The sequence below is a fragment of the Rhodococcus sp. NPDC056960 genome (genome assembly GCF_042674125.1).
Taxonomy (GTDB): domain Bacteria; phylum Actinomycetota; class Actinomycetes; order Mycobacteriales; family Mycobacteriaceae; genus Rhodococcus_F.
Genome location: NZ_JBHURF010000038.1, coordinates 1 through 57,325, shown reverse-complemented (window position 1 = coordinate 57,325; position 57,325 = coordinate 1). Strand labels below are relative to the sequence as shown.

The 57,325-nt window shown below is 67.1% G+C and carries 53 protein-coding genes, 1 tRNA gene and 2 pseudogenes (1 of these 56 cut by a window edge); 29 read left to right on the top strand and 27 right to left on the bottom strand.

What is annotated here, in order from left to right:
* Positions 1–191: the 5' end (the start) of an alpha/beta hydrolase family protein gene (locus ACFTWF_RS39880; RefSeq protein ID WP_378466589.1), read on the bottom strand. It extends 583 nt beyond the left edge of the window; the window shows 191 of its 774 coding nt (coding positions 1–191); its start codon is at positions 189–191; its stop codon lies beyond the left edge, outside the window.
* Positions 192–298: 107 nt separating this feature from the next.
* Here ACFTWF_RS39880 and ACFTWF_RS39875 point away from each other — a divergent pair, with 107 nt between their 5' ends.
* The 5 genes from ACFTWF_RS39875 (at position 299) to ACFTWF_RS39855 (ending at position 6,434) form a co-directional block, all read left to right on the top strand.
* Complete coding sequence (locus tag ACFTWF_RS39875) at positions 299–1,276, top strand: ABC transporter permease (protein WP_378466588.1); 978 nt, start codon at positions 299–301, stop codon at positions 1,274–1,276.
* Positions 1,273–2,193, top strand: a complete 921-nt coding sequence (locus ACFTWF_RS39870; RefSeq protein WP_378466587.1) for an ABC transporter permease — start codon at positions 1,273–1,275, stop codon at positions 2,191–2,193. Before ACFTWF_RS39875 ends, ACFTWF_RS39870 begins: the two co-directional genes overlap by 4 nt.
* Positions 2,190–4,046, top strand: a complete 1,857-nt coding sequence (locus ACFTWF_RS39865; protein ID WP_378466586.1) for a dipeptide ABC transporter ATP-binding protein — start codon at positions 2,190–2,192, stop codon at positions 4,044–4,046. Before ACFTWF_RS39870 ends, ACFTWF_RS39865 begins: the two co-directional genes overlap by 4 nt.
* Positions 4,047–4,093: 47 nt before the next feature.
* Positions 4,094–5,782, top strand: a complete 1,689-nt coding sequence (locus tag ACFTWF_RS39860) for an ABC transporter family substrate-binding protein (protein WP_378466585.1) — start codon at positions 4,094–4,096, stop codon at positions 5,780–5,782.
* 64 nt (positions 5,783–5,846) lie between these two features.
* Positions 5,847–6,434, top strand: a complete 588-nt coding sequence (locus ACFTWF_RS39855; RefSeq protein WP_378466607.1) for a hypothetical protein — start codon at positions 5,847–5,849, stop codon at positions 6,432–6,434.
* A 3-nt stretch (positions 6,435–6,437) separates the two neighbouring features.
* Here the strand turns inward: ACFTWF_RS39855 and ACFTWF_RS39850 are convergent, their stop codons facing one another.
* The 7 genes from ACFTWF_RS39850 to ACFTWF_RS39820 all read right to left on the bottom strand — a co-directional run bounded on the left by ACFTWF_RS39850 (position 6,438) and on the right by ACFTWF_RS39820 (position 15,925).
* The gene (locus ACFTWF_RS39850; protein WP_378466584.1) at positions 6,438–6,806 is read right to left on the bottom strand and encodes a hypothetical protein; all 369 of its coding nucleotides are present in this window, start codon (positions 6,804–6,806) and stop codon (positions 6,438–6,440) included.
* A gap of 111 nt (positions 6,807–6,917) precedes the next feature.
* Complete coding sequence (locus tag ACFTWF_RS39845) at positions 6,918–8,180, bottom strand: zinc metalloprotease (protein ID WP_378466583.1); 1,263 nt, start codon at positions 8,178–8,180, stop codon at positions 6,918–6,920.
* 23 nt (positions 8,181–8,203) lie between these two features.
* Positions 8,204–10,141 carry a DNA/RNA non-specific endonuclease gene (locus ACFTWF_RS39840; protein WP_378466582.1) on the bottom strand — a complete coding sequence of 646 codons (1,938 nt, stop codon included), beginning with the start codon at positions 10,139–10,141 and terminating at the stop codon, positions 8,204–8,206.
* Between the two features lie 82 nt (positions 10,142–10,223).
* Positions 10,224–13,184, bottom strand: a complete 2,961-nt coding sequence (locus ACFTWF_RS39835) for a CHAT domain-containing protein (RefSeq protein ID WP_378466581.1) — start codon at positions 13,182–13,184, stop codon at positions 10,224–10,226.
* A 14-nt stretch (positions 13,185–13,198) separates the two neighbouring features.
* A complete protein-coding gene (locus ACFTWF_RS39830) occupies positions 13,199–14,599 on the bottom strand; it encodes a hypothetical protein (RefSeq protein WP_378466580.1) in 1,401 nt (466 codons plus the stop codon).
* 123 nt (positions 14,600–14,722) lie between these two features.
* The gene (gene dcd, locus ACFTWF_RS39825; RefSeq protein ID WP_185728118.1) at positions 14,723–15,292 is read right to left on the bottom strand and encodes a dCTP deaminase; all 570 of its coding nucleotides are present in this window, start codon (positions 15,290–15,292) and stop codon (positions 14,723–14,725) included.
* 9 nt (positions 15,293–15,301) lie between these two features.
* Entirely contained in the window at positions 15,302–15,925 is a 624-nt protein-coding gene (locus ACFTWF_RS39820; RefSeq protein WP_378466579.1) for a TetR/AcrR family transcriptional regulator, read from the bottom strand.
* A 94-nt stretch (positions 15,926–16,019) separates the two neighbouring features.
* Between ACFTWF_RS39820 and ACFTWF_RS39815 the strand changes: the two genes are divergently transcribed.
* The 6 genes from ACFTWF_RS39815 to ACFTWF_RS39790 all read left to right on the top strand — a co-directional run bounded on the left by ACFTWF_RS39815 (position 16,020) and on the right by ACFTWF_RS39790 (position 19,185).
* Positions 16,020–16,844, top strand: coding sequence for an oxygenase MpaB family protein (locus tag ACFTWF_RS39815; RefSeq protein ID WP_378466578.1), 825 nt, complete (start codon positions 16,020–16,022; stop codon positions 16,842–16,844).
* Positions 16,845–16,940: 96 nt separating this feature from the next.
* Positions 16,941–17,011, top strand: a tRNA-Gly gene (locus ACFTWF_RS39810).
* A gap of 86 nt (positions 17,012–17,097) precedes the next feature.
* Positions 17,098–17,607, top strand: coding sequence for a hypothetical protein (locus tag ACFTWF_RS39805; protein WP_378466577.1), 510 nt, complete (start codon positions 17,098–17,100; stop codon positions 17,605–17,607).
* The gene (locus tag ACFTWF_RS39800; RefSeq protein ID WP_378466576.1) at positions 17,604–17,951 is read left to right on the top strand and encodes a helix-turn-helix domain-containing protein; all 348 of its coding nucleotides are present in this window, start codon (positions 17,604–17,606) and stop codon (positions 17,949–17,951) included. The genes ACFTWF_RS39805 and ACFTWF_RS39800 overlap by 4 nt, the downstream gene beginning before the upstream one ends.
* A gap of 219 nt (positions 17,952–18,170) precedes the next feature.
* Positions 18,171–18,821 (top strand): hypothetical protein, encoded by a 651-nt coding sequence (locus ACFTWF_RS39795; RefSeq protein ID WP_378466575.1) that lies wholly within the window; start codon positions 18,171–18,173, stop codon positions 18,819–18,821.
* Between the two features lie 121 nt (positions 18,822–18,942).
* A complete protein-coding gene (locus ACFTWF_RS39790) occupies positions 18,943–19,185 on the top strand; it encodes a hypothetical protein (protein ID WP_378466574.1) in 243 nt (80 codons plus the stop codon).
* 411 nt (positions 19,186–19,596) lie between these two features.
* Here the strand turns inward: ACFTWF_RS39790 and ACFTWF_RS39785 are convergent, their stop codons facing one another.
* The gene (locus ACFTWF_RS39785; RefSeq protein ID WP_378466573.1) at positions 19,597–19,797 is read right to left on the bottom strand and encodes an HNH endonuclease signature motif containing protein; all 201 of its coding nucleotides are present in this window, start codon (positions 19,795–19,797) and stop codon (positions 19,597–19,599) included.
* Between the two features lie 317 nt (positions 19,798–20,114).
* Here ACFTWF_RS39785 and ACFTWF_RS39780 point away from each other — a divergent pair, with 317 nt between their 5' ends.
* Both ACFTWF_RS39780 and ACFTWF_RS39775 read left to right on the top strand, forming a co-directional pair.
* A complete protein-coding gene (locus ACFTWF_RS39780; protein WP_378466572.1) occupies positions 20,115–20,831 on the top strand; it encodes a hypothetical protein in 717 nt (238 codons plus the stop codon).
* A gap of 369 nt (positions 20,832–21,200) precedes the next feature.
* On the top strand, positions 21,201–22,427 hold the full coding sequence (locus tag ACFTWF_RS39775) for a hypothetical protein (RefSeq protein ID WP_378466571.1): 1,227 nt from the start codon (positions 21,201–21,203) through the stop codon (positions 22,425–22,427).
* Between the two features lie 697 nt (positions 22,428–23,124).
* Here the strand turns inward: ACFTWF_RS39775 and ACFTWF_RS39770 are convergent.
* Genes ACFTWF_RS39770 through ACFTWF_RS39760 form a run of 3 tightly spaced genes read right to left on the bottom strand, consistent with a single transcriptional unit; the run spans position 23,125 to position 25,754 of the window.
* Positions 23,125–24,771 (bottom strand): CocE/NonD family hydrolase, encoded by a 1,647-nt coding sequence (locus ACFTWF_RS39770; protein ID WP_378466570.1) that lies wholly within the window; start codon positions 24,769–24,771, stop codon positions 23,125–23,127.
* A gap of 15 nt (positions 24,772–24,786) precedes the next feature.
* Positions 24,787–25,212, bottom strand: coding sequence for a nuclear transport factor 2 family protein (locus tag ACFTWF_RS39765; protein WP_378466569.1), 426 nt, complete (start codon positions 25,210–25,212; stop codon positions 24,787–24,789).
* Complete coding sequence (locus ACFTWF_RS39760; RefSeq protein ID WP_378466568.1) at positions 25,209–25,754, bottom strand: flavin reductase family protein; 546 nt, start codon at positions 25,752–25,754, stop codon at positions 25,209–25,211. Before ACFTWF_RS39760 ends, ACFTWF_RS39765 begins: the two co-directional genes overlap by 4 nt.
* 250 nt (positions 25,755–26,004) lie before the next feature.
* Between ACFTWF_RS39760 and ACFTWF_RS39755 the strand changes: the two genes are divergently transcribed.
* The 5 genes from ACFTWF_RS39755 (at position 26,005) to ACFTWF_RS39735 (ending at position 31,734) form a co-directional block, all read left to right on the top strand.
* A complete protein-coding gene (locus tag ACFTWF_RS39755) occupies positions 26,005–27,219 on the top strand; it encodes an acyl-CoA dehydrogenase family protein (RefSeq protein ID WP_378466567.1) in 1,215 nt (404 codons plus the stop codon).
* Between the two features lie 50 nt (positions 27,220–27,269).
* Positions 27,270–28,469, top strand: coding sequence for a CaiB/BaiF CoA transferase family protein (locus ACFTWF_RS39750; RefSeq protein ID WP_378466566.1), 1,200 nt, complete (start codon positions 27,270–27,272; stop codon positions 28,467–28,469).
* The gene (locus tag ACFTWF_RS39745) at positions 28,466–29,287 is read left to right on the top strand and encodes a citryl-CoA lyase (RefSeq protein WP_378466565.1); all 822 of its coding nucleotides are present in this window, start codon (positions 28,466–28,468) and stop codon (positions 29,285–29,287) included. The genes ACFTWF_RS39750 and ACFTWF_RS39745 overlap by 4 nt, the downstream gene beginning before the upstream one ends.
* A 37-nt stretch (positions 29,288–29,324) precedes the next feature.
* Positions 29,325–30,188: a dioxygenase gene (locus ACFTWF_RS39740; protein WP_378466564.1), complete on the top strand. Its 864-nt coding sequence runs from the start codon at positions 29,325–29,327 to the stop codon at positions 30,186–30,188.
* A 205-nt stretch (positions 30,189–30,393) separates the two neighbouring features.
* Positions 30,394–31,734, top strand: coding sequence for a PucR family transcriptional regulator (locus tag ACFTWF_RS39735; protein WP_378466563.1), 1,341 nt, complete (start codon positions 30,394–30,396; stop codon positions 31,732–31,734).
* Positions 31,735–31,857: 123 nt separating this feature from the next.
* On the opposite strand, the gene ACFTWF_RS39730 is transcribed toward ACFTWF_RS39735, so the two are convergent.
* Positions 31,858–32,055 (bottom strand): hypothetical protein, encoded by a 198-nt coding sequence (locus ACFTWF_RS39730; protein ID WP_378466608.1) that lies wholly within the window; start codon positions 32,053–32,055, stop codon positions 31,858–31,860.
* Between ACFTWF_RS39730 and ACFTWF_RS39725 the strand changes: the two genes are divergently transcribed.
* A complete protein-coding gene (locus ACFTWF_RS39725) occupies positions 32,025–32,465 on the top strand; it encodes a Chromate resistance protein ChrB (RefSeq protein WP_378466562.1) in 441 nt (146 codons plus the stop codon). The genes ACFTWF_RS39730 and ACFTWF_RS39725 overlap by 31 nt on opposite strands.
* Positions 32,466–32,503: 38 nt before the next feature.
* A pseudogene (locus ACFTWF_RS39720) lies at positions 32,504–33,054 on the top strand (MFS transporter); the annotation flags it as partial.
* Positions 33,055–33,210: 156 nt separating this feature from the next.
* Here ACFTWF_RS39720 and ACFTWF_RS39715 read toward each other — a convergent pair.
* Positions 33,211–34,134: a M56 family metallopeptidase gene (locus ACFTWF_RS39715; protein ID WP_378466561.1), complete on the bottom strand. Its 924-nt coding sequence runs from the start codon at positions 34,132–34,134 to the stop codon at positions 33,211–33,213.
* 13 nt (positions 34,135–34,147) lie between these two features.
* Positions 34,148–34,531 carry a BlaI/MecI/CopY family transcriptional regulator gene (locus ACFTWF_RS39710; protein WP_378466560.1) on the bottom strand — a complete coding sequence of 128 codons (384 nt, stop codon included), beginning with the start codon at positions 34,529–34,531 and terminating at the stop codon, positions 34,148–34,150.
* Positions 34,532–34,703: 172 nt separating this feature from the next.
* Between ACFTWF_RS39710 and ACFTWF_RS39705 the strand changes: the two genes are divergently transcribed.
* Positions 34,704–35,348, top strand: a complete 645-nt coding sequence (locus tag ACFTWF_RS39705; protein ID WP_378466559.1) for a phosphatase PAP2 family protein — start codon at positions 34,704–34,706, stop codon at positions 35,346–35,348.
* Between the two features lie 275 nt (positions 35,349–35,623).
* Here the strand turns inward: ACFTWF_RS39705 and ACFTWF_RS39700 are convergent, their stop codons facing one another.
* The 8 genes from ACFTWF_RS39700 to ACFTWF_RS39665 all read right to left on the bottom strand — a co-directional run bounded on the left by ACFTWF_RS39700 (position 35,624) and on the right by ACFTWF_RS39665 (position 43,920).
* Positions 35,624–36,031: an acyl-CoA thioesterase gene (locus ACFTWF_RS39700; protein ID WP_378466558.1), complete on the bottom strand. Its 408-nt coding sequence runs from the start codon at positions 36,029–36,031 to the stop codon at positions 35,624–35,626.
* Positions 36,028–36,195: a hypothetical protein gene (locus ACFTWF_RS39695; protein ID WP_378466557.1), complete on the bottom strand. Its 168-nt coding sequence runs from the start codon at positions 36,193–36,195 to the stop codon at positions 36,028–36,030. The genes ACFTWF_RS39700 and ACFTWF_RS39695 overlap by 4 nt, the downstream gene beginning before the upstream one ends.
* Before the next feature lie 108 nt (positions 36,196–36,303).
* Positions 36,304–37,119, bottom strand: coding sequence for an enoyl-CoA hydratase/isomerase family protein (locus ACFTWF_RS39690; RefSeq protein WP_378466556.1), 816 nt, complete (start codon positions 37,117–37,119; stop codon positions 36,304–36,306).
* A 40-nt stretch (positions 37,120–37,159) separates the two neighbouring features.
* Positions 37,160–38,194 (bottom strand): enoyl-CoA hydratase/isomerase family protein, encoded by a 1,035-nt coding sequence (locus tag ACFTWF_RS39685; RefSeq protein ID WP_378466555.1) that lies wholly within the window; start codon positions 38,192–38,194, stop codon positions 37,160–37,162.
* An 11-nt stretch (positions 38,195–38,205) separates the two neighbouring features.
* Positions 38,206–39,750: a CoA-acylating methylmalonate-semialdehyde dehydrogenase gene (locus ACFTWF_RS39680; protein ID WP_378466554.1), complete on the bottom strand. Its 1,545-nt coding sequence runs from the start codon at positions 39,748–39,750 to the stop codon at positions 38,206–38,208.
* Between the two features lie 44 nt (positions 39,751–39,794).
* Positions 39,795–40,955, bottom strand: coding sequence for an iron-containing alcohol dehydrogenase (locus ACFTWF_RS39675; protein WP_378466553.1), 1,161 nt, complete (start codon positions 40,953–40,955; stop codon positions 39,795–39,797).
* A gap of 17 nt (positions 40,956–40,972) precedes the next feature.
* Positions 40,973–41,794, bottom strand: a complete 822-nt coding sequence (locus ACFTWF_RS39670) for an enoyl-CoA hydratase (RefSeq protein ID WP_378466552.1) — start codon at positions 41,792–41,794, stop codon at positions 40,973–40,975.
* 44 nt (positions 41,795–41,838) lie between these two features.
* Entirely contained in the window at positions 41,839–43,920 is a 2,082-nt protein-coding gene (locus ACFTWF_RS39665; protein WP_378466551.1) for an acetate--CoA ligase family protein, read from the bottom strand.
* A gap of 271 nt (positions 43,921–44,191) precedes the next feature.
* Between ACFTWF_RS39665 and ACFTWF_RS39660 the strand changes: the two genes are divergently transcribed.
* Complete coding sequence (locus ACFTWF_RS39660) at positions 44,192–44,854, top strand: TetR/AcrR family transcriptional regulator (protein ID WP_378466550.1); 663 nt, start codon at positions 44,192–44,194, stop codon at positions 44,852–44,854.
* Positions 44,855–44,870: 16 nt separating this feature from the next.
* Here ACFTWF_RS39660 and ACFTWF_RS39655 read toward each other — a convergent pair whose 3' ends face one another.
* The 3 genes from ACFTWF_RS39655 to ACFTWF_RS39645 form a co-directional block, all read right to left on the bottom strand.
* Positions 44,871–45,476 carry an NUDIX hydrolase gene (locus tag ACFTWF_RS39655; RefSeq protein ID WP_378466549.1) on the bottom strand — a complete coding sequence of 202 codons (606 nt, stop codon included), beginning with the start codon at positions 45,474–45,476 and terminating at the stop codon, positions 44,871–44,873.
* An 85-nt stretch (positions 45,477–45,561) separates the two neighbouring features.
* Positions 45,562–46,527, bottom strand: coding sequence for a zinc-binding dehydrogenase (locus ACFTWF_RS39650; RefSeq protein WP_378466606.1), 966 nt, complete (start codon positions 46,525–46,527; stop codon positions 45,562–45,564).
* A 94-nt stretch (positions 46,528–46,621) separates the two neighbouring features.
* Positions 46,622–48,061 carry an amino acid permease gene (locus ACFTWF_RS39645; RefSeq protein ID WP_378466548.1) on the bottom strand — a complete coding sequence of 480 codons (1,440 nt, stop codon included), beginning with the start codon at positions 48,059–48,061 and terminating at the stop codon, positions 46,622–46,624.
* Positions 48,062–48,299: 238 nt separating this feature from the next.
* Between ACFTWF_RS39645 and ACFTWF_RS39640 the strand changes: the two genes are divergently transcribed.
* Positions 48,300–49,196 carry a LysR family transcriptional regulator gene (locus ACFTWF_RS39640; RefSeq protein ID WP_378466547.1) on the top strand — a complete coding sequence of 299 codons (897 nt, stop codon included), beginning with the start codon at positions 48,300–48,302 and terminating at the stop codon, positions 49,194–49,196.
* Between the two features lie 277 nt (positions 49,197–49,473).
* The gene (locus tag ACFTWF_RS39635) at positions 49,474–50,910 is read left to right on the top strand and encodes an amino acid permease (protein WP_378466546.1); all 1,437 of its coding nucleotides are present in this window, start codon (positions 49,474–49,476) and stop codon (positions 50,908–50,910) included.
* Positions 50,911–51,015: 105 nt separating this feature from the next.
* On the opposite strand, the gene ACFTWF_RS39630 is transcribed toward ACFTWF_RS39635, so the two are convergent.
* On the bottom strand, positions 51,016–52,488 hold the full coding sequence (locus ACFTWF_RS39630) for a PucR family transcriptional regulator (protein WP_378466545.1): 1,473 nt from the start codon (positions 52,486–52,488) through the stop codon (positions 51,016–51,018).
* A 132-nt stretch (positions 52,489–52,620) separates the two neighbouring features.
* Between ACFTWF_RS39630 and ACFTWF_RS39625 the strand changes: the two genes are divergently transcribed.
* From ACFTWF_RS39625 to ACFTWF_RS39605, 5 genes and pseudogenes are all read left to right on the top strand, one after another.
* Positions 52,621–54,030, top strand: coding sequence for an NAD(P)/FAD-dependent oxidoreductase (locus ACFTWF_RS39625; protein WP_378466544.1), 1,410 nt, complete (start codon positions 52,621–52,623; stop codon positions 54,028–54,030).
* Positions 54,031–54,059: 29 nt separating this feature from the next.
* The gene (locus tag ACFTWF_RS39620; RefSeq protein ID WP_378466543.1) at positions 54,060–54,407 is read left to right on the top strand and encodes a cupin domain-containing protein; all 348 of its coding nucleotides are present in this window, start codon (positions 54,060–54,062) and stop codon (positions 54,405–54,407) included.
* A gap of 37 nt (positions 54,408–54,444) precedes the next feature.
* On the top strand, positions 54,445–55,938 hold the full coding sequence (locus ACFTWF_RS39615) for a CoA-acylating methylmalonate-semialdehyde dehydrogenase (protein ID WP_378466542.1): 1,494 nt from the start codon (positions 54,445–54,447) through the stop codon (positions 55,936–55,938).
* A gap of 118 nt (positions 55,939–56,056) precedes the next feature.
* A complete protein-coding gene (locus tag ACFTWF_RS39610; protein ID WP_378466541.1) occupies positions 56,057–56,449 on the top strand; it encodes a tautomerase family protein in 393 nt (130 codons plus the stop codon).
* Between the two features lie 113 nt (positions 56,450–56,562).
* Positions 56,563–56,983, top strand: a pseudogene (locus tag ACFTWF_RS39605) (PPOX class F420-dependent oxidoreductase).
* The last annotated feature ends 342 nt before the right edge of the window (positions 56,984–57,325 follow it).

Here is a 57,325-nt window from a genome sequence, read left to right as displayed (position 1 = left end):
TCGTCGATCGACCGCTCGTCACCCGTGCGGCCGTGCAGGTAGTACACGACGGCCGACGGCGTCACCCCGTGCGGCACCGCGACCACGGCCCGGTCGTCGGCGCGAGGGACCGTCACCGCGTATTCGTCGTACCGCGTGAGCTGTGCCGTGCGGCGTACCGGCACGTCGCCGGGCTCGTCACGAACGGTCACCCCGCCACGCTAACAAGCGGGCCCGGCCCGGTTTCGCCGAGTCGAGCAGAACCCCGAGGGCGCGCTCATATACTTCCTAGCGTGAGCCCTACCTGCGAGGGGGACCGATGTTCGGCTTCCTGCTACGACGAGCGCTCAACTACCTTGTGCTGTTGCTGCTGGCCTCCTTCCTGACGTTCAGCCTCGCCTCCCTCACGTTCCGGCCGCTCGACAGCCTGGAGCAGCGCAACCCCCGGCCCCCGCAGTCGGTGATCGACGCTAAGGCCGACGAACTGAATCTGGACGAGCCGATTCCGGTGCGATACGCGAGTTGGCTCCGCGGCGTCGTCCACGGCGATTTCGGCACCACCATCACCGGACAGCCGGTGTCGGACGAACTGGGGCGCCGGATCCTGGTGAGCCTGCGGCTTCTGATCCTCGGTTCCGTGATCGGCGCCGTGCTGGGGGTGCTGATCGGCGCCGCCGGTGCGATCCGGCAGTACAAATTCAGCGACTACTTCAGCACCGTCGTGTCGCTGCTGATTCTCAGCGCGCCCGTGTTCCTCGTCGCCACCCTCCTGAAATACGGTGCTCTGCAGATCAACTCGGCCACCGGCAATCAGATCTTCCTGTACACCGGCGAATCGTCGGCCAGCACGATCACCGGCTTCTGGCCGCAACTGGTCGACCGGCTCCAGCATCTGGTGCTGCCGACCATCGCGCTGGCGTTGGGCAGCATCGCCGGTTACAGCAGGTATCAGCGCAACGCGATGCTCGACGTTCTGGGAAGCGACTTCATTCGGACCGCGCGGGCGAAGGGGCTGACCCGGCGGACGGCGCTGCTCAAGCACGGGCTGCGGACGGCGCTGATCCCGATGGCGACGCTGTTCGCCTACGGTTTCGGCGCGCTGGTCGTCGGTGCCACGTTCACCGAGAAGATCTTCGGCTGGCACGGAATCGGCGAGTGGATCGTGATCGGCATCGACACCCAGGACACCAACATCGTCGTCGCGATCACCTCGTTCACCGGTCTGATCGTGCTGCTGTCGGGGCTGCTGTCGGACGTGGTGTACGCGGCCCTCGACCCGCGGGTGCGTGTCGGATGACCGAGATCCAGATCGCGTCGACCGATGCGGCGGTGTCGGCCGTCGGTCGACGGACCCTGCTGTGGCGGCGGTTCCTCCGGAACAAGCCCGCCATCGCCGGCGCCTGCGTGTTGCTGCTGCTGTTCGTGGTCAGTTTCGTCGGGCCGTACCTGCTGCCCTACGACTATCAGCAACTCGACTACACCGCGCTGCTGCAGCCGCCCAGTCCGCAGCATCCGTTCGGCACCAACCAGATCGGTCAGGACGTCCTCGCGCAGACGCTGCGGGGCCTGCAGAAGTCGCTGATCATCGGGATCTGCGTCGCGATCTTCTCGACCGCGATCGCGGCGCTCGTCGGTGCGCTGGCGGGGTATGTCGGCGGCTGGCCGGATCGGGTGATCATGTGGCTGGTCGATCTGCTGCTCGTCGTCCCCAGCTTCATCATCATCGCGGTGTTCACGCCCCGGTTGAAGGCCGCGAGTTCGATCGTCCTGCTGATCGTGCTGCTCGCGGTATTCGGCTGGATGATCACCGCCCGGATGGTGCGGGGAATGACGCTGAGCCTGCGTGAGCGGGAGTTCGTCCAGGCGGCCCGCTACATGGGGGCTCCGACGCACAAGATCATCACCAGCCACATCGTCCCCAACATCGCGTCCATTCTGATCATCGACGCGACGCTGAACGTCGGTGCCGCGATCCTCGCCGAGACGGGCCTGAGCTTCCTCGGATTCGGCGTCCAGAAACCCGACATATCCCTCGGGTCGCTCATCGCCGACGGCACCGCGTCCGCCCTCACCTACCCGTGGCTGTTCCTGTTCGCGGGCGGGCTGCTGGTGCTCACCGTGCTGTCCGCGAACCTGGTGGGCGACGGTCTGCGCGACGCGGTCGACCCCACGTCGAAGCGCGCCCGCTCCCGCCGGAAGAAGGCAAAGCGGTGACGGGGGAACCGCTGCTCGAGATCGAGAACCTGCGGGTCAGCTTTCCCAGCGAGGAAGGCCGGATCGACGCGGTGCGCGGCGTCAGCTACGGCGTCTCCGACGGCGAGGTGCTCGCCATCGCGGGCGAGTCGGGCTCGGGGAAATCGGTGGCGTCGCTGGCCGTGATGGGTCTGCTGCCCGAGCATGCGCGGGTCACCGGGTCCATCCGATTGCAGGGCCGCGAATTGCTGGGGATGGGCGACCGGGAGCTGTCGGCGCTGCGCGGCAAGACGGTGAGCATGGTGTTCCAGGACCCGCTGTCCGCGCTGACGCCGGTGCACCGGGTGGGCGATCAGATCGCGGAGGCGCTGCTCGTGCACGGCCGGGCGAGCAACAAGAAGGACGCGGCGCAGCGGGCGGTGGACCTGCTCGACCTCGTCGGGATACCCGATCCTGCGGTGCGCGCCAAGGCGTTTCCCCACGAGTTCTCCGGCGGCATGCGCCAGCGTGTGGTGATCGCCATCGCCATCGCCAACGACCCTGCCCTGATCATCTGCGACGAGCCGACCACGGCACTGGACGTGACCGTGCAGGCGCAGATCCTGAACCTGTTGCGCAAGGCCCGCGACCTCACCGGCGCCGGCGTCGTGATGATCACCCACGACATGGGCATCGCCGCGACGCTCGCCGACCGCGTGGTGGTGATGTACGCGGGCCGGGTGGTGGAGTCCGCCCCGGTGCGTGAACTGTTCGCCGAACCCCGAATGCCCTACACCGCCGGGCTGCTCGTGTCCGTGCCCCGGATGGACGCGCCGATCCGGAGCCGCCTGGTTCCGATCGCCGGCGCACCACCCGCGCTGCATTCGCTGCCACCGGGGTGCACGTTCGCGCCGCGCTGCCCACTGGTCGTGGACGATTGCCGACTCGCCGAGCCCGACCTCGTCGCGACCGGGCCGGGCCACCGGGTGGCCTGCATCCGGGTCGACGAGGTGGGCACCCGCGACCTGTTCACCGCCTACCGCCGGAGCCAGCCCGACCCCGCGGCCGCGGATCACCCGGCGCCCGAGCACCGGGTGGTCCTGCGGGTGACGGACCTCGTCAAGACGTATCCGATCACCCGCGGCCTGGTGTTCCGCCGCACCCGGGGCGAGATCCGGGCGGTCGACGGCATCAGCTTCGACATCCGCGGCGGCCGCACGCTGGCGTTGGTCGGCGAATCCGGCTCCGGCAAATCCACCACGCTCACGCAGGTCCTCGAACTGGCCGCGCCGGAATCCGGTTCGATCGAGGTACTCGGTGCCGATGTCGCGGCGCTGAGCAAGCACCGGAAACGCGAGCTCCGCCGCAAGATGGCCATCGTCTTCCAGGATCCGACGGCGTCGCTGGATCCTCGGCTGCCCGTGTTCGACGTTCTCGCCGAACCGCTGCGGCTGGACGGGCGCGGACGCGAGGAGATCGGGCGCCGGGTGCCGCAGTTACTCGACCTCGTCGGATTGCGACGCGAGCACGCCGACCGGTATCCGGCCGATTTCTCGGGGGGTCAGAAACAGCGGATCAGCATCGCGCGGGCGCTCGCCCTCGATCCGGAACTGCTGATCCTCGACGAGCCGGTCTCGTCCCTGGACGTTTCGATCCAGGCTGGGGTGCTCAATCTCCTGCGCGACCTCCAGGAGCAGCGGGGCATGTCGTACCTGTTCGTCTCCCACGACCTGTCGGTGGTCCGCAACATCGCTCACGACGTCGCGGTGATGTTCCAGGGCAGGATCGTCGAGTCGGGGCCTGCGGAGGCGATCTTCGCGGACCCGCAGCACGAGTACACCCGGGCACTGCTCGAGGCAATTCCCGTTCCGGATCCGACGTTTTTGGCACACTAGGGTTTTTGACACACCAGGGTCAGCGAACGTCGAGGAGGGCCATCGCCATGAGGATTCGTTCGGTGCGCACCCGCCTCGCGGTATCGGTCCTGGCCGTCGGCCTGATCGTCAGCGGCTGCGGGGGTTCGGACAACGGTGGTGTCGACGCCGGATCCGGCTCGATCGGCAGCACCAACGACATCAATCCGCACGATCCGAGCGAGATACGCGACGGCGGCAATCTGCGGCTGGCGTTGTCGTCGTTCCCCGCCAACTTCAACGCCCTGTCCAACGACGGCAACGACTCCGAGATCGCCGGCCTCCTCAAGCCGATGATGCCGCGCGCATTCAGCACCGACGCGGCCGGAGCCCTGTCGGTGAACCACGACTACTTCACCGACGTCGCGCTCACCGGCACCGACCCTCAGCAGGTCACGTACACGATCAACCCGAAGGCGGTGTGGTCGGACGGCACCCCGATCACGTGGGCGGACATCCAATCTCAGGCCGCGGCGCTGAACGGTAAGAACAAGGAATATCTGATCGCGAACACGTCCGGGTTCGAGCGGGTCGATCGGGTCGAGCGCGGCGTCGACGACCGGCAGGCGGTGATCACGTTCGCCGAGCCGTACGCCGAATGGCGGGGCCAGTTCGCGGGCAATTCGATGCTCTACCCGAAGTCGGTGACCGCGACGCCCGAGGCTTTCAACGCGAGTCTGCGCGACGGAATCCCCCTGACCTCGGGCCCGTTCCGCATCGAGTCGACCGACAAGGCGCAGAACCGGATCACGCTGGGCCGCAATCCCGCGTGGTGGGGTGACACACCGAAACTCGACACCATCACCTACAGCGTTCTCGACGACTCGGCCCGCATTCCGGCGTTGCAGAACAACGAGATCGACGCGTCGGGGCTGGCCACGATCGACGAGGTGAAGACGGCGCAGGGCTCGGCCGGCATCGCGATCCGCCGGGCACCCGGAAACCAGTTCTCGCACATCACGTTCAACGGAGCGGAGGGCTCGATCCTCGCCGATCCGGAACTGCGGGTGGCGGTCTCGAAGGGTATCGACCGGCAGGGCATCGCGACCGCGATCCAGAACGGACTGGTCGACGATCCCCAGCCGCTGAACAATCACGTGTACCTCGACGGTCAGCAGGGCTATCAGGACAACAGCGAATCGGTCGCCTACGACCCCGAGGAGGCCGCGCGGCGGCTCGACGAACTCGGGTGGAAACTCAACGGCGAGTTCCGCGAGAAGGACGGGCGCAGGCTCGAGATCCGCGACGTGATGTACCAGTCGACCACCTGGGTGCAGATCGCGCAGATCGTGCAGCAGAACCTCGCCCAGATCGGTGTGAAACTGAACATCGACACCCGCGGCGGCAACGGATTCTTCACCGACGTCATCCAGCCCGGCGACTTCGACGTCGCCCAGTTCTCCTGGGTGGGTGATCCGTTCCCGCTCAGCGGCCTGCCGCAGATCTACGCGTACAACCCGGACGATCTGCAGGGCAACTACGGCCGGATCGGATCGCCCGAGTTGAACGCTCTGATCGAGCAAACCATCTCGGAACTCGATCCGCAGAAGGCGATCGAACTGGCCAACGAGGTAGACACCGCGGTGTTCGAGGAGGGATTCTCGCTGCCGCTGATGCAGGCGCCCGGCAATGTCGCGGTGCGCGACAACCTGGCGAACTTCGGCGCGCCCGGTCTCGCGTCGTACGACTACACCACGATCGGGTTCCTGAATCAGTAGTCCCGTGGCCGTGCGCTACCCCATGGTCGCCGGCGTGTGCGCCGTGCTGGTGTGCGCCGCGTTCATGCCGTTCGCGGACGCCGATCAGCTCAGCGCTCTGGTCGTCGTGGCGGCGGCGGTGCTCGCCGTCACCGGTTACACCTGGTTCGCGGCCACGCGGACGGGATCGGAGCCGGGTCGACCCGTCATCGTGCACCGGGTCCGCCAGCAGCACCGGCTGACCAGCAGGTCCTGGATCGAGATCGACGAGAAACCGAGACCGCGGTGGATTCCCGTGTTCTTCGATCCGGCCCTGGTCACGATGCCGACGCCGACGGCGGCGACGGTGCGCGACGCCGGCAGGCGCAGCGTCGTGACCTGGAACGGGCGACGGCTCCTCCCGTCGGGCCGTACACGTCGGTCGGAGCCGGTCGGCCGGCTGATCGACAACCCGTCGCGGCCGGACCCGGACGGTCCCGTGCGTGCCCGGAACGCCGCCCGGCCGCTGCAGCGAATCGTCCTCGACGCACAGTTCGCGGTCGTGGCGCCGTTCGCCGGCGCACTGTGGGTGTACGTCGCGGGCGGCGGATTCACCGCGTTCGCCGGAGCGACGTGCGTGGCGGCCGTCGTCGCGGTGTGGTTCGCGGCCATCAGGGGATCCGACCCCAGCTGACCGTCACGACATGGTGACGCCCGACGTCACGAAGCACGGGAGCAGTCCGGCGACCTCGCTCAGCACCGGCCCGAACCCGACGGCGGCCGGTACCGGGTCGTTGACGAACGCGACACCCCGGAACCCGGTGGTGAGGTTCGTGAACTGTACGACGGCGCCGTTCCACTGCGCGAGGGGCGCCGCGGTGGTGTACCGGATGCGGTCGGGTGCGACCCGCTCCGCGTTGAACGTCAGCCACGCGCCGGGGGCGCACGTCGACATCGAACCGGGAATGAACGGTGCTGCGGAGACTGCCGAGGGCACTGCGAACGACAGTGCGCCGGCGACGGCGATCACTGCTCCCAGCCGACCCACCAGTTGTCGAGTAGACATCGGAATTCCTTTCGGGGCGCGACAATCCGTCTCCCCGAGTACGGCGGAACCGCGTCACTGAGTGTGAAATACCAGCTCCGAGAATTATATCTCCGCAGGTACCTCCCACCGCTAGGGCCGAGAGGCGTCGCCGAGGTCCAATTCCAGCCGGTCGCCGTCGAGCCGCACTACGCGAACGATGCGCGATTCCCCGGCCGCCGTGGTCACCTCGAGACTCCCGTCGTCGTCCGCCGACACCCACGTGCCCTCTCGTGGTTCACCGGCGTCTCCCCGGCCGATCGTCCAGTCGACGAAGGAGCCGTCCGGCCGGAATTCGATACCGCCGCGGCCCCGTGCCCGCGGGAAGTCGAATCCCGCCGGCCGGTACACGCGGAGCCCGTCGTGGTCTTCCTCGAACGAATGCCCCCAGCGGCCGTCAAGCGCGGCGGACGATGCCGGACTCGGGGCCCGCCCGGTCCACAACGCTTTCCGGACCCCGTCGAGGCAGGCACCCATCCGGGCGCCCTGCCCCTTGGTGAACATCACCATCCCCGCGTCGTCCGTGTAATCCATGTAGTCCATGAACAGGTCGCCGTGCGGACCGTTTCCGCAGCTGACGTGCGGGAATCGCGGCATCCCGACGTTCTGCCCGCCCTGGTTGGGCGTGTCGGCCACCTCGTCGGAGCCGCGGCAGCCGGTGCCGTCGTCACCCCAGATGTGGAAGAGGTTCAGGTAGTGGCCGATCTCGTGGGTCGCGGTGCGCCCGAGGTCGAACGGGGCCCGTGCGGTGCCCGTCGTCCCGAACGCGGTGTAGGTGATCACGACGCCGTCCGTGTCGACCGGGCCGCCCGGGAACTGCGCGTACCCGAGCAGTCCGCCGCCGAGCGCGCACACCCAGATGTTCAGATAGCGCTGCGTCGGCCACGGATCGGCGCCGCCGCGGGCCGCGGACTTGACGCCGTCACTCTGGTCGAATGCGGCGACTTCGGTTGTGGTGCGGGTTATTCCGCTGGTGAGACGTCCGGACGGGTCGGTGTCGGCGAGGAAGAACTCGACTGCGGCGTCACCGACCAGATACGCGAAGACGTCCGGGACGGTGTCCACGTCGTCGTTGGCGGCGCGGAAGTCCTTGTTGAGCACCGCGATCTGGCTCTCGATCTGCGCGTCGGAAATGTTCTGCGCCGCGGTGTTCGACACGACGTGCACGACCACCGGAATCCGGGCCACCCCGCGGTCGGAGATCGATTGCAACGCTTCCAGTTCGATGGTCTGGTTCTCGATCTCCGACCGGGCGATCCGATACGACTCCGACTCCGTCAGCAGCCGGCGGTGCACGTCCATCGTGCCGCACGTGCGGCGAGTGGGCGGTTCGAACAGTGGTTCAGTGCTGCTCATGATGACGTGGGTCCTTTCCGGCGTCAGAGAACGAGGTCCTGGGGACGAACGAGTTCGCGGGGCAGGCTGCTCGCCTCGATCCGTTCGAGTGGATCGGCCGCGACGTACGGGCCCAGGTCCAGACCGGTCAGCTGGGCGATTCGCCGGACGGGAACCTGGAACGTGCGGTAGGCGCCGTAGGAGAACTCCTCCTCGCCCGCGGCGAATTCGTCGAGCAGCGCGGCCTGGCTGAGCAGATAGCCGGTGACCGACAGTGTGCCGTCCTGCTTCACCATGGCCACCGCCTTCCAGAATTGCCGCGGCAACGACACCCCGCGGTACACCGGGTCGTCCGGCGCCAGCACGGGACCGGTGACGACGCTGACGGCGAGATCGGCGGTGTCCGCGTTCTTCAGGACGTAGTCCTCGAGCCCCAGCCACAGTGTCTGCCCGGCGTTGAAACTGTGGTGCTGCGGGGTGCAGTTCGTGAAGTGGAACGTGTCGTCGTTCGCGGCCTTGGCAAGCGGACCCCATGCCGGGTCGAGACGGCGCACGAGGTGCCCGCGGTCGAGGGGGTTGTCCCGGTACACCTCCTCGCCGGTCTGCTGATCGGCCGGAAGCCGTGGGTCGAGAATCCACCGGTCGCTGTCGCGCCTCGGGCTCTGCGACTGGGTGCCGTCGATGTTCACGGCGGTGAACAACGCAAGCGCCCGCTCACGGTGCATCACGACGCTGAAGTGGTGATATTTCAGCTCCGGCGACGCCACCGCCGGCACCCCGGGCCGCGGAAGCGGCAGCGGCACCCGCAGGAAGTTCGCGTCGTACCCAGTTCGGGTTCCGTAGTCCGGATCGATCGAGATCGCCTCGGGCGCAGCGGGTTGCGCGGCCGCAACGGACTCGATGGATCCGAGGCGCACCGTGATCTCGAGCGGCACCCGCACCGTCACTTCCCGGTCGCGTGCGGCCTCCGGCGGGGAAGTCGGTTCGGTCCGCTCGGCGGTGCGGAGTTCGTCGACGAGGCCGCGCGAGTGCGGTGGCAGGTTCTGGGCCCGCACGAATTCGAGGATCCGGCTGATGCGTACCCCCTCGTTGAGGAACCCGCCGAACTCGGTGTGCTGCGGCGCCCGCACACTCGCATGATGCAACGCGACCACCTCCCACTGGTCATTGAACACCGGTGATCCCGAGGATCCGGGTTCCGTGTCCGCCGAGTAGTGCAGAAATTTTTCCGGAATGTCGACGATGCGGTTCTCGCGCAGGGCGACCTGCTTCTTCTCGCCGCGGGGATGCTGCACGATGGTGACGAATTCACCGATGATGGCCTTGCCTTCCGCCTGGATCAGCGGGGTGAACCCGAATCGGGCGAGTGTCCCGGGCTCGGCACCGACCGCGACGAGGGCGAAGTCGCGTTCCCGGTCGGCGAGATAGAACCGGGCCGGGTCGAGGGGAAACATCTGCACGGGACGCGGTGTGCCGTCCACACCGTCCTGGTAGTCGAACTCGATGGCGCTGCTTCGGGCGGTGCCCGCGTCCGGCAGTACGTGATGGTTGGTCAGCAGCAGCGTCGGCGAGACGAGGAAACCCGTGCCGTACCCCTGCAGGACGCCGCGTGCGTCGCGGATGTTCACGCGTCCGACGGACCGGGCCGCGGCGACGCCGGCCTCGAGGTACCGGGCACCGACGTAATCCGCTGTGCCTACGATCTTCTCGAGAAGCTGATCCGGGATCGCGTCGGCCGCCCACTCCCCCGACGCGTAGTAGCGGCCGAGTCGGTCCACCCGTTTGGCGATCCGTTCGGGAGTGTCGGCCGCGGCAATGCCGCCGGGTCCGATGAGCGCGTCCACGTGCTCGCCGCGCTCCGGTGCCCGTTCGCGGGCACGCAGTTCCGCCGCGTCGTGCTGCCGTTGCCGCTCCGCCTCGAACGTTCCGGCGCGCATGTCGCGCTGCGACTGCCCGTCTCCGATGCTGTCGACGATGGTCATGACGCTGTCCTCACGTAGTCGGCCGCTGTGTGGTGTGGCAACGAGCCTCGTCGACGCGGGCGTCGCGGTCATGCGTAGTCGGCTACTCGTTTCTCGGGCCGGCGTCGTCGTCGACGCATTCGTATTGCTCGACACCGTTGCGGACGACCCGCCGGATTCGGGTGCCGTCCGCGACGAGGTCGTCGAGGATCGGGACCGCCAGTTCCGGGCGGATCGGGGTCTCCGCGAGGAGCTGCCCGAGTTCGAGCGCGTCCGATCCGATCGCGCCGACGATGACCGTGCGCCGTGCGCGGTCCAGTGCCGCGTCGACGTCGAGTTTCCGCGCGGTGTCGCCGCCCCCCGCCGGTATCCGCGCCGCCGTCTCGACCAGCAGTTCCCGGACCTCACGCGCGGACAGATCGCGGTCGGTCGCCCACACCAGCATTGCCGCGACGGCCACGTACAGCGCGGCGAACGTCGTGCCCTCCATCTCCGGTCGGTCGACGAGTCGGTCGCAGGTCGTCCCGGTGATCGTCCGCGGCGCGTAGACGTCCGGTTTCCCGAGGTCGGCGAAGTACGGGGTTTCGTGAGTGAGTGTGCCGTCGTCCTCGATCGCGCCGACCGCGAACGCGTCCGCGGTCCAGGCGGGATAGACGGGCTCGTCGGAGTGATCGCCCGACGCGATTACCAGTCTGCCGTCCCCGACCAGGCGGGCGATCACCGCGTTCTGCTCGTCCGAGGGCACCGCGTTGCCGTAGTCGAACACCAGGATGTCGGCATCGGCCGCGGCGGCGTCCTCCATCCACCGGCAGACGTCGCGCTCCGCGGGGACACCGTCCGCGAACACCAGCTCCTGTGGAAGCAGTTCGGCCAGAGCCGATTCCCCCTCGCCCGTCTCGCCGGCGACCACCCGTCCCGGAACCCCGTGCTCGATGGCGCACTGGGTGACCGCGACGGCGATCTCCTCGCGCCTGCCGATCGTGAACGGGCCTGCCACCGCCAACCGCAACGCGCGCCGCACCGGAGCGGGTTCCGGCTCGGCCACCGCCGACACCGCGGTCTCGGCCCCGAAGAAGTCGGATCCGGTGTCCGGCTCCGGGGGTTTCGCGGTGCCGACGCCGAGTTGCCGGACGAGGTTCGGCAGATCCTGCGGGTCGAAGGTCCCGTTCTGGGAGGCGAGATCCGCCAACTGCTCCCACAGTTCCAGGTGCCGGACATCGGTGTAGAGCAGGGAGAGGTCCTTCTCCGGGTAGCGGGTCAGCGCCGGCAGGTTGCGCCGGATCCATTGCCACACTTCCGGCCACGACAACGCGTCCAGACGGATCGTCCGCACCTCCGAGGGCCGGAGCGACGCCGTCAGTTCGACGAGGTCCCCGGTGGTCGCGACTGCCAGCCGCGCACACCCGCGACGCTCGGTCAGGAGGATCAGCGCGGTGAGCAGGTCGGCGGCGCCCGGGGTGTCGGCGAGGAGCAGGTCGCCGTCGTCGATCACGATCGCGGCGGGGACTTCGGTGAGGTCGCCGAGCAGTCGCTCCCACCAGTCGCCGGCGCTGAATCTGCCTTCCCGCACGGTGCGAACCCCGGCGTCGCCTATCAGTTCGGCGACCAGGTGGGCGAACTCGCGCATCGGATCGGGCTCCGCGAGAAGACGTTTGGCACTGATGAACAGAAGCGCGATTCGCGGGTCGAGTTCTTCGAGAATCCGGTCGAGGAGGGCCGTCTTTCCCGTGGACGGCATCCCGACGACGTGGAGCAGTCGCGCGGACGTCTGCCCCGACAGCACATCGACTCCTTCGCGCAGTTCCGCGAGCCGGGAGATGAAGCGGAGTTCGCCCTGACGGATCCCGAGTCGCAGTTCGTTCCGGCGCGGGGCGGGCTCCGGTCGCGCCTTCGCCTCGGGGTCGATGATCGCGCCGGGCTCACTGCCGCCGACGAACAGGCACGGCACCGCCCAGTCGAGAAGGGGTTCGCCGCTGTTCTCGTCCCCGTTGACCGCCAGCCGTGCCAGCCGCAACGCCTCGGCCACGGGTTGGCCTGCGGTCAGCGCCTGGTAGAAGAACCGTGTCAGCAGCCGCTCCGTCCGGAACGGCAGCACTGCCTGCATCCCGATCACCATCGGGCAGGCGTCCCGCACGCAGATGTCCGCGGACGACAGCGGTCCCGGCCACGGGTCGTCGTCGACGACGCCCGCCGGCGCGCGCGCCGTCTCGCAGCCCGCGAACACCGCCAACCGCAGGTCCGGCAGTTGCTGCAGCAGCAACGCGAATTCCTGGCTGGGCAGCAGCCTGCCGCGGCCGTTGCGGCGCTCGAGCTTGAGCCCGTCCGGATTGGCGTGACCCAGGTAGTGGAAGAGATGAAAACCGCGCCGCTGCGTGGCCATTCGACTGCGGAGCCGTTCGACCGACGGACGGTCCTCGACCACCACCCGCAGCAGACCGCGGGCGATCAGCGGCTGCAGTTCCGACAACAGACTGCGTTTCTCCGCGTACAGGTCGAACGGGGCCTCGGAATCCTCGGGACCCGCCCGCAGGGGGCTCGACATCACCAGCAGAAGATTGAGCGGCGGCTCGATCGGGGCCTGCCGAATCGGGTACGTGCGGGACCGCCCGGACCGCACCACGTGGACGTCGCGGGCCATCGCGAGGAACCGGTCGGGTCGCTGCGGATCGAGCAGCAACTCCCACGGCCACGCGCACACGTCCTGCGGCGCGGCGAGAACCCGCAGCAGCAGCCTCGTTCCCGACGTCTGCGCGATCCCCCGGCTCTGCTGCAGCAGCGTGACGATCTCGGGGACCCCGAACACGAGGTCCGTCAACACCTTTCCGACGTCGAGCGCCGGGGAGGCCGCGTCGGTGCGCGCATGCCGGACCGTGTCGGTCAGCCAGTCGGACGGCGCGTCGATCGACTTTCCGGTGACGTCGTTCGGCAGTTTCCATTCCGGGATCGATCGCCGCACCGCGAACACCGATCCCATCCGCGACTGCGCCGAGAGCCAGACGTGGTCGCCTGCCCGCAGCACGCTGATCTCCAGTTCCTCGAATCCGGGTACGGCCTGCGGTCTCATGTCTCCGCGCTCCTCTAGACGTCGACCGACCGGGCGATCTCGTCGAGGTCGACCACACTCGCGACGTCCGTGACCGGGTGCACCCCCGGGGCGCGGACGGTGATCCGGTAGTCCTGGGCGGTGAGCCCGTCGAGACTGGTCTGCTGCCAGCCATCGACCGTGGTCGCCAAAGGGTGCTGCGTGACGGGGCCGCCCGCGACGGGCTCGACCGTCGCGGCGAGCCGCGCCCCTTCGGCGTCGGTGCGGGCGCGGATCACCAGCGGCTCGGCGGTCGTGACGTCGTCGACGTCCAACGCGACCGATTCGCTCACTGCCGGAAACACGTTCGGGGGCGCGAGCACTGCGGTGGTCAGGATGCCGCCGACGTGGTCGATCACCGGGTCGTCGTTCTGCAGGGAAGCGTGTTTCTGGCTGAAGAAGGCCGCGTTCTTCCATCCCGTCATGAGTTCGTGCGGGATCGACGACAGTTTCGGCACGGTGCCGTCGCCGCCGCTCTCCCCCGGTCCGCGCACGGTGAGCGTCTCGACCCGGTTCCCGGCCAGCCGGGCGGCCCATTTGGTGGGCTGGAAATCGCCGATCACCGGGCGGATGTCGTAGCCGTCGTCGCCCGACTTCAGCCGGTCGTTGATCGTCTCGCGCAGATCCCGGTGCAGGCGCACCGCCGCAGCCATCCGGTCGGCATCGAGACCGGTCCCCGACCAGTCGAGTGTGTCGTCGTCGAGTGCGAGCCACGCCCCGTCGTCACCCGCCATGCACCGATACGACGGCAGCAACTGGTAGGCGGAGGTGAACGAGCGGATCAGTGCGCCGAGGTCGACGGTGAACGGACCCCAGCCCTTGCGGAACCCGTTGACCAGGAATTCGAGCGCGTTGACCGACCCCGAGTACGGGGTGCCGAATGTGACGAGGGTGCGGGTGTCGCGCCGGCCGTCCAGCAGTTCGAGGAAGAGGCGAGCGACGATCCCGCCCATCGAATGGCACACCAGGACGAGTTTCGCGTCCGCGTTGCCCGACTTCTCGCGCCACCGCGCCAGCCACTCGTGGGTCCGCCGGGCCAGGGCGCGTGCCGCCACCCGGTTGTCGCGTCGCCAGTCGTACGGGAACTCGAAATAGTTGTCGCCGGGAACCACCCCGAACCGCCGAATGACGTCGTTGCGGAACTTCGTGTACCCGTCGATCTTCCAGTCCAGCCCCGGGACCAGATGAAAGTCGGGGACCAGGCGGGTGGCGACGACGCCGTCACCGAGGTCGTCGACGTCGGGATCGTCTCCGTCGAGGCGCAGACGCTTGATGTTCCCGCCCAGCGACAGCACGCCCGCCAGCGCGGCACCCGGCGTCGGCGCCCACACGTCCTTGCCGTCGCGGGCGAGCACCGACCCGCCGATGCCCGGCAACAACACGACTACGTCTTTCATGGCGGCCTCCGGGATCGAACGCCCAGGAGAGGGCGGCTTCGAATCCCAGTCTTCTCTTCCGCGCCGCAATGCACACGAGTAGCGGACCACTCGGTTTGCACCGATGTGGCCGCCCGCGCGGGCTCAGCGCTGCGCGAAGTTGAGGTAGGCCTTCGACGGCGTCGGACCGCGCTGGCCCTGGTACTTGGACCCGACGGCCGAGCTGCCGTACGGGTGCTCCGCCGCGCTCGACAGGCGCAGCAGGCACAGCTGCCCGATCTTCATGCCCGGCCAGAGCGTGATGGGCAGGTTCGCGACGTTGGAGAGTTCGAGGGTGATGTGCCCGTTGAAACCGGGGTCGATGAACCCGGCCGTCGAGTGCGTCAGCAGACCGAGGCGGCCCAGCGAGGACTTGCCCTCGAGGCGTCCGGCCAGGTCGTCGGGCAGCGAACACACTTCCAGCGTGGACCCGAGAACGAACTCGCCGGGGTGCAGAACGAACGGCTCCCCCTCCGCCGGCTCGACCAGCGTCGTCAGCTCATCCTGCCGCTGAGCTGGGTCGATGTGCGTGTAGCGGGTGTTGTTGAACACCCGGAACAGGCTGTCGAGGCGCACATCCACGCTCGAGGGCTGGACCATCGAATCGTCGAACGGGTCGATGCCCAGACGTCCAGAGGAAATTTCGGCACGGAGATCGCGATCGGAGAGGAGCACACGTAGAGGTTAACGGGTGTGGATGGCCATCGAGAGCAGCAGTTCCGTGCAGATGTCCACGAGCTCGTCCTCGGGGAGGGTCACGGTCCCGTTCAACCACGCCGTCAGGGTCTCCGCGAGGCCGCCGACCATGAAGTGCGCGGCCAGGTCGAGGCGCGGGCTCTCCGCCACCTCGTAATACCCGACCGTCTGCTTCGTGACCAGGCCGGCGAACAGCCGCGAACTGTCCAGGCGACGCTGCGCCAGCACCGCGCTCGACTGCGCCACCGAGAACATGAGCCGGCCGTGCCGTGGATCCTCGGCGACTTCCCGCACGATGTTGCGGACCCCCGCCCGGACGATCTCGCGCTCCCCCGGCCCGGCGTTCGTCACGGCGTCCAGGGTGCTGGTGGCGATGCGTTCCACGACGTGGTCGTAGACGGCCACGGTCAGCGCGTCGCGGTCGGGGAAGCTCTCGTAGAAGTAGCGGGTGGCCAGTCCGGCCTGCTTGCAGACTCCGCGCACGGTCAGGGCGTGGTCGCCGTCCGCGCTGCCGAGCAGGTCGAGTCCGGCCTCGATGAGCTGGCCGCGTCGTTCCGATCGACGCTGGTCACCCTCTTGGCCGCCGTAAACCCTGTCCGACGCGATTGCCATGGAAACATCTTCGCACTTGACTCTGGACTCCTCACATATATGTGAGTACGGTCGTATTCAGATAGGGAATTCACCGCTTGCGACAGGAGTGCACATGTCGACATCACTCGAGGTGCCGGACCGACTCGATCTGGTCATGGACGGCGCCGGCCTGCTCGCCGGCGCAGCAAACGTGATCATGCAGCTCTCCCACCCCGCCGTCGGATACGGCGTCGTGGAAAGCCGCGTCGAAAGCGGACAGATCTTTCGGCACCCGATCAAACGAACCCGGACCACCCTCACCTACCTCGTCGTCGCGGCACGCGGCACCGAGGAAGAGAAGGCCCAGTTCCGCAACGGCGTCAACCGCGCCCACGCCAAGGTGAATTCGGGGCCCGACAGCCCCGTGCAGTACGACGCGTTCGACCCCGAACTGCAGCTGTGGGTCGCCGCCTGCATCTACCGCGGGTTCGAAGACGTCCACCGCGCCATGCACGGCGAACTCACCGCCACCGAGAGCGAATACTTCTACCAGCAGGGGGCCACCTTCGGCACCACGTTGCAGGTACCCAAGGAAATGTGGCCCGAGAACCGGGCCGCCTTCGACGAATACTGGGAGAAGTCGCTCGCCGACGTGTCGATCGACGACACCATTCGCGAGTACCTCCTATCCGTCGCGAAGGTCGAGTTCATGCCCGCCGTCGTGTCCCGCCTCTTCGGCCGCCTCAACCTGTTCTTCACCACCGGATTCCTCCCACCCCTGTTCCGCGACCAGATGCACCTCACCTGGACCGACAAGGATCAACGGCGCTTCGACCGGACGATGAGCACCATCGGCGCCGTCAGCCGACGCATCCCCGTCACCATCCGCGAACTCCCCTACATCCTGCTGATGCGCGATCTGCGACGCAGAATGCGGACTGGCAAACCCCTCGTATGACACTCCGGGCGTGTGCCCGGGTAGTCCGGATCACCATCTGATACTGTTTCCGCCGCAGGGTGTTGGGCCTGCCTACGGGCGCCCAATATCGTGCGCGCCGATGTAGTTCAATGGCAGAACATCAGCTTCCCAAGCTGAATACGCGGGTTCGATTCCCGTCATCGGCTCTCACGGAACACCGCTGGTCACACCGCATTTCATGCGGGGTCGACGTTACGGCAGCGGGTACAAGGCACGTCGCGAATGCGTCGCCGTGCCCACTATGTGCCCACGCCGACCGGAAAGATCCCGATTCCATGCCCACACGACGCCCCGTTCGTTCGGTTCCCTTCGCCGCCTGCTGTCCGGCAAGTGGCAAGCGCGCTACTCGACGCCGGACGGTTCCCGACACGCCGCACCGCACACCTTCGACACCCGCCGCGCCGCCGACGACTGGCTGTCGGACACCCGCGCCGCCATGCTGCGCGGCCGGTGGGTCGATCCGGCCGCCGCCTCGATCACGTTCGGCCGATACGCGCGCGAGTGGATCGCCACACGCGACCTGTCCCCACGAACCCGCGACTTGTACGAATACCAACTGTCCCGGTGGGCCGACGTCGACCTGACCGATCCGACCGGCGGCACGATCCACCTTGCCGCCCTCGACGTCGGCCGCCTCGACCTGCCGACGATCCGCCGATGGTTCGCTCACCCAGGCCCCAGCCGCGCCGCCCACGTTCGCCCTGTCGGCTCGCTGATCCGCCCGGACAACTACAACCGATGACCGCACCGACCATCGACCCAGCAACGACCGAACCCATCGACCCGCGTCTGATCGCCGATCGCTGGCTGACGATCGCGGAAGCCTGCGAGTACCTGAACATCACGCGCGCGACACTGCACAAACTCGCCTTGACCGGCAACCTCACGATCTATCGAATTGTTAATGGCCGCAATACTAATCGCATTCGATTGTCGGATATCGAAGCAATGATGATTCCGGTCGACACGTCCGAGGGGACGACCGTGCACCCGCGCGACCCGGCCAACCACGCCACCCGGAAGAAGGGCACCCGCAATCCGGAACGCGACGCCCGCGCCCAGGCTTGGACGAAAGGGGCCAACTGAAATGGCATCGGGAACGATCGCGGCTCTACGCCTTCCACCACGTCGACACAGCTACCCGTGACGGCCGGTCATGACCCGGCCGAGGCGGTGGACGGCCGCCGACCGTAGAAGCTCGACGCCGACTATCACGCGACCGTGCGGCGGTTGGTGGATCTGCTGCCGCGTCGGCTCGACGCCGTGCACCTCAACAGGTGGATTCGGCGTGCGGTAGGTGCGCCCGTGTTGCACGCGTTCCTGCTGGCTGCCAATCCCGGCAACGTCGAAGCCGGCACTGGGGCCGTGTTGGTCGCATTGTCGGTCGACAGCATCACCGCGACGACCGACGACGCCTGCCGAGCGGCTGGCCACCAGTCGCGACGCGTGGCCGAACGGGCGATCGCTGAACTCACCCGGTTAGGCGTGCTCGACGGCCGCACCGCCCACGCGTTCGTACTTGCGCACAACACGCCCCACGGCCGGCCCGGCGTCGAACGCCGATTCGCCGTGTCCCGCGCGGGTGTCGCGAACCGGAATACCGCCGTCCGCCGGTTGCTGCCCGACATGACGGCCGGCGAACGCGCGGTGTGGTCGTCCCCTGGTCGCATGTACGCGGCGATAGTCGGGAACGGCTACCGCGAAGACGCCGACGCGTTCCTGACACAGAGAGCGGCATGGCTTCGCCAACGACACCGCCGCGACGACGCCGACACCCGCACCGGGACGCGTCGGCACCCGCCCCGCCCGTCCGGGACGCGACCCGTCGACGACACCGAACACAAGGCGGAACTTGCCCGTGTCCGCGTAGCCCAGAACAGCCGTATACAGGCGTCGAACCCGGTTCCCGACGGGTGCAGGTATCCGCCAGACGTGGCGGACGATTGTCCGCCATAAGCGGCGGACACTCAAAACTCTGACCAGCGAAAACCGCACAAATCTCCCCGCGCGTAGGTACACCCATTCGGGGGGTGTGGTTACGTCCGGGCCGGGTTCGACCGGTCCCGGCCAAGCGACCGTGAACAACTCCGGGGCGATGGTCGGCATCGGTGGCGATGCGCCGCCCGATCCGCGCCTGCGTAGGTGGCAGGCGAAGAACTGGCGATTACTCAGGCAATGTGTCCTGGTGCCCAATCCGGCCACGCTCGACGAAAATGGCGATCCCCTAACGGGATTCGTCGCCGATGTCCGTTCCGGCGATGACCGCGACCCGAGGGCCGATTCTGGGGCCGCAGGCAACGAACGCCGGTTGTCGCTGTGAGGGGCGTCGTGCCCGTCGTGCGCGGCCGGCCGACCTCCCAGGCGGGGTGATTGCTGGTGATCGGCCACCCGAACTCGACGACTTCGCACGTCGCCGCGCGCCCCGTCTGCGCATACCTGCCGAGCACGACAAGTGATGCCGAACCACACTGTTGTGCAATTAGATTCAAATATGGAACGATGGAACGAATAGTCGACTGACACAACAACATCCAACGGATCGAACAGCGCTCTGACCTGCGGCTATCTTTTTGACACAGGCAGACAGTCGGCCCCGCGCCGCCGATCTAAATTTTCCCGGGGAATACTCCACAAGGGGGGTCAAAATCCGGGGTCTATCCAACAAAATGCACTGACACACAAACGATTTGATGACAACCGATGGATATGGAGATGGGTCACTGGAACCGCGCTATCCGAACCAGTTTCGGGACGGTGTGACCTTCGGACGTTCGGCAAGGAGGATCGCCCGGAACCTATCGGCGTCCATGTCGCCGCGTCGGTAGCTGCAATTCGAGCAACAAGGCCGCAGATTCGCCAAATCGTCGACCGCGCCGCCCTTCGACAGGGGCGTGACGTGGTCGATCGTCACTCCCGGCGCACGCTTGCACAACCAGCACAGTTCGCCGTACTCCGCCAGGACAATCGGCCTCAGGCGGCGAGAGATTCGATCCCAGTGTCGGCGCTTCGCGGCCAGGATCGCCGCCTGTTCCGGCGCCGGCCGGGCCGCAGCACGCGCTGCGGCCCGGCCGCATCGATCTTCGGGTCGTAGTTGTTCGCAATGTCGACGTTCCGGTTCCGGCCGCCCGGACCACGCCGAACCGGGTCCGCCGCACTACGTCGAGGTGTTCCGCCGCCCCTGGTCGTCATACCGCGATCGGTACCACACGCCACCGACAACAATCCGCCGAGAAGACAGGAACAACAGCGATGAATGATTGGCACGCCGCCCTGTACCCGATCCGCGCGAATTGGTCCGCATCCCAGATCGCTGCCACCCTCACGGCGGCACTCGACGCCGCCACCGGCCAACTCACGACCGACCGGGCCGCCGTCGACGCGTTCGCCACGATCGCCGCGCGACCGCCAGGGAACGCCACGATCGCTGCCGCCCGCCGGTCCATGCACGACGCGGCCGGGCCCGTCCATGACGGGCCGCGTCTGATGGATCTGCTGCGTCACGTTGGCCTATCCCGCCCGACGATCGCCCCGGCAGATATGACGACGATGCCGGCCGACGAACGCCGCGCCCTGGCCGCGATCCTGTCCCGCGCCGCCCGGATCGACCGCAAACTGCGCCGCCAACCCGCCGCCCCGCCGCTGGGACCCGCGAAGCTACCGGCCACGCTCGACGCCGCCCGCCAGGTCGTCGAATCCAGCGGCCGGGCTGCCGACGCCTACCGGGCCGCCGTCGACGCCTGGACTACCGACGTCGAGCGGTCCGCATCGAACCTGGTTCGCGACGTCGAGCCACTGCGGACCCTGTACGCGATCCGCGCCGAACGCTTCGAACACGCCGCCCGCCGGGCCGGTCTGCCAACCGATCCGCCCGCACCGATCGCCCGCGCGTGGACCGACTATCAGACGATCGGCAAGGGCGGCCGGGACGTCGTCACGGCCTGCCAGCGACTGCGCGCCGCCCGGTGACCCTCCGCGCGGCGTCACACCCTGCCGAATGGCGATCGACCCCATTAGGGCTGAATACTGACCGACAGCGGCAGGATCGACTCCGCCAGGCAAGGTCGACCCCGCGAGCAGTCCGACCCGGACCGTCTACAGTTGCCGTGAACAGCTAGCTCGCCGCGCTCGGAGCGGGTATGCCACCAGATTCAGGAAGCTCGCCATCCCGTTGGCCGACAGTCGGGCGGGGACAGCGCATATCGGCCCCGCGCCTTCAAACCACTAGGGGTGAATTCCTGCACCGTGCACACAAGGCCATCGACGTGCTGTACGGCCAAGATCTCCGCGCGGCCGGACGGCACTCACGATAACCTGCGACACCGTAACGTGCCTGTGATGACCGTAGGCAGATTCGCTGAAATGACCCTTCAAAGCAACACTGAGCGCAATGGCGCTGTGTTCGTCCTTCGCACTGGACCAGTTCAAGATGCGGAGATCGAACTCGACGGCTGGACAGTGAAAGTAACTAGAGGAGTGAGTGCGGTTGTCGCGTACGGGTCTGCTGGGCAGAGCTTCAACGAGACCTACGATGCCGCACTGACGGCGGCGAATCGTGGCCTGGACTATATGTCCGCCCGAGGCCTGTGTGACGTCGCGATCCGAGATGCTCAAGACGATTGCCTGGTGTGGTGGGCTGACGACGCGGGTGTCGTCGTTCGAGCCAACGCGGTCTCGACGACTCTTTCGCATTCTTCGGCAACTGTGGTTGTGAAAGACGCTGCCGGCAACGTAGTCCCCCCGAATCTCCCGTCAGCGACGAAGCATGACGCATTCCGGTTCATTCGAATGTCCCGTACCTCAGAGTATCTATTCGATTCGTATCGAAACATGTTTCTCGCGTTCGAGGCGCTGCTGAGCGATATTCGCCCCCGACAGACGACAGCGAAGGGACGGTACGAGGGCGAGGGCGTGTGGTTTAAGGCTGCACTGGGAGTCGCCAACACCTTGGTTCCCGTTGCGTCACTGGCACCGAAGGGAGAAGCCTCTCCGGTCGACTGGGTCTATACGAACATGTACGGCGATGCGCGCTCCGGCCTTATGCACGCGAAGCAGGGACGGCCGTACCACCTTCCACAAGATGAGCAGAGTCGCAAGCAGTTGCAGGAGTCACTCAACGACCTGTGGCTCTACGTCAGGCAATTGATGGAGAAGCACCTCGGAGTAGGGCACAAGTCCGGGGGGCTCATGCTTGGGGGATTCCAGATGCTGGCAGAGGGCGCCCTTTCCGAAATGATCGCTGCAGTATCGGCGGACACAACTCCCGTGAACCCGCAAGACGCACTATTCGCCCCGACTGGCGGAGCGATTGTCGAGTTGGCTTCGGGTCCAGTCGAGATGACCGAACCGTTCTTGGGGACAGTCATCGCGTCATGTGACACAGCGGAACTAGCAGGCCTACCCGTCATCGGTCGAATCGGTTCGATGGACAAGGCGGGCAATGCACTCTTCCTGTCCGCACTGCCGGGATTGCTTGAACTGGGTGATTGGGTCACACGGTTCGAGATCATGCTCGGCCTCAGGGCCGTCAATGCGGCTGGTCCGCGAACCCACTTCTCCGCGTAAATCCTCGTCGCCATTGGGTACGCCCGCGCTGCGCGGATCGCCACGGGAAACGCGGCTGCTAGTGGTCCGACCCCTCCGGACACTAGCGGCCGCGCACACCCGTCGAACGCGGATTTCATGCCCACTGTGTGCCCACGCTGATCATGCGTAGCGCTGTAAACCTCTGTATAGCGTCGTAGTACATTTGCGCAGCTAGACACCACAATAGGGCGTCTACCGGCGACTACTCTCGACATGCACAAGCGGTTCCCAAGCTGAATACGCGGGTTCGATTCCCGTCATCGGCTCCACGATTCATTCACAGGGTGTTCACCCATTCGTGCACGTTGTGTTCACCTACTGGCCCGCGATTTCATTCCGGCGCGGATTGCACCTCCTGTCGGCGCTCGTCAGCCGGATCGCCTCGTTCGACGGGCCACGATCCAGCCGCTTCCGGACCGCACGGCGGCGTCCGCTGCGCATGCGTGGGCTACCAGCGACTCGAATTCGTGGGTTGGCCGCCGCCGTGCTGCGGAATCCGTGGATTCTGCAGCCGGGGCAGGGTAGCTATCTACCGGATCCGGTGACTGCCGGGGTATCGGCGTGGCGGGTGAACCGTCGTGCACTATCAGCAGGTTCGACGCATCGGGGGTGAACCCGGCAAGCAGGGGTAGCGGCGAATCCCGAAACCTCGGACGAACCTGGCCCGCGTGTCGGGTCAGTTCGCGATTACGGGCAGCAGCAGGTGCGAGTCGTAATCGCCGCCGGTGTGGATGATGTGGGTGCCGGCGTTGACGGTGAAGGCATGTGATTGGGCGAACAGCCTCTGGGCGTAGGTGTTGACATCGTGGCCCTGAATGAGCAGTCGCAGCGACTCACCGGCGTGGAATACGGTTCCGGCCGGCCAGATCTCGATGTCGACGGGCACGATCTCCCCGGGCGCGAGGGGCTGGTCGCTCTGGTGGGTGTAGCGGGGTTGTTCGGCGGTGGAGTCGAGGTCGAGTTCGCGGCGGCTCGCGCGCAGCCACCCGAGGGCGACGTTGCCGTCGTCGAAGGTGGAGAAGAACGGGAAGTGCACGATGTTGCCGTCCCGGTCGATCTTCTGCAGGGCCACGAACAAATCCAGATCGCTCGCTCCCTCGGCCTCGACCCACAGCCGCAGCTTCGCGTAGCCGGTCAGCTCGGTGTCGGTGTCGAAGGTGTGCTCGAAACTCGTGCTGCCCTCGCGGGCGTCGTAGCGGGCGGTCGCGGCGGTCGGGGCCTGGGCAGCATCCAGGGTGCGCTCGGTGGCATCGAGGTACAGCGGGGTGTAGTCGGTGCGGGCGAGTGGCCATTCGGTTTCGTCGCGCCACGTGCCGGTGTAGGCGCGGTCACGGATTTCGAGCCGCACCGGAGGCCAGTCGGTGACCTCGGTGTCTTCACCCTTGAGCACGTGGTCGAAGAACGCGACCTGGCGGGCCAGGCTCGCCCGGTCGTAGTAGTAGGCCCACTTCTTGCGGCCGTGGACCTCGAGCCATTTCCGCGGTGAGGAGGCCTTGCGGAACCCTTCGAGGGTGCCGCGGGTGTGCAGGCCGTGGTCGGACCAGCTGGCAACGATGTAGGCGGGGACCTCGATGGCCGTCAGGTCGGGGGCCTTGGACTGCCAGTACTCGTCGTAGAACGGGTGATTCATCGCGTTGGCGAGGACGTTTTCGACCTGGCCGTGGGAATTCGCGATCAGCGGGGCCAGCGCGGTGGTGAACTGGGTTTCGGGGATACCGCCGTGGGTGCCGACCTCCTTGTACTGGTCAGAGAATCCCTCCCACGGGTTGATCGCGGCCAGATGCGCGGGCCTGCGAGCGGCCACCGCCCACTGGATGACCGAGTACCAGGACACCCCGGCCATGCCGACCTTGCCGCTGCTCCAGACCTGTTCGCCGGCCCAGTCGACGAGATCGCAGCAGGCGTCGACCTCTTCGGGACCGAACATGGTGACGTTGCCTTCCGAACCCCAGGAACCTCGTGCATCGGCCAGGATGACGGCATACCCGTGGCCGACCCAGAACGCGGGGTCCGGGGTCTCGAAGGCCGTGTACTTCGACAACTGATCGAGGTCGACGTCGTGGCCGGGCCAGCCGGCATAGTTCAGGGCACCGTGCTTTCCGTAGGGCGCCCAGGCGATCAGGGTCGGCAGGTCGGTGGTGGCGTCCTTCGGGCGGTAAAGGTCGACCAGGAGGGTGAGGCCGTCGCGCATCGGGACCGCGACGTTGCGTTCGATCAGCATGTCGCCGTCGATCTCGCGGCTGTAGTCGGGTCCGGGCCAGCCCGCCTCTTCCGGCGGGTTTCCGGGGGCGAAGACGACGGCGTTGTCGGTGTGGGTGGTCATGGGAAGTTCCTCCGGTCAGTTGGTGGTGGAGTAAGTGGGAGTCGGGAGCTGCCAGGCGCGGGCGACCGCGAACGAGGCGAAACGCCACTCGTTGTGGTCGTGGATGAAGGTGGCGCGGTAGTCGCCGATCGCGAGGAGGGTCGCGTCGGGGTCGATGGACCAGCGGGAGTAACGGCAGCGGGCGGCAGCCTGATCGGGTCCGGTGACGTCGATGATGGTGTTGGTGAGCAGGTGTCGGCTCGGGGGTGCGGTGGCCAACAGTGCCGTGTAGTGAGCGCTGATGGCGTCGCGGCCACGCAGGGCGGTGCCGGCGAATTCCACTGTGGCGTAGTCGAACAGTGCGGCGACAGCGTTTGCGTCGCGGTTGCCGGCGTGCTCGGCGTAGGTGCCGAGCAGGTTGTGCACGTGGAGGCCGAGGGCGCCGAGATCGATGTCGGTCACATCGTCCACCAGTCCAGCCGGGTGGAGCAGATGTCGCGGGCGGCACCGGGATGCAGGCGGGAGAGTGTGCCGCGGTGAAAGACCAGCGGCCGGTGGTCGCTGTAGTCGACATGGTGGACGCGTCCCAACATGCCCAGGTGGTCGCCGGCCTCGAAGACCGATTCGCGGGTGCATTCGATCCACGCGGATGCCCCGTGCAGGCGGGGGGCGTCCGAACAGCAGCGTTCCCACTGCCCAACTTCGAACTTCGCTCCGGTCCGGGCGGCGAATCCGAAGCACACGTCGCCCTGCCCTTCGGCGAGGACGTTGATGCAGAACTGATCGAGCGAACGCAGCTGCGAAAACGTGTGGGAAGTGGCGAGCGCAAAGAACGCGACCAGCGGCGGGTCCGAGGACACCGAGGTCAACGATCCCACGGTCATTCCAATCGGGCCGTCCGCGCCGGCGGCGGTCACCACGGCCACCGAGGTGGGTATCCGGCCGAGGGTGCGGCGCAGCGTGGACGGGTCGACCGCGTGCGGGTGAGTGACTGTGAGCGACATCTACCTTCTCCGACTCTGGGAAACCGTTCGAATACCGATAGTGAAGCGCGCCACACCCCCTTGACGCTTGTGCGCGGAGACGCAGTGAGGTGGGTCACTTTGTGCTCAGAGCTCAAAACGGTGCCGCCACTGGGCGAGGAACCCCACCTCCGTTCCAATCTTTGGCGGATGAGCACAAGCCGGGAGAGCCACCGGGAACGAAGTATGTGATGCGCACCGCATTTCCTGCCCGATGAAGAAGGAACTCCCCATGACTCTTGCGACCGACCTCCCCGCCACCACCGAGGACGTGGATCTGTCCGTCGAGCTGCCCCGCCGCGCCGCCGAGCTGACAGACCTGCTGCGCTCGAATGCCTTCCGTGCCGATACCGAACGGCGGGTCCCGGAGGAGAACATCGAGGCGCTCGCGGCCGCCGGATTGTTCACGTTGTCGGTGCCGCGCCGGTTCGGTGGCCACCAGGTGGACTTCACCACCTTCTTGAAGGTCACCTCCACGCTCGGTCAGGCCTGCGGGTCGACCGCATGGGCGGCGACGTTGATCAACGTGTGCGGCTGGCTGATCGGCCTCTACCCGGACCAGGCGCAGCGGGACGTGTTCGACACCGACCCCGAGGCCCGGATCTGCGGTGTCGTCGCACCGAATTCGACCACCGAGGCCGTCGACGGGGGTCTGGTGGTGACCGGCAAGTGGGGCTTCGCCTCCGGTTGCCTGCACTCACAGTGGGCGATGCTCGGCGTGCCGGTCGTCGACGAGAACGGCACCCAGATCGACCAGGGCATGGCGTTGATCCCGATGAGCGAGCTGACCGTCGAGGACACCTGGTACGTCGCCGGGATGCGCGGCACCGGCAGCAACACCCTCGTCGCCGACGAGGTGTTCGTCCCCACCCACCGCATCCTGTCGGTGACCAAGGCCATCGAAGGGGTGTACCCGACCGAGCACAAGGACGAGGAGCTCTACCGGGCCGCGTTCGTGCCGGTGCTCTCACTCGTACTCGTCGGACCGCAGCTCGGTCTGGCGCAGGGCGCCCTCGAGCTGGTCAAGGAGTCACTCGCCAAGGGCCGTGGCATCTCGTACACCTTCTACGACAAGTCCACCGACTCCGGATCCACCCAGCTCAACATGGCCCACGCGGCATCGCTGATCGATACTGCCGCGCTGCACTGCTTCCGGGCCGCCGCCGACATCGACGCGGCCACCCGAACCACCGACTACCTCGACTTCGCTACCCGGGCCCGTGCGCGGATGGACGTCGGGGTGGTCGCCACCCGTGCCCGGGAAGCAATGGATCTGCTCCTGAGCGTCCAGGGTGCAGGCAGCTTCGCCGAGGTCAGTCCGTTGCAGCTCAAGTGGCGTGACCTCGAGACCGGATCCCGGCACGCCGTGGTCAACCCGGCGATCGCCGCCGAGGCCTACGGGCGCGCCCTGATCGGGGTCAGCGAGCAGATCACACCCTTGATCTGACGCTTCCTTCCCTGCCCGCACGAGCGACGAACTTCAAGGACTGATACGACGTGAGCATCCCCCACTGCGGCTCCGGCCCGGCGCCGTCCCTCCCCCTCGACGGCATCGTGATCGCCGACTTCTCCCGGGTCCTCGCCGGCCCCTACGCCACCATGCTGCTCGCCGACCTGGGCGCCGAGGTGATCAAGGTCGAAGGCCCCGGCGGAGACGACACCCGATCCTGGGTGCCCCCGGTCCGCCCCGACGGCGTCTCCACCTACTACGCGGCCATCAACCGCAACAAGAAGTCGATCGTCCTGGACTTCAAGGACACTGACGACCTTGCCGTCGCCCACGCCCTCTCCGCCCGCGCCGACGTCGTCATCGAGAACTTCAAACCGGGCGGGCTGACCCGGTTCGGTCTCGGCTACGACTCGGTCCGCGATCGCAACGAGACGGTGATCTACTGCTCGATCAGCGGATTCGGTTCCGCCGAGGGCGCGTCGCTGCCCGGGTACGACCTGATCGTGCAGGCGATGTCCGGGCTGATGAGCCTGACCGGAGACCCGGACGGGCCCGCCTACCGCGCCGGGATCAGCGTCTTCGACGTGATGGCCGGACTGCATTCGACGATCGGGATCCTCGCCGCCCTGCGGCACCGGTCGATGACCGGCAAGGGCCAGAACATCGAAACGAGCCTGCTCGCGTCGGCGATGAGCGGGCTGGTCAACCAGACCTCCGCCTACGTCGCGGGCGGGGTCACCCCGAACCGGATGGGCAACGCCCACCCAAGCCTGTTCCCCTACGAACCGCTGCCCACCGCCGACAACGCCCTGATCATCGCCGCCGGCAACGACGGCCAATTCCGCAAACTCGTCGAGGTCCTCGGCGTTCCCGAACTCGCCGACGACCCCCGCTTCGCCCGCAACGCCGACCGCACCCGGCGGCGGGAGGAACTGCGGCCGCTGCTCGTCGGGCGGCTCGAAACCCAGTCCGCGGAGCACTGGTTCACCAAACTCAACGAGGTCGGTGTGCCGAACGGGCCGATCAACAGCATCGCCCAGGGCGTGCAATACGCCGAGAAACTCGGACTGCGACCGATCGTGGAAGTCGGGCAGGCCGGGCACACGGTACCCGGGGTTCGTAACCCGATCTCGTTCTCGGGTATCGAACCCCGCTACGACCTGGCGCCGCCCACCCTCGGCCAGGACACCGACGACATCCGAGCCTGGCTGGCCGCCACGGCAACCGCCGCGAACGGAGCGACATGACCACCACCGACCACACCACCCAGTACCCGACGTCGCTGGGCACCTCCACCGCCACCGAGATCAACCTCCTCGGCCACGACCTGGCCGGCGACCTGATGGGCAAGGTCAGCTTCGGGGAACTCGCCTTCTGGCTGGTCGCGATGCGCCGGCCCGGCCCCGGCGAGCTGCGGGTCTTCGAATCGGTTCTCGTTGCCCTGGCCGACCACGGCTTCACGCCCACCGCTATCGCTGCCCGCGTCACCTACCTCAGTGCCCCCGATTCGCTGCAGGGCGCGATCGCCGCCGGTTTGTTGGGCGGTGGCTCCCGTTTCCTCGGTGTCACCGAGGATTGCGGTCAGTTCCTCCACGCCGCGATCGAGGCGCACCAGGGCGAGCTTCCCGGCACCGACGACGAGTGGGATCAGATGGCCCTCGACGCCATCGCCCGGCAGCGCAAGCTCGGCAAACACGTTCCGGGCCTGGGACATCCGAACCACAAGGACGGCGACCCCCGCACCCCGGTGCTGATCGGCATCGCCGCCGAGGAGGGCCTGCGCGGCCCGCACCTGCAACTGTTCGAGGCGATCGGCCGGACGAGCGAACGCGGCGTCGGCCGCAAGCTCCCGCTCAACGGCGCCGGCGTCTGCGGTGCAGCGTTGGCCGACCTGGGCCTGCCCGTGGAGCTGCTGCGCGGCTTCGCGTTGCTGGCCCGCTGCGCCGGACTGCTGGGGCAGATCGCCGAGGAACGCCGCAACCCCATCGCCAACCAGATCTACATGAGCATCGACCGGGGCGCCGTTTACGTCGATCCCGACACCGCCGCCGACCCGGCCCACTGACCACAACCCTCATCGAGAAACAATCAAGGAGACGACGATGGCCTTCGTCAACGAGGACAACATCACCGACCTCGCCATCAAACGCTGGTCCACTGCCCACTCGCCGCGAGTGGCCGAGTTGATGACCGCTCTCGTCCGGCACATCCACGACTACGCCCGCGAAGTGGAACTCACGGACCAGGAGTGGATGGCCGCCATCGAATGGCTCACGGCTACAGGACAGATCAGCAACGACAAACGCCAGGAGTTCATCCTCGCCTCCGACGTCGTCGGCCTGAGCATGCTGGTGGTGCAGATGAACAACCGCTTCGACGAGAAGGCCACCCCGGCCACCGTCCTGGGCCCCTTCCACATCGACGACTCTCCCGCGGCCCCGTTCGGATTCGACATGTCCGAAGGGATCACGGGCACCCCGCTGTTCGTCACGGGCACGGTCACCGACACCGCCGGCGCCCCGATCCCCGGCGCCGTCCTCGACGTGTGGCAGGCCGACGCCGAGGGCACCTATGAGGCGCAAATGCCCGAAATCGACGAGGCCCGGCTGCGGGCGAAGTACCAGACCCGCGCCGACGGCACCTACTGTGTGCGGACCATCGCCCCGCTCGGTTACACCATCCCGATGGACGGCCCCGTCGGGAAACTGATGACGAACACCGAGATCAGCGAATACCGGCCCGCGCACATCCATTTCATGTTCGAAGAAGCTGGCTACAAGAGGCTCATCACCCACCTTTTCCAGGAGGACACCGACTATCTCGACACCGACGTCGTCTTCGGCGTCAAGGACCCGCTGATCACCGCGTTCATCGAACATCCCGCAGGGCCCAGCCCCGACGGCAAGACCATGGACACCCCGTTCCTGGTCGCCCATTACGACTTCATCCTCCAACCAGACCACTGACATCACCCCGCCCCGCCGGCCCGGACACCGCCGCCAGTGGGTGGCCTCGGCCGGCATCGGCGTGACCCCCGGTCGGGAGTTCCACATTCCACAACGCCCCACCCCTGGTCGCGGCATCATCGATACCAGGAACAACCACGCACCGTACGAGTAGTCAGGCTGACATTGACACCCACCGGCACCCACACCCGGCACGGAGTCCGGCATGCCTGATCCCACTGCAGCGGCCCCCGGTACCTGGACCCGGCCCTGGCTGCGGAACCTGCGCGCACACGCCACCGCACCAAAACCTGCCAGCACCGCCGCGACCGTCGCCGACGCCATCGACCGAGTCGGGCTCGGCCCAGTCGAATGGGCCTGCGAGGTCGGTCATTCCATGGCCACCCGCATCATCGTCGAAATCCCCGAACTCGGCGGCGGCACCGAGCAGTTCGACACGCTGCGCATGGGCACCGAATCATCGACCCTGCGGTCACTGATCTGGATCAGCGGAACCGCCGAATCGTTCCCCGCCATCACCGACGAAGCACTCGTCGGCGTGCGCGAATTCGTCCGTCGTGGCGTCTCCCTCGACCGAGTGCTGCGCGGCATCCGGCTCGGGCACGCCCAGATGGCCAAAGCGTTCATGGCGGCCTGCCGCGAACTCGTCCCCGCCGCCGAACGTACCGATCAAATGCAAACCATCACCGACGTCCTGTTCGACTATATCGACGACTTCTCCGGCGAGATGGCCGGCGAATACATCAGCGAACGCGACCGATGGATGGCCAGCGCTGCCGCCGCCCGGGACGAGGCCGTACGCCAAATCCTGAACGGAGACCTCACCGACACCACCGACGCCCACCACGTCCTCGGCTACGACCTCACCCGCCACAACATCGCCGCCACCCTCTGGTACGAACCCACCCGCAACCGCTCCGACACCTCCGAACTGCAAACCGCCGCCCACCAAGTCCTCACCCGGCTCGGTGCCACCCACCGCCTCGTCGTCCCCGTCGGCGCCGGCCGGCTCTGGGCCTGGGGCAGCCGCCGCGAATTCGACCCCACCGTCTCCCTCGACGACGCCCGACCTGCCCAACACGACATCCGCATCGCTACCGGCACTCCCGCCTTCGGCATCGACGGTTTCCGCCGATCCCACCACGAAGCCGTCGCCACCGAACGCACCACCCGCGCCTCCACACCCGGCAGAGACGGCTGGGCCACCACCTACGCCGACCTCGCCATTCCCGCGATGCTGACCACCGACATCACCACCGCACGTGACTTCGTCCGACGAGAACTCGGCCCCCTCGCCGCCGAAACCACCCACGCCGCCGACCTCCGCAGCACCCTGCTCAGCTACTTCGACGAAGAAAGCAGCCCCTTGGACGCAGCCCGTCGTCTCCACGTCTCCCGCAACACCGTCGCCTACCGCGTCAAACGCGCCGGCGAACTCCTCGGCTACGACATCACCACCCGCCGTTACCAACTCCACACCGCACTGATCCTCGCCGACCGCTTCGGCGCCACAGTCCTGCATCCGACCACCACCCCATCCTCGTGAGGCGGATCCACCGCTTCCCACCCTCCATCGGCACCCGACCGTCGCGTAGAGCAAGCAGAACGCCCACGACCTGGTCCTTCTCGAAGCCCGACGAGATCGTGTTGTCGTGGTTCGCCGTGCGCGTCAGGCCCATGAGCGCCTCAACCACGACCGGTCGAGATCGGGGGACCATTCGATCGCGGCAGTGACATCATCGTCGTAGCCGGCGATGGCAGTCGGGTAGTCGATGTCGTAATCGTCGGTGCAGCTGCGAACCTGTTGGTTGGGCGGCACCATCAAGATGTGAGCCTTTGTCGCCTTCCGAAACGGGTCAGCATCCATCCGGCCCTATCTCGACCGGCCGCCGTCGACCGGTCAGCCGCGGGGAGAATCGTGCGGTCCCTGCAGGCGACCAGGTCGACCGACGACGCCGGGGCCCGGTTCGAGGCAATGTTCACCGGGCCCGGCAAGCGGATTGGGCCGAGTTCCTCGCGGACGGCAAGTACGAAGCCGAGTTGGACCAGGAGATCCGGATCGGCAAGTTCACCCTCGCCGAACACGAAGAGGACGAGAAGAGCCTCGAGAGTCTGCGCCGGTGGCACCGTGATCTCCAGGCAGGGGACGTGTTCGGTGCCGCGAACGCTACCGAGGCCCGAGCCCAATTGGAGCAGTGCGTGACCCGGTTCGAGGACGACGCCGAGCAGGTGATGGCCGCTCTGCACACGCTGCCCGAGGACGGCGGCGCCCGGTGACGGCCACCAGTTCCCCTGACCAGGTGGAGCAGTCTCGGATGTGGCCGCTCTACGCCGCAGGTTTCACCACCGCGTTCGGTGCCCACGGCATTGCCGCCAATCTCGGCAGCGCAGGTTCGGACCTGCACACCTCACTGCTCTATCTCGGTGTGCTGCTAGCCCTCTGCGACGGCGCGGAGGTGCTCCTCGAACCGGTGTTCGGCACCCTCGCCGATCGCATCGGAGCCCGCCCCGTACTGGTCGGCGACCTGGTCGGATTCTGCGTGGCGTCTCTGGCTTTCGTGGTCGTCGACGGTTCCGCGTGGCTCTGGCTCGCCCGCCTGGTCCAGGGCGCCGCGGGGCGGCCTTCTCGCCCGCGGCCGGTGCTCTTGTCGCCCGAGTGAACCCGGTCGCCGCTCACGGGCGCGCGTTCGGCATCTATGGCTTCGCCAAGAGCCTGGGCTACACCCTCGGCCGGCTCCTCGGCGGCGCACTCGTATGGGCCGGCGGTTTGGTCACGCTGTTCGCCGTGCTGGCGGGGCTATCCGCGGCTGTCGCAGCCTGGGCGGCGGGGGCCGTACCCGCCCTCGCGCCGCTGCCGAAGTCGCGGCTACCGCGGCCACCGTCACCCTGGCCGCCGGATACGCCGCACTCGCTGCACTGACCCTTCTCGCACCCGCGGTCATGTTCCGCCGTGGACGCCGCAACAACCCCTCCGGCACCGCCACACCGTGACAGGTAGCGAGCTGGCCACTCCGCCCGCCCGCTAGGGCAGAGAGGCCAGTTCGAACAGGGCGTGCAGATCGCGGGTGGCTTCGAAGGTCGCGGACGCCGCGATCGCGAGGAGACCGATTGCCAGCGCGGGCAGCATGCGGCGTTGGTTCGGGGGCGGGGCCAGCAGGGCCGACACGCGGCGGGGAACGGGCCCGGCCCGGCGCGGCCCGCGGCCGGTGAGCGCCAGCGCTGCCGCGGGCCGATCGTGGTGGCGGGTGACGATCGCCGCCTTGCCGATCGTGCGGGCGACCAGGCGCCGGTCACCGACCACGGCGGCGGCGTCCTCGTCGGCCCAGCGTTCGGTCGTGTAGCGCACCGCGCCCGCGAGGGGACGTAGCAAAGGGTTGGCGGCGGCCGCCAGATCGGTCAGACCGACAAACAGGTGGTGGTGGCCGGTCAGGTGGGCACGTTCGTGGGCGAACAGTGCCTGCGTCTCTCGGGGATCGAGAGCGGCAAGCATGCCGGAGGAGACGACGATCCGGCCGGGCATCCCGGGCACCGCGAAGGCGTCGGGTGCGTGATCATCGACCACGACGACGTCGTGCGCCGTCGACAGATCACGTGCCATGCGGGCGGCGTCGAGGATCGCGCGAGCCCGCAGCAGCAGCACGCGGGCCGAGGCCGCCAGCGCCGCGGTCAACAGCGTTCCGGCGACGAGCGCGGCGGTCAGCGAGGCCGGATTGTCCTGGCGCAGTATCTGCGCCGACCAGCGGCCGACATGCGCCAAGGGCGGGATCTGGCCGATGAGCGTTGACGTCAGGAGCGCCAGCGCGATCCCGGACAGGGCAGCCAGGGCGACCGCCGTGGCGGTCAGCAGCCACGTCGCCAGGTGCGGCTCGAGCCTGGACGCCGGCCACCGGGCCGCCACAGCGGCCACCATCGACAGGATCAGCGGGAGGTAGACGGCGTAGTGCACGACACGCCTCCTCTCACTCGTCCGGCTCGCCGGACAGGTCGGGGCCGAGCAACTCCCGCAGCAGGCTCTCGTCGCCGGGGGCCAGGTCGCTGACGAAGTTCGCCAGTACCGCCTGCCGGTCGTGCTCGGACTCCAGAACCCGCCGCATCCGCCCGGCGGCCAGCTGCGCGGGATCGGCAACCGCTCGGTACGCATACGCGCGGCCTCGGCGGGACCGATCCACCAAGCCCTGCGCATGCAACCGCGACAGGATGGTCACCACCGTCGTGTACGCCAGTTCCCCCGCGCCACCCTCACTCAACCGGTCCGACACTTCCCCGGGCGTCAACGCGTCACCGCGCTCCCGCAGCACGCTCAACACCAGGCTCGACAGCTCACCAGACTTCCGGCGTGGCACCCCTACAGGTTCCTTGCCCGCCGATTCACGCCCCTCACCGGCCATGTCCGTCACCATTCCGCCGCACCAACATCGACCCACAGTGTAGAACCACGGGTCCGGCACACGTTGCACAACTTCTACTGCTCGTGTAGAACTTCTACATCTTTTGTAGTAGATCCTGAGGAGTCGCATGGATACCGCCATTTCGGGGCTCATCGGCTCCCATCTGCCCAAAAAGGTCGTCACCCAGTCACACCTTGACGACACCGTCTTCACTGACGTCACCAACTTCGCTCGGGACACCCACTGGCTGAACACGGCGATGGTGGACTACTCCAGCTACGGCATGATCCTGTTCGCGGCCCTGATCGTCGTCGGCTGGTGGCGTGCACGAAGCGCGGACACAACGATGATGACTGCCGCCCTCGCAGTACCGGTCGCCGCGATCACAGCCTTCCTGGTCAACGACGTCGTCAAATCCCTCGTCGCCGAACCCCGGCCCTGCTATCGACTGCCCGACGCGTTCTTGCTCGAAGCCTGCCCGCAGGTGAGCGACTACGGCTTCCCGAGCAACCACACCGCCGTCGCCGCGGCGATGGCCACGGCATTGTTCCTGGTCGATCGGCGTCTCGGGCTCATTGCCGCCGCCGCAACAGCGATCATGGGTTTTTCGCGGGTGTATGTCGGCGCTCACTACCCCCACGACGTCCTCGTGGGCCTCCTCGTCGGCACTGCTGCCGGACTCGCTACGGCGATCGCTGTCCGCGAATTCGCGACACCACTCGTCACCAGGCTCGCCGCCAGCTCCCTGCGCCCGCTCATGACGACCCGGTGAACGTTCTACGCCGAGTCGTTCTCGGTCGACGTGCTTCGATGTGGAATGACCTGCACGTTCGATCCGCGATCCGCGCGGTGGATTCGTTCGGCGTGTCCAACATCGAGCAACGCGACCTCGCGCGCGTGCAGATCGACACGCGTCAAATGCGCTGCTAGACAATCTATTAGGAAATCCCGATGACCATGATTACGCCAACTGGACTGCTCCGGCGTCGCATCAGGTGATCGATCAGGTCGCATTGGCCCGGCCGGGCCCGCCGACACGGTGCCCGATCAGGATGCTTCCGCAGGAGCGGTGCGCAGCGCAACTCGTTCGCCGGATGTGAGAGCACGTTTGGACATGGTCTCGTCTAGCCACACGAGGACGGTGGTTGCGCAGGCGATTTCGGTTCCGTGCCGACTGGTCATGCGTTCTTGGGTGGTGATGCTGGTTGTACCGATGGTCACGACGGTCGAGGTCACGGATACGGGTGAGTCGTCGAGGCCGAGTTGGTGGAGGTATTCGAGGTCCAGGCGGGCGATCGCATAGACCGGGTCCGGAGTTCTCAGTGCCGAGGCGAGCATTCTGCCCCGGGCTTGGTCGAAGAGGGTGACGTGGACTCCGTGGAAAACGTGCTGCTGCGCATCGAGGTCGCGCCACCGCAGCGGGATCGTGGACGTCAGCCCGAAGTGGGGAGTCACTGTCCGGGCTGCCAGGTGTGCGGTGCCTTCGGGACTCGGCCGCCGGTTTGGTGGCCCCAGTAGGTGCCGAGTGCGGGGATGGCGTGATGAAGAATCATGGCACCAGCGGATAGGACGGGAAGGCCCGCGATCACCAGGTCTGCGGTCAGGTGGCGGTGACTCATTTTCCTCCTCTGTGGTCGCGTCCCGGGTAACTGTCGTGAGGTCCGGGGAGACACCGGAAGCCATCGGGGTCACAGTGATTGACAGTGGCCCCGATGGCAGTCCCGGCGTCAGGCCTTGACGGCGCCGTAACGCTCGTCGCGCCAGGCGAGTGCCGCCTTGAGGCCCTTCTCGGCGGCGACCTTGTCGAACTCCTGCTGCTCCGGGGTGTTGGCGCCGTTGAGGATCGCCGAGATGTCGACGTTGGCGTTGACCGCGGTGCGCAGGCCCTTGGCCTCGTACGCCCGGTTGAGGGCCTGCTTGGTCAGCCGCAGGATCGGCAACGGGGTGGGGGCGATCCGCAGTGCCAGCTCACGAGCGGCGGATTCGAGTTCGTCGAGCGGGACGATCTTGTTGATCAACCCGAGCGAGAGTGCTTCCTCGGCGTTGATCTTGTCGCCGGTGAAGAGCAGTTCGTTGGTCTTCTTCTGCCCGAGGATGAAGGGCATCAGCAAGGTGACCGGTCCCGAGCCGTACTGGATTTCGGGCTCGCCGAACTTTGCGTCCTCGGCGGCGACGATGATGTCGCAGGCCATCGCGATCTCGCAGGCACCGGCGAGGCAGTAGCCCTGGACCACGGCGATGGTCGGCTTCGGGCAGGACCACACCCGCATGGTGACGTCGACGTCGCGGCGCAGCACCGGCTGCCACTCGAGCGGGGTCTCGGTGCCGTCCTCGATCTCGTCGTTGATGTCGAAGCCGGCGGAGAACGCGCGGCCACTCGCGGCGAGGAGGACGACCTTGATCGAGTCGTCGGCGCCGGCCTGAGCGAAGCGCTTGTCGAGTTCGAGGACGACCTCGGTGCTCAGGGCATTGAGCTTGTCGGGTCGGTTGAGGGTGATGGTGGCGATCGGGCCGTTGGTTTCGTAGAGCACTACATCTGACATGTCAATCGTGTCCTTTGTCGAAAATTGTTGGAAGAGAGGGTCACTGCATCCATCGGGGTCGGCCGTCGGCGTCGTGGCCGAGGAAACGCGAGGCCGCCCACTGGGGGTTGCGGTCCTTGTCGACGAGAGCGGCGCGGATGCCTTCGATGAAGTCCGGGGTGCGGATGGCATCCCGGGTCAGGACGAGTTCGGCGTCGAGGCACTCACGCAGGCTGCGTTGTCTACCCCAGGCCAGCAGTTCGAGGGTCAGCTGCAGGCTTTGCGGGGACAGCCGGGCCAGCACGCTGCGTGTGTCGGCCGCCCACTCGCCGCGCGTGGCGGCGAGACGCTGGTCGATCTCGGCGAGGGTGTCGGCGCCGAAGCACCAGTCGATCTCACTGCGGTGCACGGCGAGGGTGCTGGCGGCGACCGGTGACGGACCGGGCGTCAGGCTGCGCAGAATCTCGTCGACCGGTCGGGTCGGGTGATCAACGAGGGCCGCCGGTACGAGTCCGATTGTGCCGGAGTCGATGTAGTGGGTGGCCAATCCGGCGTAGAGGGCGTCGGCCGCCGACATCCGCGCCCCGGTCAGCCCCAGATACGGGCCGAGGGCCCCCGGTAGGCGTGAGAGGAAGTAGCTGGCGCCGACGTCGGGGAAGAAGCCGATCGCCGTCTCCGGCATAGCCAGCATGGCCTTGTCGGTGACGACGCGGAAGGTCCCGTGGATCGACAGGCCCATCCCGCCGCCCATGCAGATGCCGTCGATCAGCGAGACGAACGGTGCCGGGTACTCGGCTATGCGGGCGTTGAGACGGTACTCGGTGGAGAAGAACTGTTCGCTCGCCTCCGCGTCGCCGGCCAGACTGTTCTCCTGGACGGCACGGATGTCCCCACCCGCGCAGAATGCCTTCGGGCTGGCACTGTCGAGCACGACGGCACGCAGCCCGGCCTTTTCCCACTCTGCCAGGACCGTGTCGAGGGTCTCGACCATCTCGGTGGTCAGGGCGTTGAGCGCCTTGACGCGGTCGAGGGTGATGACCCCGATGTCGCCGCGCCGCTCGGCGCGGACGGTCTGGGTGAGCCTTGCGGTGGTCACGGTTCGCTCCGTCACTCGTGGGTGGGCATGGAGAAGTCGGCGCGGACCTGGGTGTTGTCGGGCCAGCGGGTGGTGGCGGTCTTGTTGCGGGTGTAGAAGCGGACGCCTTCGGGTCCGTGGATGTGGTGGTCACCGAACAGGGATCGTTTCCACCCGCCGAAGGAGTGGAACGCCATCGGGACGGGGATGGGGACGTTGATGCCGACCATGCCGGCCTTGACCTGCGCGAGGTAGGTGCGGGCGGTGTTGCCGTCGGCGGTGAAGATGGCGGTGCCGTTGCCGAATTCGTGGTCGTTGACCAGTTGCAGGGCCTCGTCGAAGGAGGCGGCTCGCACGATCGACAGGACGGGTCCGAAGATTTCCTCGAGGTAGATCCGCATGGTGGGGGTGACGTGGTCGAACAGGGTGCCGCCGAGGAAGAACCCGTCCTGGTTCGTCGGGGCGGTGTGCCGTCCGTCGACGACCAGTTCCGCGCCCTCCGCGACTCCGGTGTCGATGTAGGAGGCGACCTTGTCGCGGTGCATTCCGGTGACCAGGGGGCCCATCTCCACGTCGGGGTCGGTGCCGGGCCCGACCTTCAGGTCGGCCAGCGCCGCGATCAGCCGTTCGCGCAGCGCGGTGGCGGTGTCCTCGCCGACCGGGACGGCGACCGAGATCGCCATGCACCGTTCCCCGGCGGAGCCGTAGGCGGCGCCCATCAGGGCGGAGACGGCCTGGTCGAGGTCGGCGTCGGGCATGATCACCATGTGGTTCTTCGCCCCGCCGAGGGCCTGGACCCGTTTGCCGTGGGCGGCGGCGGTGGTGTGGATGTACTCGGCGATCGGGGTGGATCCGACGAAGCTGATCGCCTCGACCTGATCGTGGGTGAGCAGGGCGTCGACGGCGATCTTGTCGCCGTGCACGACGTTGAACACCCCGTCCGGCAGACCGGCCTCGGTCAGCAACTTCGCGAGTTCGACGGACAGGGTGGGGTCCTTCTCGGACGGTTTCATCACGAACGTGTTGCCGCAGGCCAGCGCGACGGGGAACATCCACATCGGGACCATGGCGGGGAAGTTGAACGGGGAGATGCCGGCGACGACGCCGAGGGGTTGGCGGAAGGTGACCCCGTCGACGGCGCGGCCGACGTTTTCGGAGAATTCGCCCTTGAGTTGTTGCGGGATGCCGCAGGCGAATTCGACGACCTCGAGACCGCGGGTGACTTCGCCCTTGGCGTCGGAGAGGACCTTGCCGTGTTCGGCGGTGATGATCGCGGCGAGCCGGTCCGCGTGTTGTTCGACGAGGTCGCGGAACCGGAACAGCACCCGGGCCCGGATGTGGGCGGGGGTCGCCGACCAGGCGGGGAACGCGGCGGCGGCCGCGGTCACGGCGGCGTCGACGTCGGCGGTGGTGGCCATCGCCACACGGCCGGTGACCTGCCCGGTGGCGGGGTTGTAGACATCCGCGCGGGTCTGTGCGCTGCGGGCGTCGACGCGGCCGCCGAGGTAGTGGTCGATGTCGACCGGCGCGCCGGATGCGGTGGCACCGGAGGTGGAGGACGGGAGGGTGGCAGTCATTAAAACAATTCTCCTGGAGTAGTTTTCAGCGAAACGACGTTCGGCTAGCCGTAGATCTGGGCGTAGAGGTCGCGGATCTGCAGCTCGGTCGGAACGAGCGGGTTGTTGTTCGGTGACCCGGAGGCCAGGGCCTGTGCGGCCATCAGCGGGATCAGCTCGTCCCAGCGGGCCTTGTCGATGCCGTACGCCTGCGGGGTGGGCACCGCGACGTCCCGGCACAGTTCGGTCAGGGCGTCGACGAGATTGTCCGCCGCGGTGGTGTCGGAATCCCCGGTCGTGGCGACGCCGAGGGCGCGGGCGCAGTCGGCGTACCGGGATTCGGCGGCGCGGACCGAGAACGCGGTGACCGCGGGGAACAGCATGGCGTTGGACAGGCCGTGCGCGACGTGGAAGTGGGCGCCGATGGGGCGGCTCATCCCGTGCACCAAGCCGACACTCGAGTTGGAGAAGGCGATACCGGCCTGGGTGGCGGCGAGCATCATCTGCTCCCGGGCATCCCTGTCCTCGCCGTCCTCATAGGCGCGCCGCAGGGTCCGGCCGATGGTGGAGATCGCGGTCAGGGCGAGGCTGTCGGCGAACGGGTTCGCCTTCGTACTGACGTAGGCCTCGATCGCGTGGGTGAGTGCGTCGACCCCGGTGTCGGCGGTCAGCCGGGGCGGCATCGACACCGTCAGTTCGTAGTCGATCACCGCGGCGATCGGCAGGAATGCCAGGCCGGGGCAGAGCATCTTCTCGTCGGAGAGGCTGTCGGTGATCACCGTGAACTGGGTGGCCTCCGAACCGCTGCCGGCGGTGGTGGGGACGGCGATCACCGGCAGGGCCGGTCCGGTGTTGTCGCGGGGGGCCTTGTAGTCGCGCATCTTCCCGCCCTGGCGGCCGAGGATGCCGAGGGCCTTGGCGGTGTCCATCGGGCTGCCGCCGCCGAATCCGATGACCGCATCGGCGTCGTGCTCGGTGATCGCGGCCAGGCCCGCGTCGAGGGAGTCGGTGGTCGGGTCCGGGACGGTGCCGTCGAACAGGCGCGGCGTCAGGCCGGCCGTCTCGAGGGTTTTGATCATCTGTTCGGCGGCGCCGGTGGAGACGAGGAAGGCGTCGGTGACCACCAGCGGGCGGGACAGTCCGAGGCCGGCGACGACGTCACCGATCTCGGCGACGGCGCCGCCGCCGATGCGCATGATCCGCGGCAGGGCAATGGGTGTAGCCATGGTCGTGTCTCCTTGTCTCAGCGGTGGTTGAACGACGGCTTGCGCTTGCCGAGGAACGCCGCCATGCCCTCGGTCTGGCCGTCGGTGGCGAACGCGGCGTGGAACATCCGCCGCTCGAACCGCAGCCCCTCCCGCAGCGGCGTCTCGAACGAGGCATTCACGGCCTCCTTCGCCATCAACACCGACGGGCGGGAGAATCCGGCGATCTTCTGCGCGATCGCGACCGCTTCCTCGATGAGGTCGTCGGCCGGGACGATGCGGGCGACCAACCCGATCTTCTCGGCTTCCTCGGCGTCGATGGTGCGTCCGGTGAGCACCATGTCCATGGCCTTGGACTTGCCGACCGCGCGGGTCAGCCGCTGGGTGCCGCCGGCGCCAGGCAGGATGCCGATGGTGATCTCGGGCTGACCGAACTTGGCGGTGTCCGCGGCGATGATCATGTCGCAGCTCATCGCCAGTTCCGCGCCGCCGCCGAGGGCGTAGCCGGCGACCGCGGCGATGATCGGCTTGCGGGTGGTCGAGGCGCGTTCCCAGCTGGCGGTGATGAAGTCCTCGAGATAGACGTCGGTGAACGACTTCGGTGCCATCTCCTTGATGTCCGCGCCGGCGGCGAATGCCTTGGCACTGCCGGTGAGCACGACCGCGCCGATGCTGTCATCGGCCTCGGTGGCATCGAGGGCGGCGGTCAGTTCCTCGGTGAGGTCGTTGCACAGGGCGTTGAGCGCCTTCGGGCGGTTGAGCGTGATCAGCGCTACCGGGCCCCGGCGTTCGACGATCAGGAAGTTGTAGGTGCTCGCGTTGTCTGTGGACGGCGCGCTGATTTCGGCGATATCGGTCATCGATCTATCACTCCTTGTGGGAAACGGTGGTGGGACCGGGCTTGTCAGTGGTCGAGGATGATGCGGGCGTCGAGGGCGATGGCGGTGGTGGGTGTGACCGCGATGGGGTTGCATTCGATTTCGCCGATCTCCGGGTGTTGCGCGGCGTAGGTCGACAGCGTGGCGACGAGGATCGCGGCGGCGTCGACGTTGACGGCGGGCTTGCCGCGGAAGCCGGTGAGCAGCGCCGATCCGCGCAGGGACAGCAGCAGGTCGCGGGCCTGGGCGGGAGTGACCGGGCCGAGGGCGCAGCGGGTGTCTTTGAGCAGTTCGGTGTAGACGCCGCCGATGCCGACGAGGACGATCGGCCCGAACGTCGGGTCCCGGCGCACGCCGATGATCAGTTCGACCGCACCCGACAGGTCGGCCATCTCCTCGATGGAGCAGACCGGCGGTGCGAGTCGGCGGTGCACGTCGTCCCAGGCCTCGACCAGGGCGGTGTGGTCACGGATGTTCAAGATGACGCCGCCGTTGTCGGACTTGTGCTCGTCGCCGAGGGCTTTGAGGACCAGGGGGAACTGAAGGTTCGCGACCGCGGCCTCGAGGTCGTCGACGGTCGTCACCTCGGCGGCGGGGACGAACGGGATCCCGGCGGCGGCGAGGGCGCGGCGGGCCGGCCAGTACCCGGTCTCGGTCAGCGGGGTGGCGGGTTCGGGCAGCACGGGAAGCGGATGCGATCCCGCGTGGGCTCGACGGGCAAGTCGGCTCAGCGCCCAGGTGGCGTGTTCGACGTTGCGGTACACCGCGATTCCGCTCTCTCGCAACGCCTGCGCGGGCTTGGAGTCGACGAACATGGTCTGTGCGATGAAGCTGGCGCCGGACTCGGCGACGAGGGCGCCGATGTCGTGACCGGCCTGGATTTCACCGGGCACGATCGCCGGGTCGTAGTCGCCGTATCCACCGAAGAATCCGGTCATCAGGACCGCGTCGGTCTCAGGGGCATCGATCAGCCGCTGGGCGACGCGGGCGAAGCAGGAGATGTCCTGTTCGCCGCCGCCCGCGAGGTCGATCGGGTTCGACGTCGCCGCGGTCGGCGGCAGCTCACCGGCGACTCGTGCGGACAGTTCGGCCGAGAACTCCTCGACCTGCAGACCGGCCTCCTCGAGGCTGTCGCTGGCCAGGGAGGCGTGACCACCGCCGTCGGCGAGGACCGCGACCCGTGGCCCGGCCGGAGGGTTGGTACGGACCAGGGCTTGGAGCAGGTTCGCCATCTCGAACGGGCTCGACACCAGTTCGGTTCCGGTGGCCTCACAGACAGCGTCGAGGACGACACTCGAAGTGACCAGCGATCCGGTGTGCGAGGCCGCGCCACGGGTGGAGGCGGCACCGCGGCCGACCGACAGCAGCACCACGGGCTTACCGGCGTCCGCGGCCCGGGCGGCGGCACGGGCGAACTTGCGGCCGTCCTTGAAACCCTCGCAGTACACCGCGATCGCCTCGGTGCCCTCGTGGTCGACGCAACTGTCGATCAGGTCGGCGACGTCGAGGTCGGCGCAGTTGCCCAGACTCGCGAACCGGGCAACCCCGAGACCTTGTTCGGCGAAGTGCTCGGCCAGGTCGATGGCAACGTTGCCGCTCTGGGAGATGATCGACACCGAGCCGGGCCGGAATTCGTTGACCGTGGCGTCGAGGCCGGTGGTGTTGTCGAGCGCACCGAGGCAGTTCGGTCCGAGCATCGCGATGTCGGCCTCACACAGCCGGGCGACGAGGGCGTTCTGCCGGGCCAGTCCGTCGGCGCCGGATTCGCCCAATCCGGCGGTGATCGCGACGATCGCCTTGACGCCGGCGGTGATGGCATCGTCGACGGCGTCGTCGAATCCTGCGGCAGGAACGGCGATCACCGCAAGATCGACCGTCTCGCCGAGGGCGGTCAGGCTCGGGGCCGCCGGCCGGTCGAGGATCGTCGACCGGGTCTTGTTGATCAAATACGCCGGGCGCTTGTCGGCGTCCCGCAGCGCGCGCATCGCGAGCCAGTTGCCGTACTTGGCGGGGTCGTTGCTCGCACCGACGATCGCGATGGAGGTCGGGTCGAACAGGGCGGTCAGGTCCCGCTGGGTGCGCGGCAGCGTGGGGGCGAATGAGGTCATCGAGAGATCTCCGTCTTCGGAAGCGGGTGGCTCAGAGGTGGCGGTGGACGCGAGGTCGAAGTCGCGGCCTGCGAAGTGATGTGAATCTCACAATAATATGGAATTATTACGACGTCAAGATGGGCGTCCCGAGTACATCTCAGAGCTCGCGCAGGCTCGTGAACTGCTCGTTTCACGCGTGGTCGCACGTATTGCGACAGTCGCTACGATCGAGAGACGGCCTGCGCGTGCCGGAGACGCCGGGACTTCGGACGTGGAGGGTTGTGAACTGATGACTGGGGCGAGTGCAACACAGGTGGGAGAAGATCCCCTCGTCACCGAGAGCCGGCGGCGCATCCTCGCGGCCGCGGAACGACTGATCGGCGTGCACGGGATCGAGAAGGTGCGCCTGCGCGACATCGCCCGGGAGGCCGGATTCTCCATCGGGAAGATTCAGCACTACTTCGACAATCGCGACGAAATCATCGAGGCGATGCTCAGCGCGGCGAGCATGCGGCGGGTCGAGGAATGGGCCACGTTCGCCAACGACATCGATGATCCCACCGCGAAGATGGTCTCGCTGCTCGAGCACGCCATCACCGATCGCGAGCGGTGCACGGTGTGGTTGGCGACGACGTCGGTGGCCAGCCGCAACGAACAATTCATTCCGGACGTGGCAAGGATTTACGAGGCGTGGCGCGCCAAACTCACCGACGTGATCGAGGCCGGTCGGCGCGACGGAACCTTCCATCCCACCGCGCCCGTCGACGAGGCTGCCGACGGAATCATCAGCACCATAGACGGTTTGATGTCCGCTGTCGCCGTCGGCCTCCCCGACTACACTCCCGAGCGCAACACTCGGATGCTCCGGCACATCGCCGGCCTGCTACTGGGAACCACACTCGAACCCACCCGCGCAGACTCGGACGCGGACTCCGGCTCGGCAACGCAGTGATCGGCGCGGTCGCCGATCACTGCCACGCGAACACCGGCTGTCCGTGGTGCGCAACGCGGGTAGGGCGCCGACGCAGGACTACTTCGCGGAACTGGTAGAGGATCGCCGCGGTGGGCGCATGAACGTCGACGCCGCGGAACGGCCACTGCAGAACCGGCGAGTCGACCCGGGGATCGGTGACGAAGCGGGGATCGGCGTCGACCTCGTCCATGGTGACGGTGTGGACGTGGGCGACCTCGGCGGGATTCGGGCGCAGGGTGCCGGTGAAGTCGCCGATCCACACCACGAACGGGGTGATGACATACCCCGATTTCGTGGCGAAGTCGTCGAGTTCGCCGATGATCTGCCCGGGATGGGCATGGATGCCGAGCTCTTCGTGCAGCTCCCGCAGAGCCGCCTCGGCGGCGGTTTCGTTCGGATCGATACGCCCACCGGGAAAGGCGAACTGGCGGGGATGGGCACGCAGGGTCGACGTACGCTCGGTAAGCCAGATCGCCGGCCCGCCATCCGTGATCAGGACCGCGATGGTGATCGCGGCGGCCCGGCGGCCGTCGAGGGGCAGTTTGATGGCCCGGAATCGTTCGATCGCACGCGAGAGCTCGAACCGGTTGATCGTCGACATACTGCCCCCTCCTGGGACTCTCGCATCAGTCGGACGGTGCGGTGGAGTCGGCCTTGCAACCGCCTCCACCGCACCTTGTTTCGTGTCAGGGCACCAACACGATCTTCCCCTGGACATCGCCACTGGCGAGCTTTTTCAGTCCCGCCTCGGCGTCCGCCAGCGGCAGTACCGAGTCGATCTGTGGACGCAGTCCGGTCGTGTCGAGCAGGGCCAGCAGCTGCTGCAGTTCGTCGCGGGTACCCATCGTCGAGCCGAGCACCTGCAGCTGCAGGAAGAACACCCGGTTCAGATCCGACGCCGGGTTCGGCCCGGAGGTGGCCCCGCAGGTCACGATCGCACCACCGGGTTTGAGCGATTTCAACGAATGCGCCCAGGTGGCCTGACCGACGTTGTCGATGACCGCGTCGACCCGTTCGGGTAGCCGAGCCCCGGATTCGAATACCTGATCCGCCCCCAGGGCGAGAGCGGCCTCTCGCTTGGCCGCACTGCGGCCGGTGACCCACACCCGCAGACCCGCCGCTTTGCCCAGGGCGATCGAGGCGGTCGAGACCCCACCCCCGGCGCCCTGGATCAGCACTGTCGATCCCGGTGCCAGGTTCGCCTTGACGAACAACATCCGATACGCGGTCAGCCACGCCGTCGGCAGGCACGCGGCCTGCTCGAAGGACAGTGAGGGCGGCTTGGCCACCAGGTTGCGGCGCGGAACGAGCAGCTTCTCGGCCAAGGTGCCGTCGTAGACCTCGGAGAGCAGCGAGCGCTTGGGGTCGAGGGTGTCGTCACCGGTCCACCCGGGCGAGGTGATCACCGAGTGCACCACCACCTCGTTGCCGTCCTCGTCGACACCGGCGGCGTCGCCGCCGAGGATCATCGGCAGCTGGTCCGGTCGGATACCGACCCCGCGCAGGGTCCACAGGTCGTGGTGGTTCAGCGCCGTCGCCCTGACCGTCACCGTCGTCCAGCCCTCACGCGGTTGCGGATCGGGGCGGTCGCCGACGACGAGGCCGGAAACGGGGTCGTCGGGATCGATGGTGTTGGCGTACGCGGCAAGCATGGTGGAGCCTTTCGTTATTTCAGTCAAGGATTGAGCCTCGACGACCGCCCGTTCCCGGCACACGACGCGGGAACGGGCGGTGTCGTCGAGACGATCAGACCTTTTCGGGATCTCGTGTTTCCGAGATCGGGGATTCGTTCGGGTCGGTGCTCGATCCGAGCGTGACCGTGGACCGTGATCGTCCACGGGCGGTCTTGATACCGAACGCGATGAGGATGACCGCCCACACCGCCAGCCCTTGCAGCAGCGAGATTCGGGAGGTGTTGTCCCACAGCATACTTGCCAGGATCAGCACGATGACAGCGGTCACCACGATCGACAGGTAGGGGAACAGCCACATCTTGAACTCGAGCTTTCCGCCGTGCTCGCGTTCGTTCTTCTTGCGCAGAATGATCTGAGAGATGCAGATCATCAGGTAGACGAACAGGATCATCGCTCCCGAGGCGTTGATCAAGAACAGGAAGACGCTGTCGGGGAAGAAGTAGGCGACGGCGATGCACGCGTAGCCGATGGTGGTGCAGGAGAGCACACCCCACACCGGGACACCGCGCTTGTTCACCGCGGTCATCCACTTGGGGCATTCACCGTTGGAGCCGAGGGTGAACAGCATCCGCGACGTCGAGTACAGGCCGATGTTCAGGCAGGACAGGACCGCGATGAGGATGACGACGTTGAGAATGTCGGCAACGCCCGGGATGTCGAGCACCTGCAGGACGTGCAGGAAGGGCGAGTCACCGGTCGGGATCGAATCCCACGGGACGATGGTGACGATGATCAGCGCGGAGGTGACGAAGAAGAACAGCACACGGTAGATCACGGCGTTGACGGCACGCTTGATTGCGAGCCCGGGTTCCTTCGACTCCGCGGCGGCCACGGTGACCACTTCGGCGCCGACCATGGAGAAGATGACCACGACGACACCGGAGAGCATCGGCAACACACCGTTGGGGGCGAGCCCGCCGTGGGAGGTGAGGTTGGAGAAGTCGATGCTCGCATTCGGCCACAGACCGAGGATGAACAGCACCCCGACGACGACGAACGCGACCACGGCGGCGATCTTGATGCCGGCGAACCAGTACTCGAACTTGCCGAAGTTGCCGACCGACACCAGGTTCACCAGGGTCAGGGCGAGCAGCAGCATGATCGACAGGACCCAGGCCGGCACTCCGTGGATCCAGCGTTGTAGCAGCTGGGCTCCGACGACGGCCTCGAACCCGACCACCACCATCTGGTAGTACCAGTACAGCCAGGCCGTCGAGAAGCCCGCCCAGTTCCCCATCGCGTCGCGGGCGTAGTCGGTGAACGACCCGGTCCTCGGGTTCGCGACCGCCATCTCACCGAGCATCCGCATCACCATCAAGATCAGCACACCGGTGAGCGCGTAGGTGACGATCGAGGCCGGCCCCACCGCGCTGATGATCGCGCCGGAGCCGATGAACAGTCCCGCCCCCATGGTTCCACCCAGCGCGATCATCGTCAGGTGCTTCTGCTTCAACGGAGTGTGCAAACCTCCGTGAGTGTCATTGTCGTGCACGTGTTTTCTCCTCATCGCGGGGGATACTGAGCGGAACTCGAGTTGGCGTGGTGCGCGGCTCGTTCCCTGCCGGGCGTCCTCGAGTGCGTCGAAAGGATTTCTGCGCGGCCATCGACGTTGGATTCGATGCGGCCACATCGGGGATGTGAACCAAGTCTCAAGGCGTTCGGTGCAGATCACAACCGTGAATTGAGCACATGCCTGTGCAATTGTGCACAGGCGGCGCTACCGTGGAGCGATGATCGATGCCGACGACCTCCGCTACTTCCTCGAAGTAGCCCGCACCGGTCGCCTGGTGGCGGCGGGTAGAGGGCTCGGCGTCAACCATTCGACCGTCGGGCGGCGCATCACCGCTCTCGAGCGGGCACTGGGCAATCGACTGTTCGACCGGGTACCGACCGGGTGGGTACTCACCGATGCCGGGCACGAGTTGATGGTGCACGCGGAGACCATCGAGTCCGCCCTGCTCGCGGCGATGGAGGGCGCCGCCTCCGGGGGTGGGCGGCTGTCGGGAACGGTACGTATCGCCACCCCGGACGGATTCGGGGCGTTCATCCTGGCTCCCAACCTGGAAGAGTTGCGCACGCAGAATCCGGATCTCGACATAGAGATCGTGACCGCCACCAGGCATGACGTGCTCGCTACTCGGGAGTTCGATGTTGCTGTCACCCTCGAGCGGCCGTCACCCCGGTCGGTGGACATCAGTGAACTCGCCGACTACCGGCTGGGCCTCTACGCCAGCGCGAGCTACCTCGCGGCCCATCCACCCATCTCCCACGTCCTCGATCTGCACGAGCACGCGCTGATCGGGTACGTCGACTCGCTACTCGACGTCCCGGCGCTGCGCATCCTCGACGAGGTACTCCCCGGGCACCGCACCCAGATCCAGACCAACAACATCACCGGCCAATGGACCGCCACCGCAGCAGGTCTCGGTGTCTCCGCACTCCCCCTCTACATCGGCGACCTCGATACAAGATTGGTGCGCATCCTGCCCGAAGAGATCACCGTGCTGCGGAAGTACTGGCTGATCGTGCCGCGAGAACTGCAACGCCTGGCCAGGGTGCGAACGACCATCACGATGCTCCGATCCATCGCCGCCACACATAGCGGATTGATCACCCGCGCGGGATAGGAACGGGTCGACACACATCCCGGTTCCGGCCCGGAGGTTGTGGTCGGCGAACCCGCATGCGATGGCGTCGCCGGCGCGGAGCTGGTCTCGCTGCTCGAACACACAGGTCAGCACCCCCTCGAGCGCCGGCAGTTATCAGTTTGTATGAAGCAACACCCCACGTGTTGTCGTGTTGACGCATGGTGAGCCGAGACCCAGGCGAGCAAGGTGACTGGCATCACAAGCTCGACCCCGCGCCGCGAGCCGACGGACGCGGGCACCTGATGAAGGGAATGCCATGGGTTCGGTTCCGCAAGGAAGCCATCAGCTCAAACCCGGCCTCGAGCAGCGGCACCTGACGATGCTCTCGCTCGGCGGAGTCATCGGCGCCGGCCTGTTCGTCGGCTCGAGCGCGATCATCAACCAGGCCGGACCACTCGCCTTCGTCACCTACGGCATCACCGGCCTGATCGTGCTACTGGTGATGCGGATGCTCGGTGAAATGGCCGCCGCGAAACCATGTTCCGGATCGTTCACCGACTACGCCCGGATGGCGTGGGGTCCGTGGGCGGGTTTTTCCACCGGGTGGCTCTACTGGTACTTCTGGGTCATCGTGGTCGGATTCGAAGCCGTCGTCGGCGGCCAGATGATCAACAAATGGATTCCGTCGATACCGGTATGGGCGATCGCACTCGCCTTGATGGTCATCATGACCGCCGTCAACCTGCTCTCGGTGGGCGCATTCGGTGAGGCCGAATACTGGTTCGCCAGCATCAAGGTGGTCGCGATCGTCGCCTTCATCGCGGTGGCTGCGCTGTTCGTATTCGGGCTCTGGCCCGGCGCGAGCGTCGACTTCTCCAACCTCACCGATCACGGCGGGCTCCTCCCGAACGGGTTGGCCACACTGTTCATCGGCGTCGTGGTGGTCATCTTCTCCATGACCGGCGTCGAGGTCGTCACGATCGCGGCCGCCGAATCGGCGGAGCCGGCCAAATCGATTCGCAAGGCCGTCAATTCGGTGGTCTTCCGCATCCTCGCCTTCTTCGTCATCTCGACGTTCCTGATCGCCGTGATCGTGCCGTGGGACTCGGTGGTACCGGGGGAATCACCGTTCGTCGCGGCCCTCGACCGCATCGGCATTCCGGGCACCGCCAACCTGCTCAACCTCGTCATCCTGGTCGCGGTCCTCTCGGTCCTCAACTCCGGCCTCTACACCTCCTCTCGACTGCTGTTCGTCATGGGCGGACGCGGCGACGCTCCGGCATGGATGACCCAAACCAACAAGCGAGGAGTTCCGGTCAAGGGCATCCTGTCCTGCACGGTCGTCGGCTACGGATGCGTGGTGCTCGCGGCGGTGTTCCCGGATACGGTGTTCCTGTTCCTGATCAACGCCTCCGGCGCGGTGTTCCTGTTCGTGTACTTCATGATCTGCATCTCCGAACTCCGGTTGCGCCGCCGCTGGGAGAAGGAGAACCCGGGCGGCCTCGAGTTCCGGATGTGGCTGTACCCGGTGCTGCCCATCCTGGTCACCGTCGCCATCGTCGTGGTACTGGTGAGCATGGGCCTGCGCGATGCCAACCGAATCGAATTGCTGCAGGGCTTGGCTGTCTGGGCGACTCTGACGGTCATCTACCTGGTGAAGACGCGCGGCCGTGACTCTCGCGGATCGGGTGATGTCGGTACCTCGAGCTCCGCCGACACCGCCACTCCGTCTCCCGTTCACCCCACTTCGTAACGACTCACCCGCCCGGGAACACATCGGTGGAGACCTCACCATCGTGTTCCCGGGCTCGTGTGTTTCCGTCCGCACACGACACTGTCAGGTCCGGACCGGGTCGGATCAGTCGGTCAGATCGTCGAGAGAGAGCTTGGCGCGTTCGGCCCCCGACAGGGTGAGCCAGAGCATCGCCGAACCCTCGGTGGAGGTCGCTTTCAGGCCGGTGAGTTGCTCGACGCGACGGAGCCGGTAGACGAGGGTCTGCCGGTGAACGCCGAGTTCCTCGGCGCTCTTCTGCCAGGCGCCGTCGTTGCGGAGGAACACCCGCACCGAGTCCAGCAGATTTCCCTCGTTGTGCTTGTCGTGGTCGATGAGGGGGCCGAGGACTCGACGTACGAGGGCGCGGGTGTCCTCCACGCTGCGGGGCAAGAAGCTGATGTCGTCCCCGTCTTCGCCGTAGGCATTGACCGTCTGGCCCTGTTCATGGGCGCGGGCCACCGCCAGCTGAGCTTGGCGCGCCGCTTCGGCGACGCTGGAGTTCGCGGTCAATGGTTTGCTGACACCGACAGCGCAATCCGCACCGAGTCTTGCGCAGATGGTAGCGAGCAGCTCCAGGTCCCGAGGCACCAAACCCATCAGCGTCGACCCGGATGGCAACAGCAGCGGAGCACACTGCTGCAAACACACCTGCCGATGTATCGACTCATGATGCAGCACAGCGCCTTCAGCTGGACTCCAGCATGCGATTGCCACCGCGTTGGTGATTCCACGGTGCCGCAGTTCAGGCCACACCGCGGCGATCGTGATCGATTCGTCGAGCAACCCGACGAGCAGGTCCTGACCGGAAGCGCGGAGCCGGTCACGTTCGGCGGCGTGGTGCTCGAGTTCGAGCGCGATAAGTCCGCCGACGTGTTGAAGGAGAGGGCGGTCGTTGACCGGGCTCCGGCCGGCTCGAGCGGTCAGCACGACATCCCCGGCCCCCGGAATGGGAATCTCGACGCGCTCGGACGCCGACTCTGGACCGGTGCTGTGCTGGTGTAGGGCGAGGCGACCACTGACCACGACCTCTCCCCCGGCGCCGTGGTCACGAACCTCGAGTGCCCACCCGGTGGTGCCCTCGAGCGCGGAGATCCGGTCGGCGAATGCGCCCCGGGCGTGCAGGGCCTGCCAGTACACGTCGTAGAGGCGGGTGATCGTGGTCAGGCGCTGACGCTCGGATTCGACGGCACTCTCGATGACGGTGCGTGCGAGCGTGACGAACTGCAGGTCGAAGCTGGCGGAGAGCACCGGAAACCCCCTCTCGCGCGCGACGTCGAGTAGAGCGGGCGCGACCTCCGGGGTGCCGGGACCGCGGGCGATCACCAGGGCGCTGACCTGGCTGTCGATCAGCTGCGACATCCACCGAGCCTGTTCGGGCGGGGTATCGGGCAGCCCGCCGCCGGTGGTCATCACCAGGTCACCGCTCTCGAACCACTGCCACGGATCCGGAAGGTCGCACGCATGCGCCCAGGTCACCAGCCTCGCGCCGCCCCGTTCGCCGGCGAGATATCGCAATCCCAGCGATGGGATCGCGACCAGTTGATCGACGGAGATCACCGGCCCTCACCTCCTCATACAAACGTACAACCGCCGCGCTCGAGGTCTGTGAATCCGGAGTATGTCCGGGCTCACATCCCGATACCAGACTGAATGCCGACGCACGAAACGAACGAGGGCTGGAGGCTCTACATGGTAGTCAGTAATGCCCGCGCTGGACGCGAGGTATCAGGTTCCGCAGACGGTACACCCCTGTGGCGTGAGGACCGGGACGTCGCTCCCCGCCGGCCGGCGCTGCCCGGGAACGTCACCGCCGACGTCGCGATCGTCGGCGCCGGATTCACCGGGCTGTGGGCGGCGTACTACCTCCTTCAGGCCGATCCGTCGCTGAAAGTTGTTCTGCTCGAACGTGAATTTGCCGGATTCGGGGCCTCCGGGCGCAACGGCGGATGGGCCTCGTCGATCTTCCCGGTCTCCCTCGCCCGCGTCGAGCAGCTGTATTCGCACCGCGCCGCCCTGGACCTGCAGGCCGCGATGAACGACACGGTCACCGAAATCGGGGACGTCGTCGCGCAGGAGAACATCGACTGCGAATACGTCCGCGACGGGTTCGTCTCCCTCGCCCGGAGCGACGCCCAGTGGGCGCGGGCGAAGGCCACCGTGGCCGGCGCCGAGAAGTTCGGCGTGCCCGGCCAGTGGCAGCTGCTCGACTCGGGTGAGGCGCGCGAGAAGGTCAACGCGGCCGGCGTGCTCGGCGGGATCTACACCGAGCACTGCGCGCTGCTGCACCCGGACAAGCTGGTGCGCGGGCTCGCCGACTGGGTCGAGGAACACGGCGCCGTCATCTACGAGGACACCGCCGTCGACGAGATCGGCAAGGGCATCGTGTGGACCGAACACGGAACGGTGACCGCGTCCGTCGTCATCCGCGCCACCGAAGCGTTCACCCCCGAGTTCCCGGCGTACCGGCGCAACGTCGCACCGCTGTACTCGCTGGTCGTCGCCACCGCGCCTCTGCCCCAGCGCCTTCGCGAGGACCTCGGCCTGGACGGACGCACCGCATTCAACGACATGCGCAACCTTCGGATCTACGCGCACCCGACCAGCGACGGCCGCCTGTTGTTCGGCGGCCGCGGCGCCCCGTATCACTTCCGGTCCAAGGTCGATTCGTCGTTCGACGTCGACGAGAAGATTCACGACAAGATCATCGACACGATGCACGAGTTCTTCCCCGCATTGCGCGATGTACCGATCACGCACCGGTGGGGCGGTCCCCTCGGCGTTCCCCGGGACTGGTTCCCCTCGGTCGGCTACGACCAGAACAACAAGACGGCCTGGGCCGGACCGTACGTCGGCGACGGTGTCGCGACCAGTAACCTCGCCGGCCGCATTCTCCGCAATCTCATCCTCGACAAGCGGGACGACCTGAACTCGCTGCCGGTGGTCAATCATCACTCGCCGAAGTGGGAGGTCGAACCGTTCCGATGGTTCGGCGTCAATGCCGGGCTGCGCGCGGCCGCGACCGCCGACCTCGAGGAACGCATCACCCACAAACCGTCCAAGGTGTCCGCGCTGCTGGAAAAGCTCACCGGCGCCCACTGACACCTCGTACTTCCACTTCAGGAGCACTTATGCCTTCCCTCATCCACCTTCCCAGCACCACCGTCCAGGGCGAACTCACCCCCGCGGGCCGGCGTCCCGGTGCCGACAGCGGCGACCCCCAGCTGCGCACCCTGCCCCTCGACGGCGGCACCGACGCCCAGATCGGAATCTGGGAATGCCAACCCGGCGGCTGGCCCGTCATCGATCGGCTCAACACCGAAACCTGCTACATCATCTCCGGCACGGCGACGCTCACCGACGACGAAACCGGCACCAAGACCGAGGTCTCCGCCGGCGATTTTCTCGTCCTGCCCCCGGGCTGGTCCGGACGCTGGGACGTCACCGAGACCGTGCGCAAGGCCTACACCATCTTCTGACCGGCCCCCACCGCCGACCCATCTCGAAAGGACACCCATGGCCACCACGATTTCCCACTGGTTCGACAACAAAACTTTTACCGGCACCAGCGGTGCCAGCGCCCCGGTGACGAACCCGGCGACCGGTGAGGTCACCGGTCAGGTCGCCCTCGCCAGTGTCGAGGATTCCCGTGCGGTGATCGACGCCGCGGCCGCGGCGTTCCCCGCCTGGCGGGACACCTCCCTCGCCAAGCGCACCCAGGTGATCTTCAAGTTCCGGGAACTGCTCAACGAGCGCAAGGGCGAGTTGGCGGAGATCATCACCTCCGAGCACGGCAAGGTCGTCTCCGACGCCCTCGGTGAAGTGTCCCGCGGCCAGGAGGTCGTCGAATTCGCCTGCGGGATCGCGCACCTGCTCAAGGGCGGGATGACCGAGAACGCGTCCACGAACGTGGATGTGCATTCGATCCGTCAGCCGGTCGGGCCGGTCGGGATCATCTCCCCGTTCAACTTCCCCGCCATGGTCCCGATGTGGTTCTTCCCCGTCGCCATCGCCGCCGGCAACACCGTCGTTCTCAAGCCCTCCGAGAAGGATCCCACCGCCGCCATCTGGATGGCCGAACTCTGGGCCGAGGCCGGACTCCCCGCCGGAGTGTTCAACGTCCTCCAAGGCGACAAGACCGCCGTCGACGAACTGCTCACCCACCCCGCCATCAAGGCCATCAGCTTCGTCGGATCCACCCCGATCGCCCAGTACGTGTACGCCACCGGCACCGCCCACGGCAAACGCGTCCAGGCGTTGGGTGGCGCGAAGAACCACGCCATCGTCCTCCCGGACGCCGACCTCGACCTGGCCGCCGACGCCATGGTCAACGCCGGCTTCGGCTCCGCGGGCGAGCGCTGCATGGCCATCAGTGCTCTGGTGGCGGTCGGGGACATCGCCGACGAGTTGGTCGCGAAGATCAAGGACCGCACCAACACGTTGAAGATCGGTGACGGCACCAAGGACTCGGACATGGGTCCGCTGGTGACGAAGGTGCACCGCGACAAGGTCGCCTCCTACATCGACGCCGGCGAGAAGGACGGTGCCACGATCGTCGTCGACGGCCGGCAGGTGCAGCCCAATGGTGGCAAGGATGGGTTCTGGCTCGGCCCGACCCTGATCGACCACGTCACCACCGACATGAGTGTGTACACCGACGAAATCTTCGGACCGGTCCTCTCGGTGATCCGCGTCGAGAGCTACGAGCAGGCCCTCGATCTCATCAATTCCGGACCGTTCGGCAACGGCACCGCCATCTTCACCAACGACGGCGGCGCGGCCCGGCGGTTCCAGAACGAGGTCGAGGTCGGCATGGTCGGCATCAACGTCCCCATCCCCGTTCCCACCGCGTACTACTCCTTCGGCGGCTGGAAGAACTCCCTGTTCGGCGACACCCACGCCCACGGCACCGAGGGTGTGCACTTCTTCACCCGCGGCAAGGTCGTCACCACCCGCTGGCTCGACCCCAGCCACGGCGGCCTCAACCTCGGCTTCCCCCAGAACAACTGAAAATATTCCGACGGCGACGGTCGCCGGAGCACACCTGAACTCCCGCGCGGGGCCCGGACCTCGGACCTGGCCCCGCGCGGGATCCCAGCCCTATCCCTCCCCACCGCAAGGACACGCCGTGCCACTCGTTCATATCCACGTCATCGAAGACAGGCGCACGCCGCAACAGTTGCGACGCGTCGCCGACGTGATTCAGGATGTCATGCTCGACCATTTCGCAGCCCCACCACGGGATCGCTACCAACTCATCTCCGAGCACAAGGCCGGCCAGATCATCGCCGAAGACACCGGACTAGGCTTCGACCGCACCGACGACATCATCGTGGTCCAGATCGCGCAACAGGGCCGCACCAGCGAGCAGAAGCAGCGGGCCTACAAAGAGCTCGCCGACCGACTGCACACCGAAACAGGATTAGCATCAACCGATTTGATCGTTTCCGTGGTCGAAAACACACGCGAGGACTGGTCCTTCGGCAACGGCGTCGCTCAGTTCCTCGAAGGCCGACTTTGATCGGCGTTACCGCGGGGAGCTGAGGACAGGCCGCCGCCCGTCGCGACAGGAGCTTCACTAGGTTCGTTGATCGCGCGGGAATACTGGGCACCTACCCACCACTTGGACCCGACATGACTATTCCACCGTTCGACCCGCGCACGCTTCTCACGGAAAGCCGGCTCGGCGTCCTCGCGACGATCAAGTCGGACGGCCGCCCCCAGCTCTCCCCCGTCACGCCCTTCTACGACCGGGAGGCAGACGTCCTCTATGTCTCGATGACCGAGGGACGGGCCAAGACGGCGAACCTGCGCCGGGACCCGCGCGCCACCCTGGAGGTCACCGCCCCCGACGGCCGGTCCTGGGCCACTGCCGACGGCACTGCCCTGCTCACCGGACCTGGGACCGATCCCCGAGGCCCCGAGGTCGAGGCCCTGGTGAGCTACTACCGTGCCGCCGCCGGTGAGCACCCGGACTGGGAGGAGTACCGGTCCGTGATGGTCTCTGCTCATGACGATGACGGTGGACCACGTGTACGGCGCCAGGATCGGCTGAACGGCGAGCGGACCCCGCGGAAGTCGAGCGGGACGACGGGCCGGCAACCTGCGCACCGCAAGTGCCGCCCGAGGCAACATCCAGGCCTGGGCTGCCGAACAAGAACGGGAACACAGAATCCCGCGCCGGGACATCTAGGTCCGAAGACCGTGGGCAGGCGTCATCTGATGGAAACTGGCTCAGACCCGCCGCCAGGTCGCTCGGCTGGCGGCCACCACCCCTATGAATCGATTCGGCTGCTGGAGTTCAGGGTTGACGTGGCCTCGCGCAGCAGGACGGCGACCGCTGCCACCAGATTGTCGGCGATCTTTCCCCGGGGGTAACTGCGGAGCACGACCCGAC

Bases quoted from the DNA above. Each gene is read 5' to 3' on its own strand.
- ACFTWF_RS39875 (WP_378466588.1), top strand. From the start codon at position 299: ATGTTCGGCTTCCTGCTACGACGAGCGCTCAACTACCTTGTGCTGTTG.
- ACFTWF_RS39870 (WP_378466587.1), top strand. From the start codon at position 1,273: ATGACCGAGATCCAGATCGCGTCGACCGATGCGGCGGTGTCGGCCGTC.
- ACFTWF_RS39860 (WP_378466585.1), top strand. From the start codon at position 4,094: ATGAGGATTCGTTCGGTGCGCACCCGCCTCGCGGTATCGGTCCTGGCC.
- ACFTWF_RS39855 (WP_378466607.1), top strand. From the start codon at position 5,847: ATGCCGTTCGCGGACGCCGATCAGCTCAGCGCTCTGGTCGTCGTGGCG.
- ACFTWF_RS39850 (WP_378466584.1), bottom strand. From the start codon at position 6,806: ATGTCTACTCGACAACTGGTGGGTCGGCTGGGAGCAGTGATCGCCGTC.
- ACFTWF_RS39845 (WP_378466583.1), bottom strand. From the start codon at position 8,180: ATGAGCAGCACTGAACCACTGTTCGAACCGCCCACTCGCCGCACGTGC.
- ACFTWF_RS39840 (WP_378466582.1), bottom strand. From the start codon at position 10,141: ATGACCATCGTCGACAGCATCGGAGACGGGCAGTCGCAGCGCGACATG.
- ACFTWF_RS39835 (WP_378466581.1), bottom strand. From the start codon at position 13,184: ATGAGACCGCAGGCCGTACCCGGATTCGAGGAACTGGAGATCAGCGTG.
- ACFTWF_RS39830 (WP_378466580.1), bottom strand. From the start codon at position 14,599: ATGAAAGACGTAGTCGTGTTGTTGCCGGGCATCGGCGGGTCGGTGCTC.
- ACFTWF_RS39820 (WP_378466579.1), bottom strand. From the start codon at position 15,925: ATGGCAATCGCGTCGGACAGGGTTTACGGCGGCCAAGAGGGTGACCAG.
- ACFTWF_RS39815 (WP_378466578.1), top strand. From the start codon at position 16,020: ATGTCGACATCACTCGAGGTGCCGGACCGACTCGATCTGGTCATGGAC.
- ACFTWF_RS39800 (WP_378466576.1), top strand. From the start codon at position 17,604: ATGACCGCACCGACCATCGACCCAGCAACGACCGAACCCATCGACCCG.
- ACFTWF_RS39780 (WP_378466572.1), top strand. From the start codon at position 20,115: ATGAATGATTGGCACGCCGCCCTGTACCCGATCCGCGCGAATTGGTCC.
- ACFTWF_RS39775 (WP_378466571.1), top strand. From the start codon at position 21,201: ATGACCGTAGGCAGATTCGCTGAAATGACCCTTCAAAGCAACACTGAG.
- ACFTWF_RS39770 (WP_378466570.1), bottom strand. From the start codon at position 24,771: ATGACCACCCACACCGACAACGCCGTCGTCTTCGCCCCCGGAAACCCG.
- ACFTWF_RS39760 (WP_378466568.1), bottom strand. From the start codon at position 25,754: ATGTCGCTCACAGTCACTCACCCGCACGCGGTCGACCCGTCCACGCTG.
- ACFTWF_RS39755 (WP_378466567.1), top strand. From the start codon at position 26,005: ATGACTCTTGCGACCGACCTCCCCGCCACCACCGAGGACGTGGATCTG.
- ACFTWF_RS39745 (WP_378466565.1), top strand. From the start codon at position 28,466: ATGACCACCACCGACCACACCACCCAGTACCCGACGTCGCTGGGCACC.
- ACFTWF_RS39740 (WP_378466564.1), top strand. From the start codon at position 29,325: ATGGCCTTCGTCAACGAGGACAACATCACCGACCTCGCCATCAAACGC.
- ACFTWF_RS39735 (WP_378466563.1), top strand. From the start codon at position 30,394: ATGCCTGATCCCACTGCAGCGGCCCCCGGTACCTGGACCCGGCCCTGG.
- ACFTWF_RS39730 (WP_378466608.1), bottom strand. From the start codon at position 32,055: ATGGATGCTGACCCGTTTCGGAAGGCGACAAAGGCTCACATCTTGATG.
- ACFTWF_RS39705 (WP_378466559.1), top strand. From the start codon at position 34,704: ATGGATACCGCCATTTCGGGGCTCATCGGCTCCCATCTGCCCAAAAAG.
- ACFTWF_RS39695 (WP_378466557.1), bottom strand. From the start codon at position 36,195: ATGAGTCACCGCCACCTGACCGCAGACCTGGTGATCGCGGGCCTTCCC.
- ACFTWF_RS39690 (WP_378466556.1), bottom strand. From the start codon at position 37,119: ATGTCAGATGTAGTGCTCTACGAAACCAACGGCCCGATCGCCACCATC.
- ACFTWF_RS39680 (WP_378466554.1), bottom strand. From the start codon at position 39,750: ATGACTGCCACCCTCCCGTCCTCCACCTCCGGTGCCACCGCATCCGGC.
- ACFTWF_RS39675 (WP_378466553.1), bottom strand. From the start codon at position 40,955: ATGGCTACACCCATTGCCCTGCCGCGGATCATGCGCATCGGCGGCGGC.
- ACFTWF_RS39670 (WP_378466552.1), bottom strand. From the start codon at position 41,794: ATGACCGATATCGCCGAAATCAGCGCGCCGTCCACAGACAACGCGAGC.
- ACFTWF_RS39665 (WP_378466551.1), bottom strand. From the start codon at position 43,920: ATGACCTCATTCGCCCCCACGCTGCCGCGCACCCAGCGGGACCTGACC.
- ACFTWF_RS39660 (WP_378466550.1), top strand. From the start codon at position 44,192: ATGACTGGGGCGAGTGCAACACAGGTGGGAGAAGATCCCCTCGTCACC.
- ACFTWF_RS39655 (WP_378466549.1), bottom strand. From the start codon at position 45,476: ATGTCGACGATCAACCGGTTCGAGCTCTCGCGTGCGATCGAACGATTC.
- ACFTWF_RS39650 (WP_378466606.1), bottom strand. From the start codon at position 46,527: ATGCTTGCCGCGTACGCCAACACCATCGATCCCGACGACCCCGTTTCC.
- ACFTWF_RS39640 (WP_378466547.1), top strand. From the start codon at position 48,300: ATGATCGATGCCGACGACCTCCGCTACTTCCTCGAAGTAGCCCGCACC.
- ACFTWF_RS39635 (WP_378466546.1), top strand. From the start codon at position 49,474: ATGGGTTCGGTTCCGCAAGGAAGCCATCAGCTCAAACCCGGCCTCGAG.
- ACFTWF_RS39625 (WP_378466544.1), top strand. From the start codon at position 52,621: ATGGTAGTCAGTAATGCCCGCGCTGGACGCGAGGTATCAGGTTCCGCA.
- ACFTWF_RS39620 (WP_378466543.1), top strand. From the start codon at position 54,060: ATGCCTTCCCTCATCCACCTTCCCAGCACCACCGTCCAGGGCGAACTC.
- ACFTWF_RS39615 (WP_378466542.1), top strand. From the start codon at position 54,445: ATGGCCACCACGATTTCCCACTGGTTCGACAACAAAACTTTTACCGGC.